The sequence below is a fragment of the Catenibacterium sp. CAG:290 genome, assembly GCF_000437715.1.
GTDB classification, from domain to species: domain Bacteria; phylum Bacillota_I; class Bacilli_A; order Erysipelotrichales; family Coprobacillaceae; genus Catenibacterium; species Catenibacterium mitsuoka_A.
On the sequence record NZ_FR898770.1, the window covers coordinates 1 to 57,671 of the forward strand.

General features: G+C 33.7%; 62 protein-coding genes and 1 other annotated feature (1 of these 63 running past the window's edge). All 62 genes read left to right on the top strand.

The features are described from left to right. Positions 1–149 precede the first annotated feature (149 nt). Entirely contained in the window at positions 150–1,268 is a 1,119-nt protein-coding gene (locus tag QVO42_RS00885; RefSeq protein WP_022424309.1) for a 6-phosphofructokinase, read from the top strand. 89 nt (positions 1,269–1,357) lie between these two features. Next, a complete protein-coding gene (locus tag QVO42_RS00890) occupies positions 1,358–2,281 on the top strand; it encodes a hypothetical protein (protein WP_022424310.1) in 924 nt (307 codons plus the stop codon). A gap of 64 nt (positions 2,282–2,345) precedes the next feature. Beyond that, positions 2,346–3,626 carry a trigger factor gene (gene tig / locus QVO42_RS00895; RefSeq protein WP_022424311.1) on the top strand — a complete coding sequence of 427 codons (1,281 nt, stop codon included), beginning with the start codon at positions 2,346–2,348 and terminating at the stop codon, positions 3,624–3,626. Positions 3,627–3,670: 44 nt separating this feature from the next. Then, the gene (gene lon / locus QVO42_RS00900) at positions 3,671–5,995 is read left to right on the top strand and encodes an endopeptidase La (RefSeq protein ID WP_022424312.1); all 2,325 of its coding nucleotides are present in this window, start codon (positions 3,671–3,673) and stop codon (positions 5,993–5,995) included. 1 nt (position 5,996) lies between these two features. Beyond that, a complete protein-coding gene (yihA, locus tag QVO42_RS00905; RefSeq protein ID WP_022424313.1) occupies positions 5,997–6,593 on the top strand; it encodes a ribosome biogenesis GTP-binding protein YihA/YsxC in 597 nt (198 codons plus the stop codon). 73 nt (positions 6,594–6,666) lie between these two features. Continuing rightward, positions 6,667–6,969: a PTS sugar transporter subunit IIB gene (locus QVO42_RS00910; protein ID WP_022424314.1), complete on the top strand. Its 303-nt coding sequence runs from the start codon at positions 6,667–6,669 to the stop codon at positions 6,967–6,969. A gap of 36 nt (positions 6,970–7,005) precedes the next feature. After that, positions 7,006–7,207 (top strand) — a binding site (T-box leader). Positions 7,208–7,236: 29 nt separating this feature from the next. After that, the gene (locus QVO42_RS00915) at positions 7,237–7,872 is read left to right on the top strand and encodes a DMP19 family protein (protein WP_022424315.1); all 636 of its coding nucleotides are present in this window, start codon (positions 7,237–7,239) and stop codon (positions 7,870–7,872) included. After that, entirely contained in the window at positions 7,850–10,474 is a 2,625-nt protein-coding gene (locus QVO42_RS00920; RefSeq protein ID WP_022424316.1) for a valine--tRNA ligase, read from the top strand. The genes QVO42_RS00915 and QVO42_RS00920 overlap by 23 nt, the downstream gene beginning before the upstream one ends. Before the next feature lie 281 nt (positions 10,475–10,755). Continuing rightward, a complete protein-coding gene (locus QVO42_RS00925; RefSeq protein ID WP_022424318.1) occupies positions 10,756–10,917 on the top strand; it encodes a hypothetical protein in 162 nt (53 codons plus the stop codon). Positions 10,918–10,966: 49 nt separating this feature from the next. Continuing rightward, the gene (locus tag QVO42_RS00930) at positions 10,967–11,371 is read left to right on the top strand and encodes a hypothetical protein (RefSeq protein ID WP_022424319.1); all 405 of its coding nucleotides are present in this window, start codon (positions 10,967–10,969) and stop codon (positions 11,369–11,371) included. Positions 11,372–11,394: 23 nt separating this feature from the next. After that, positions 11,395–12,072 (top strand): RadC family protein, encoded by a 678-nt coding sequence (radC, locus tag QVO42_RS00935; RefSeq protein WP_022424320.1) that lies wholly within the window; start codon positions 11,395–11,397, stop codon positions 12,070–12,072. A gap of 63 nt (positions 12,073–12,135) precedes the next feature. Beyond that, positions 12,136–12,987, top strand: coding sequence for a rod shape-determining protein MreC (mreC, locus tag QVO42_RS00940; RefSeq protein WP_288163506.1), 852 nt, complete (start codon positions 12,136–12,138; stop codon positions 12,985–12,987). Position 12,988: 1 nt separating this feature from the next. After that, entirely contained in the window at positions 12,989–13,528 is a 540-nt protein-coding gene (locus tag QVO42_RS00945) for a rod shape-determining protein MreD (protein WP_022424322.1), read from the top strand. A 164-nt stretch (positions 13,529–13,692) separates the two neighbouring features. Beyond that, entirely contained in the window at positions 13,693–14,532 is an 840-nt protein-coding gene (gene rpsB / locus QVO42_RS00950; protein WP_022424323.1) for a 30S ribosomal protein S2, read from the top strand. Between the two features lie 59 nt (positions 14,533–14,591). Further along, positions 14,592–15,488, top strand: a complete 897-nt coding sequence (tsf, locus tag QVO42_RS00955) for a translation elongation factor Ts (protein ID WP_022424324.1) — start codon at positions 14,592–14,594, stop codon at positions 15,486–15,488. Positions 15,489–15,622: 134 nt separating this feature from the next. After that, positions 15,623–16,954, top strand: a complete 1,332-nt coding sequence (locus QVO42_RS00960; protein WP_022424325.1) for a uracil-xanthine permease family protein — start codon at positions 15,623–15,625, stop codon at positions 16,952–16,954. A gap of 131 nt (positions 16,955–17,085) precedes the next feature. Then, the gene (pyrH, locus tag QVO42_RS00965) at positions 17,086–17,802 is read left to right on the top strand and encodes a UMP kinase (protein ID WP_022424326.1); all 717 of its coding nucleotides are present in this window, start codon (positions 17,086–17,088) and stop codon (positions 17,800–17,802) included. A gap of 2 nt (positions 17,803–17,804) precedes the next feature. Next, on the top strand, positions 17,805–18,350 hold the full coding sequence (frr, locus tag QVO42_RS00970) for a ribosome recycling factor (RefSeq protein WP_022424327.1): 546 nt from the start codon (positions 17,805–17,807) through the stop codon (positions 18,348–18,350). A gap of 92 nt (positions 18,351–18,442) precedes the next feature. After that, entirely contained in the window at positions 18,443–19,186 is a 744-nt protein-coding gene (gene uppS / locus QVO42_RS00975) for an undecaprenyl pyrophosphate synthase (protein WP_022424328.1), read from the top strand. Next, positions 19,183–19,956: a phosphatidate cytidylyltransferase gene (locus QVO42_RS00980; RefSeq protein WP_022424329.1), complete on the top strand. Its 774-nt coding sequence runs from the start codon at positions 19,183–19,185 to the stop codon at positions 19,954–19,956. Before uppS ends, QVO42_RS00980 begins: the two co-directional genes overlap by 4 nt. A 15-nt stretch (positions 19,957–19,971) precedes the next feature. Then, positions 19,972–21,120, top strand: a complete 1,149-nt coding sequence (locus QVO42_RS00985) for a 1-deoxy-D-xylulose-5-phosphate reductoisomerase (RefSeq protein ID WP_022424330.1) — start codon at positions 19,972–19,974, stop codon at positions 21,118–21,120. Between the two features lies 1 nt (position 21,121). After that, positions 21,122–22,213: a M50 family metallopeptidase gene (locus QVO42_RS00990; protein ID WP_022424331.1), complete on the top strand. Its 1,092-nt coding sequence runs from the start codon at positions 21,122–21,124 to the stop codon at positions 22,211–22,213. Positions 22,214–22,246: 33 nt separating this feature from the next. Then, positions 22,247–26,578, top strand: coding sequence for a PolC-type DNA polymerase III (locus QVO42_RS00995; RefSeq protein ID WP_022424332.1), 4,332 nt, complete (start codon positions 22,247–22,249; stop codon positions 26,576–26,578). A 113-nt stretch (positions 26,579–26,691) separates the two neighbouring features. Further along, a complete protein-coding gene (gene rimP, locus QVO42_RS01000; RefSeq protein ID WP_022424333.1) occupies positions 26,692–27,153 on the top strand; it encodes a ribosome maturation factor RimP in 462 nt (153 codons plus the stop codon). Positions 27,154–27,165: 12 nt separating this feature from the next. Next, on the top strand, positions 27,166–28,476 hold the full coding sequence (nusA, locus tag QVO42_RS01005) for a transcription termination factor NusA (RefSeq protein ID WP_022424334.1): 1,311 nt from the start codon (positions 27,166–27,168) through the stop codon (positions 28,474–28,476). 12 nt (positions 28,477–28,488) lie between these two features. Beyond that, positions 28,489–28,740 (top strand): RNase P modulator RnpM, encoded by a 252-nt coding sequence (rnpM, locus tag QVO42_RS01010; protein ID WP_022424335.1) that lies wholly within the window; start codon positions 28,489–28,491, stop codon positions 28,738–28,740. Beyond that, the gene (locus QVO42_RS01015; protein WP_022424336.1) at positions 28,733–29,035 is read left to right on the top strand and encodes a L7Ae/L30e/S12e/Gadd45 family ribosomal protein; all 303 of its coding nucleotides are present in this window, start codon (positions 28,733–28,735) and stop codon (positions 29,033–29,035) included. Before rnpM ends, QVO42_RS01015 begins: the two co-directional genes overlap by 8 nt. A 3-nt stretch (positions 29,036–29,038) precedes the next feature. After that, positions 29,039–30,883, top strand: coding sequence for a translation initiation factor IF-2 (gene infB / locus QVO42_RS01020; protein WP_022424337.1), 1,845 nt, complete (start codon positions 29,039–29,041; stop codon positions 30,881–30,883). Between the two features lie 3 nt (positions 30,884–30,886). After that, a complete protein-coding gene (gene rbfA / locus QVO42_RS01025) occupies positions 30,887–31,216 on the top strand; it encodes a 30S ribosome-binding factor RbfA (protein WP_022424338.1) in 330 nt (109 codons plus the stop codon). 117 nt (positions 31,217–31,333) lie between these two features. Next, positions 31,334–32,473, top strand: coding sequence for an N-acetylglucosamine-6-phosphate deacetylase (gene nagA, locus QVO42_RS01030; protein ID WP_022424339.1), 1,140 nt, complete (start codon positions 31,334–31,336; stop codon positions 32,471–32,473). 2 nt (positions 32,474–32,475) lie between these two features. Then, complete coding sequence (locus QVO42_RS01035) at positions 32,476–33,354, top strand: aldose 1-epimerase family protein (protein WP_022424340.1); 879 nt, start codon at positions 32,476–32,478, stop codon at positions 33,352–33,354. 88 nt (positions 33,355–33,442) lie between these two features. Next, on the top strand, positions 33,443–33,934 hold the full coding sequence (locus QVO42_RS01040) for a hypothetical protein (protein ID WP_022424341.1): 492 nt from the start codon (positions 33,443–33,445) through the stop codon (positions 33,932–33,934). Beyond that, positions 33,924–34,619, top strand: coding sequence for a pseudouridine synthase (locus QVO42_RS01045; RefSeq protein WP_022424342.1), 696 nt, complete (start codon positions 33,924–33,926; stop codon positions 34,617–34,619). The genes QVO42_RS01040 and QVO42_RS01045 overlap by 11 nt, the downstream gene beginning before the upstream one ends. A 36-nt stretch (positions 34,620–34,655) precedes the next feature. Then, positions 34,656–35,309 carry a tRNA (guanosine(46)-N7)-methyltransferase TrmB gene (gene trmB / locus QVO42_RS01050; RefSeq protein ID WP_022424343.1) on the top strand — a complete coding sequence of 218 codons (654 nt, stop codon included), beginning with the start codon at positions 34,656–34,658 and terminating at the stop codon, positions 35,307–35,309. Continuing rightward, positions 35,302–35,619, top strand: a complete 318-nt coding sequence (locus tag QVO42_RS01055; RefSeq protein WP_022424344.1) for a thioredoxin family protein — start codon at positions 35,302–35,304, stop codon at positions 35,617–35,619. The genes trmB and QVO42_RS01055 overlap by 8 nt, the downstream gene beginning before the upstream one ends. 21 nt (positions 35,620–35,640) lie before the next feature. Next, complete coding sequence (locus QVO42_RS01060) at positions 35,641–36,288, top strand: hypothetical protein (protein ID WP_022424345.1); 648 nt, start codon at positions 35,641–35,643, stop codon at positions 36,286–36,288. Continuing rightward, a complete protein-coding gene (acpS, locus tag QVO42_RS01065; RefSeq protein WP_022424346.1) occupies positions 36,288–36,611 on the top strand; it encodes a holo-ACP synthase in 324 nt (107 codons plus the stop codon). Before QVO42_RS01060 ends, acpS begins: the two co-directional genes overlap by 1 nt. A 62-nt stretch (positions 36,612–36,673) precedes the next feature. Next, positions 36,674–37,021 carry a single-stranded DNA-binding protein gene (locus QVO42_RS01070; RefSeq protein WP_022424347.1) on the top strand — a complete coding sequence of 116 codons (348 nt, stop codon included), beginning with the start codon at positions 36,674–36,676 and terminating at the stop codon, positions 37,019–37,021. Between the two features lie 18 nt (positions 37,022–37,039). Beyond that, the gene (lepA, locus tag QVO42_RS01075) at positions 37,040–38,845 is read left to right on the top strand and encodes a translation elongation factor 4 (protein WP_022424348.1); all 1,806 of its coding nucleotides are present in this window, start codon (positions 37,040–37,042) and stop codon (positions 38,843–38,845) included. A 110-nt stretch (positions 38,846–38,955) separates the two neighbouring features. Then, complete coding sequence (locus QVO42_RS01080; protein ID WP_022424349.1) at positions 38,956–41,028, top strand: peptidoglycan D,D-transpeptidase FtsI family protein; 2,073 nt, start codon at positions 38,956–38,958, stop codon at positions 41,026–41,028. Positions 41,029–41,099: 71 nt separating this feature from the next. After that, positions 41,100–41,249, top strand: a complete 150-nt coding sequence (gene rpmG, locus QVO42_RS01085; RefSeq protein WP_006506678.1) for a 50S ribosomal protein L33 — start codon at positions 41,100–41,102, stop codon at positions 41,247–41,249. A gap of 39 nt (positions 41,250–41,288) precedes the next feature. Beyond that, positions 41,289–41,894, top strand: a complete 606-nt coding sequence (locus QVO42_RS01090) for an MBL fold metallo-hydrolase (protein WP_022424350.1) — start codon at positions 41,289–41,291, stop codon at positions 41,892–41,894. A gap of 217 nt (positions 41,895–42,111) precedes the next feature. Continuing rightward, positions 42,112–42,978 (top strand): peptidylprolyl isomerase, encoded by an 867-nt coding sequence (locus QVO42_RS10525; protein WP_022424351.1) that lies wholly within the window; start codon positions 42,112–42,114, stop codon positions 42,976–42,978. A gap of 74 nt (positions 42,979–43,052) precedes the next feature. Beyond that, positions 43,053–44,042 carry an ATPase, T2SS/T4P/T4SS family gene (locus QVO42_RS01100; protein ID WP_022424352.1) on the top strand — a complete coding sequence of 330 codons (990 nt, stop codon included), beginning with the start codon at positions 43,053–43,055 and terminating at the stop codon, positions 44,040–44,042. Continuing rightward, on the top strand, positions 44,032–45,030 hold the full coding sequence (locus tag QVO42_RS01105) for a type II secretion system F family protein (RefSeq protein WP_022424353.1): 999 nt from the start codon (positions 44,032–44,034) through the stop codon (positions 45,028–45,030). Before QVO42_RS01100 ends, QVO42_RS01105 begins: the two co-directional genes overlap by 11 nt. 8 nt (positions 45,031–45,038) lie before the next feature. After that, positions 45,039–45,344 carry a competence type IV pilus major pilin ComGC gene (comGC, locus tag QVO42_RS01110; RefSeq protein WP_022424354.1) on the top strand — a complete coding sequence of 102 codons (306 nt, stop codon included), beginning with the start codon at positions 45,039–45,041 and terminating at the stop codon, positions 45,342–45,344. Further along, the gene (gene comGD, locus QVO42_RS01115; RefSeq protein WP_022424355.1) at positions 45,337–45,729 is read left to right on the top strand and encodes a competence type IV pilus minor pilin ComGD; all 393 of its coding nucleotides are present in this window, start codon (positions 45,337–45,339) and stop codon (positions 45,727–45,729) included. Before comGC ends, comGD begins: the two co-directional genes overlap by 8 nt. Beyond that, positions 45,719–45,937: a hypothetical protein gene (locus tag QVO42_RS01120; RefSeq protein ID WP_022424356.1), complete on the top strand. Its 219-nt coding sequence runs from the start codon at positions 45,719–45,721 to the stop codon at positions 45,935–45,937. The genes comGD and QVO42_RS01120 overlap by 11 nt, the downstream gene beginning before the upstream one ends. Before the next feature lie 80 nt (positions 45,938–46,017). Further along, entirely contained in the window at positions 46,018–46,326 is a 309-nt protein-coding gene (locus tag QVO42_RS01125; protein WP_238634479.1) for a ComGF family competence protein, read from the top strand. Further along, complete coding sequence (locus QVO42_RS01130; protein WP_022424358.1) at positions 46,313–46,681, top strand: hypothetical protein; 369 nt, start codon at positions 46,313–46,315, stop codon at positions 46,679–46,681. Before QVO42_RS01125 ends, QVO42_RS01130 begins: the two co-directional genes overlap by 14 nt. A 68-nt stretch (positions 46,682–46,749) precedes the next feature. Continuing rightward, the gene (efp, locus tag QVO42_RS01135) at positions 46,750–47,307 is read left to right on the top strand and encodes an elongation factor P (RefSeq protein WP_022424359.1); all 558 of its coding nucleotides are present in this window, start codon (positions 46,750–46,752) and stop codon (positions 47,305–47,307) included. A gap of 93 nt (positions 47,308–47,400) precedes the next feature. Further along, positions 47,401–47,745: an Asp23/Gls24 family envelope stress response protein gene (locus QVO42_RS01140; RefSeq protein ID WP_022424360.1), complete on the top strand. Its 345-nt coding sequence runs from the start codon at positions 47,401–47,403 to the stop codon at positions 47,743–47,745. Between the two features lie 110 nt (positions 47,746–47,855). Next, positions 47,856–48,260, top strand: coding sequence for a transcription antitermination factor NusB (gene nusB, locus QVO42_RS01145; protein WP_022424361.1), 405 nt, complete (start codon positions 47,856–47,858; stop codon positions 48,258–48,260). Then, positions 48,260–49,582, top strand: a complete 1,323-nt coding sequence (gene xseA / locus QVO42_RS01150) for an exodeoxyribonuclease VII large subunit (protein WP_022424362.1) — start codon at positions 48,260–48,262, stop codon at positions 49,580–49,582. Before nusB ends, xseA begins: the two co-directional genes overlap by 1 nt. Before the next feature lie 8 nt (positions 49,583–49,590). Then, positions 49,591–49,812 (top strand): exodeoxyribonuclease VII small subunit, encoded by a 222-nt coding sequence (xseB, locus tag QVO42_RS01155; protein WP_022424363.1) that lies wholly within the window; start codon positions 49,591–49,593, stop codon positions 49,810–49,812. Next, the gene (locus QVO42_RS01160) at positions 49,805–50,653 is read left to right on the top strand and encodes a polyprenyl synthetase family protein (RefSeq protein WP_288163507.1); all 849 of its coding nucleotides are present in this window, start codon (positions 49,805–49,807) and stop codon (positions 50,651–50,653) included. The genes xseB and QVO42_RS01160 overlap by 8 nt, the downstream gene beginning before the upstream one ends. Next, positions 50,654–52,525, top strand: a complete 1,872-nt coding sequence (dxs, locus tag QVO42_RS01165; RefSeq protein ID WP_022424365.1) for a 1-deoxy-D-xylulose-5-phosphate synthase — start codon at positions 50,654–50,656, stop codon at positions 52,523–52,525. It begins immediately after the preceding gene. Further along, positions 52,506–53,315 carry a TlyA family RNA methyltransferase gene (locus QVO42_RS01170; RefSeq protein WP_022424366.1) on the top strand — a complete coding sequence of 270 codons (810 nt, stop codon included), beginning with the start codon at positions 52,506–52,508 and terminating at the stop codon, positions 53,313–53,315. Before dxs ends, QVO42_RS01170 begins: the two co-directional genes overlap by 20 nt. 6 nt (positions 53,316–53,321) lie before the next feature. Then, positions 53,322–54,965: a DNA repair protein RecN gene (gene recN / locus QVO42_RS01175; RefSeq protein WP_022424367.1), complete on the top strand. Its 1,644-nt coding sequence runs from the start codon at positions 53,322–53,324 to the stop codon at positions 54,963–54,965. Between the two features lie 38 nt (positions 54,966–55,003). Beyond that, a complete protein-coding gene (locus QVO42_RS01180) occupies positions 55,004–56,179 on the top strand; it encodes a DNA polymerase IV (RefSeq protein WP_022424368.1) in 1,176 nt (391 codons plus the stop codon). A gap of 35 nt (positions 56,180–56,214) precedes the next feature. After that, positions 56,215–57,108, top strand: coding sequence for a tyrosine recombinase (locus QVO42_RS01185; RefSeq protein ID WP_022424369.1), 894 nt, complete (start codon positions 56,215–56,217; stop codon positions 57,106–57,108). Further along, on the top strand, positions 57,101–57,671 hold the 5' portion of the coding sequence (locus tag QVO42_RS01190; RefSeq protein WP_022424370.1) for a phosphopentomutase. Its footprint extends 629 nt past the window's final position; 571 of the gene's 1,200 nt are visible here — the first part of the coding sequence; its start codon is at positions 57,101–57,103; the stop codon falls past the right edge of the window. The genes QVO42_RS01185 and QVO42_RS01190 overlap by 8 nt, the downstream gene beginning before the upstream one ends.

A 57,671-nucleotide genomic window follows, 5' to 3' on the forward strand; every position in this document is an offset into this window, starting at 1 on the left:
AGTGGACGTACATGAAGTAGCCACAGGGGGAAAGAATAAAACCTTCATTCAAAACAAAACTATTATCTTAAAATTAGAATGTACAATCAATAATGAATCGATAGAGTTCATTAACTGATTACGTACATATTATACGAGGAGGAAATATCATGAATTCAAAAGTTAAAAAAATTGCGCTATTATCTGGCGGAGGAGATTGTCCAGGCTTAAATGCGGTAATCAGAACAATCACTAAGATTGCGATTGAAAAATATAATTGGGAAGTTATTGGCTTTGTATATGGTTATCGTGGATTATATAATAATAATTATGTAGAATTAACTGTAGACAAGGTAGAGGATATATATAAGGAAGGCGGAACTATTCTTTATAGTTCTAATAAAGATAACCTATTCGATTATCTTGTAGATGATGGAAATGGTGGAAAAGTAAGAAAAGACGTCAGTGATGTAGGTGTAGAAAATCTTAAGAAAGATGGTGTTGATGTATTAGTTGTATTAGGTGGCGATGGTACATTAACAAGTGCTAGAGATTTCAGTAGAAAAGGTGTCAATGTCATTGGTGTACCAAAGACTATGGATAATGATTTAACTTCTACAGATTTAACATATGGTTTCATCAGTGCGATGAGTGTTGGTACTGAATTCATAGATCGTCTTCAGACTACTGCAAAATCACATCATCGTGTCATCTGTTGTGAATTAATGGGTAGAGAAGCTGGATGGATTTCATTATATGCAGGCCTTGCAGGTAATGCTGGTGTTGTATTGATTCCTGAAATTCCATTTACTATTGAAAATATTGCGGAAGCAGTTAAGAAACGTGATGAAGCAGGTCTTCCATATACTGTTATTGCAGTAGCTGAAGGTGCTAAGTATGCAGATGGTACAAAGTCAATCGGTAAGATTGTAGAAGATTCACCAGACCCAATTCGTTATTCTGGACTTGCTGCAAAGGTAGCTGATGATCTAGAAAAAGTCATTCCTAATCATGAAGTACGTTCTGTCAATCCGGGCCATATTATCCGTGGTGGTGATATTGATGCATATGACAGAATCTTATCTATCAGATTTGGTAATAAGGCATGTGCTATGATTGATGAGGGCTTATTTGGAAATGTTGTATCATTAAAGGGTGGCAACATGGAATATACTTCACTTGAAGAAGTAATTGGTGATGCGAAGTTTGGTAAGCAGAAGCTTGTTGATCCAAATGGAGATCTTGTTCAGGCTGCTAAGGCTATGGGCGTATCATTTGGTGATGAATAATAAGACAAGGACCTTACATTTAGTAAGGTTTTTTAATTATATTGACAGATAGTCTAATTTTGATAAAATTGAAACTCAAGGAGGCAAACATGATAGAAGAACTTATTGAAGAAGGCCAGTATCAAGTCGCATTAAGTCGTTTGACAGATATGGATGACGAGATGACTAGATATTATCGTCTTGTATGCTTGAATGCATTAGAAGATTATCAAAGATGTATGCAGGAAGGGGCCGTTGCTAAAATGCAGGCCAATAACACTTATTATGAAGTGACTGCTTTATATTTAAATGCTTTAAAAGAACTTGAAGAATATGAACAGGCAATTAATATTCTTATTGAAGAATTATCCATGCCTTATATCCCTCAGCAGTATGAAAACTTATTCAATGCAGTTTATGATGAAATTATTCTTATGAAGCAGGAAAAAAATTACCAGCTAGAAAACAAGAGTACCATAATGTCTGCACAGGAAATTGGTCGTCTGCTTGATAGAGATGAAGTGAATGATGATTTAATTTATATGGCACTTGATCAATTACAGCAGTTAAATATCCGTATGATCATGCCTGAAGTAGGAAGATTTTTAGAAAATCCTCATAAGTCATCTTTTGCGAAGACACTTATTATGGAAATTCTGATTGATCAGCAGGTGGATGAAGAATTCACTGTTGTAAAAGGTGATGAAACATATTATTTTAATGGCTCTTATAGTCCTTTGGTATTAGAAAGAGAATGTTATACATTGATTGGTAAATCTCTTTCAAGAGTATTAGAAGATGATAATCCTACGCTTCTCTCACAATGTCTCGATTATCTGGAATATTATCTTTATACTATTTATCCTAAGGATATTATGCCAGAAGACTGTGATCTAGTAGCAGCAACACTACATTATTACGTTGCAACATTACAGAATATGCCAGTTGATCCATCTGATATAGAAATTGACTACAATTGCGATTTATCAGACGTAGAAAAAGAAATATTAGCACTCAAACAATTAGAGTGTTAAATTGTTGCATTGCATGAATCTTTCATGTATAATAGCAATTGCAAATAGTAAAGGAGATTAAGAAATGAATACAGAAGTTAAAAAACTTGAGAAATCAATGGTTGAAATCAAAGCCGTTTTCGATACAGAAGAATGGGCAGCAGCTCAGGAAAAGGCTTTAAATAAGTTAGCTGGTTCAGTTAAGTTAGATGGTTTCAGAAAGGGACATGCTCCAAAGAATTTAATCAAAGCTAAGATTGGTGCTAAGGCATTAAGAGAACAGGCTGTTGAAGAAATCTTAAGCGAAAACTATGCTGAGATTTTCGTTGACAACAATGTAACTCCAGTTGCTCAGCCAACTGCAAACATTGTTAAATCTACTGAAACTGAATTAGAAGTAACTTTCACTTGTCCAGTTAAACCTGAATTCGAATTAGGTGAATACAAAGGATTAGAAGTTAAGAAGGCTCAGGTAAGAGTAACTAAGAAAGATGTTGAAGAAAGATTAAATGACTACCAGAAGCAGTTCGCTGAATTAGTAGTTAAAGAAGAAGGAACAGTTGAAGAAGGCGATACAGCTGTTATCGATTATGAAGGTTTCAAAGATGGTGTTGCTTTTGAAGGCGGAAAAGCAGAAAACTATTCACTTGAAATCGGTTCTCACTCATTCATCCCTGGATTTGAAGAAGGTCTAGTTGGTATGGCTGCTGGTGAAGAAAAAGAAATCAACTTAACTTTCCCTAAAGAATATCATGCAGCTGATTTAGCAGGTGCTGAAGTAGTATTCAAGGTTAAGGTTCATGAAATCAAAGCAAAGGTTTTACCTGAAATTGATGATGAATTAGCTAAGGATGTTAATATCGAAGGTGTTGAAACATTAGAACAGTTACAGGAAAAGATCAAAGATCAGATCAGAACTATGAAGAAGGCTGAAGCTGAAAACAAGTTCAATGAAGAAGTAATTAAGGCTGTTGTTGCAAACAATACAATCGATGTACCAGATGCAATGGTTGATAGCGAAGTTATGAATATTATTAACGAAATCAACCAGAACTTATCTCAGCAGGGATTAAACATTGAATTATACACTCAGATGACTGGTAAGACAATGGATGATATCAAAGCTGACGTAAGAGATCAGGCTGAAGAAAGAGTTAAGTTAAACTTAATCCTTGATGAAATCGTTAAGGCTGAAAACATTGAAGTGACTGATGCAGAAATGGAAGATGAAATGAAAGAAATCGCTACATACTACAACATGCCACTTGAAGAAGTTAAGAAGGTTCTTGGTGGTCAGGAATATGTAGTAAAGGGTGATTTAACTCACAGAAAGGCTCTTCAGTTAATTAAAGATAATGTGAAATAAGACGCCTACGCGTCTTATTTTTTCTAAGAAAGGAGAAATAGGTTATGGAAAATTTAAATGTAACAGTTGATCTTCCTGTTATTTGTACGCGTGGTATGCTTGTATTTCCAGGACATGAATTATCTTTGGATGTAGGACGTACATTTTCCTTAAATGCAATGGATTTAGCTGTAAGTCAGCACGACTCTAACATTGTATTAGTGTCACAGATCCATCCTTTAGAAGAAGAAATCAATTTTGACATGGTATATCACCATGCCACACTTTGTAAGATTACAAAACGTATTAAGAAAGATAATCATGGAACAATTAAACTTACTGTAGTAGGTGAAAAGCGTGTTGAATTAGAATCACTTTATACTGAAGGTGAATGCTATTATGCAAAGGTGCGCTATTTAGAAGACATTCATGGTGATCCTAATGAAGAAACTGCGCTAGTACGTAAGTTGACTGAACAGATGCAGTCAATGAATGGGGCAAGTCAGCTATTACCTAGAGAATTAATTTCAAATATTACTCATGGTTTATCAGCAAGTGAACTTGCTGATACTATTGGTCATTATATTAATTCTGATTTAGTGGAAAGAGAAAAGATTTTAGCTGAACCAGATATTAATAAACGTCTTTTGTTAGTTCTTGCATCTATGCAGAAGGAAAAGGCTATTAATGAAATTGAAAATTCTATCAATAATCGTGTTAAGAAGAGTATTGATGAAAACCAGAAAGAATTCTATTTAAGAGAAAAGCTTAAGGCAATTAAAGAAGAATTAGGTGATACACCTAATGGTGAGGATGAAGTTGAAAGATTCCGTTCTATGATTAAGGATAATCCTTATCCACAGAATGTAAAAGACAAGCTAACTGAAGAGTTAGCACGTTATGAAATGATGCCTTCTACTTCACCAGAAGCCAATGTCGTACGTACTTATCTTGACTGGATGACTAAGCTTCCTTGGTTTGAAATGACTGAAGATAATCAGGATATTACTAAGGTAGAAAAAATTCTTGATGAAGACCATTTTAGTTTAAAGAAACCTAAAGAAAGAATTGTAGAACAGCTTGCTGTTAAACAGATGACCCAGTCTTTAAAGGCACCTATTATTTGTTTAGTGGGTCCACCAGGTGTTGGTAAGACTTCTATTTCTAAGTCTATTGCACGTGCTTTAGATCGTAAGTTTGTGAAAATTTCTCTAGGTGGTGTGACTGATGAATCAGAAATCAGAGGTCATCGTAGAACATATTTAGGTTCTATGCCAGGTCGTATTATTCAGGGTATGAAAAAAGCAGGTGTTATGAATCCTGTCTTCTTATTAGATGAAATTGATAAGATGGCAAGTGATTATAAGGGTGATCCTACAAGTGCTATGCTTGAAGTATTAGACCCTGAACAGAATTCTATGTTCTCAGATAACTATATTGAAGAACCATATGATTTATCACAGGTTTTATTTATCGCAACAGCAAATGATCTAGGTGGTATTCCTGAACCATTACGTGATAGATTAGAAATCATTGAACTATCTTCATATACAGAACAAGAAAAATTAATGATTGCGAAAGATCATTTAATTAAGAAAGAGCTTAAGAATCATGGTTTGACTGATGAACAGTTAACTATTACTGATGATGCTTTAATGTATATTATTAGACACTATACACGTGAAGCAGGTGTACGTCAGTTAGAAAGATTGATTGCTGCTATCTGTAGAAAATCAGTATTAAAGATTCTTAAGAAAACAACTGATCATGTGGCTGTGGAAGTAAACGACTTAGAAGAATTATTAGGTAAAGCACCATTTGATCATACAAAGAAACAGCCTAAACCTCAGGTAGGTGTAGTCACTGGTCTAGCATGGACACAGTTTGGTGGAGATATTCTTCCAATTGAAGTCAATCACTTCAAAGGCAGTGGTAAATTCATCGTCACTGGTCAGCTTGGTGATGTCATGAAAGAATCTGCTTCAATTGCGTTAGACTATCTTAAGGCACATGCTGATAAGTATAGCTTAAAGGATATTGATTTTGATAAACAGGATATTCATATTCATGTACCTGAAGGTGCAGTAAAGAAGGATGGCCCTAGTGCTGGTGTTACTTTAACAACTGCTATCTATTCAGCTTTCACACAAAAGCCTGTACGTGATGATGTCGCAATGACAGGTGAAGTGACATTAACAGGTAATGTATTACCAATTGGTGGCTTAAAAGAAAAGTCAATTTCTGCACATCGTTCTGGTATTCATACAATCATTATTCCTAAGGATAATGCAAAAGATATTGATGATATTCCAGAATCAGTAAGAAACGATTTAACTATCATCACAGCAGATAATATTGATACTGTTTTAGAAAATGCGTTGGTAAAGTAATATGTATACAATAAAAAAAGCCGAATTCATGTTATGTGCAGCCTGGCCTAGTCAGTGGCCAGATGAATCATTACCTGAAGTAGTGATGGCTGGACGCTCAAATGTAGGTAAATCAAGTTTTATCAATACAGTAACTAATGTGCAGGGACTTGCAAAGGTTAGTTCAACTCCTGGTAAAACACGTACTCTTAATTTCTTTAATATTAATGATGAAGTAAGACTTGTTGATGTACCAGGATATGGCTATGCAAAGGTACCAAAGAAGATGTTGGAACAGTTCTCAGAAATGATTGACAATTACTTACGTAATAGAAAGAATCTAAAAGCGATGATTCTTATTGTGGATTATCGTCATAAACCTAAAGATGATGATGTAACAATGTATGATTATGCCAAGCATTTTGGTATTCCTGTTATTGTTGTCGCAACTAAAGAAGATAAACTAAAACGTAATGAACTTGTTAAAAATGAGAAGCTGATTAAAGAAACATTGGATTTTGATCCTAGTGACCACTTTGTCCGTTTTTCCAGCTTAAAGAAAAAAGGTGTCAGAGAAGTCTGGGATTGTATCTTAGAATTATGCGAAGAGAGATCATAACATCTCTCTTTTTTTCTTTCTTCACAAACGTCTTATTTTAGTATATAATGTGTCGCAAGAAGGGAGTTTTTTGATGATTAAGATTTTACTATGCTGTGCATCAGGGATGAGTACAAGCTTACTTGTAGAAAAGATGAAAAGAGCAGCGACTAAACAGAATGTCGAAGCTGAAATTTGGGCAGTGAACGCTGAAAACACAGATTTAAAGGATGTAGAAGCTGATATTATTTTCCTTGGACCACAGGTTCGTTATGCAAAGGAAGAAATTCAGAAAACTGTTGGTTCTATTCCAGTATATATGATTGGTATGAAGGACTATGGTATGATGAATGGTGATTCAGTTCTTGCCCAGGCTTTAGAATATCTAGGTAAATAAGTTCATTGACTTATAGTAAAGCCTTTGGTAGAATAATAACAAGCGTTGAAGAGGAGGAGTACAGTTATTCTTCTTAAAGAGACCTCTTGGCTGGTGTGAAAGAGGAGAGTGAAGACTGGAAGGTAGCCTTGGAGCATATTTGGTGAATGAAGTAGTCAGATACGTAATACTGCGTTAAAGTAAAGAGACATACAGAGTATGTGAAATAAGGTGGTACCACGATGCAGTCGTCCTTATGCACATGCTTTTTTTATTTAAGGAGGAATTATGGAATACAGAACACCGATATTGGTTGCTTTTACTCTATTTATAATCACATTATGTTATTTCTATTATAAGAAAACAAAAGCAATCAAAGACAAACAGATGGAAGAAGCGTTACGATTTGCGGATTTCAAAGATGAAAACAAGCATTTCACATCAGAAAAATTTGATGCATGCAGTGATAAGGATTTAGTCAATTTAATTGTTGCACGTATTGGTGATTTAGAAGATGAAGATGAAAACTTCCTAGATAAATTAAATATGGAAGAAAGAACTGTCTATGGTATCAGTCAGTTAAATGAATGTGTAAGTACTACTAAAACAATTAGATCTTTCTTTGAAACACCTGCTTATTCAGTATATGCGGATGAATTAGAAACTTATTTCAATAATGTGCGTGAACCGCAGATTGCAGAATTAGTAAAGAGTGCAAGAAGATTGAATGAAATCATGGAAAATGGTGAAGAAGATGAAGATATGGGTGATTATTCTTCTTATAATTTCTCAGACTTCACACATGAATATATTACTATGATTGCAGGTACTGATTTTATGCCAAAGTTAACTAAGTATATTAGAGAACATAAAGAATCATTTATTGAGGGGGACGAAACAAATGAAAAAAGAGTTACCGACTAAATATGACCATTTAGCTGTAGAAAAAGGTAAATATCAGCAGTGGTTAGATAAGGAATACTTTAAAGCAGGTGATTTAACAAAGAAGCCTTATAGTATTGTTATTCCACCACCAAATGTAACTGGTAAATTACATTTAGGACATGCATGGGATACTACTATGCAGGATATGATTATCCGTTATAAGAGAATGCAGGGTTATGATGCATTATGGTTACCAGGTATGGACCATGCTGGACTTGCAACTCAGGCTAAGGTAGAAGCTAGACTTAGAGAACAGGGTATTTCTCGTTATGATTTAGGTAGAGAAAAGCTTGTTGATAAAATCTGGGAATGGAAAGAAGAATATGCAGATATCATTCGTGCACAGTGGGCTAAATTAGGTTTATCACTTGATTATTCAAAGGAAAGATTTACTTTTGATGAAGGTTTATCAGATGCTGTTAGGGAAGTCTTTGTTAGATTATATGAAAAGGGATTAATCTACCAGGGTGAAAAGATCATTAACTGGGATCCAGTACAAAGAACTGCATTATCAAATATCGAAGTATATCATGAAGATATTGAAGGTCATATGTACTACTTCAATTATCATATTGTTGGTTCTGATGATATTTTAGTCATTGCCACTACACGTCCAGAAACAATGTTTGCTGACCAGGCAATTTTCGTACATCCTGATGATGAAAGATATAAGAAATATGTTGGTATGAAGGCAATCAACCCTGCTAATGGTGATGAATTACCAATTATGGCTGATAGCTATATTGATCTTGATTTTGGTACTGCTGTTATGAAATGTACACCAGCACATGACCCAAATGACTTCCAGCTAGCAAAGAAGTACAATCTACCAATGCCTAAGTGTATGAATGAAGATGGTACTATGAATGATTTGGCTGGTAAATATAAAGGAATGGATCGTTTTGAATGCCGTGAAGCTTTATTAAAGGATTTTGAAGAAGCAGGTGTTGTAGATCATATTGAAACTATTGTCCATTCAGTAGGTCACTCAGAACGTTCTCATGCAATTGTGGAACCTTATTTATCTAAGCAGTGGTTTGTAAAGATGAAGCCATTAGCTGAAAATGCATTAAAGAATCAGAAAACTGATGATAGAGTAGATTTCGTTCCAGAAAGATTTGAAAAGACATTCTCTAACTGGATGAACAACATTGAAGACTGGTGTATTTCACGTCAGGTATGGTGGGGACATCGTATTCCTGCATGGTATAACAATGAAACAGGTGAATTATATGTAGGCAGAGAAGCACCAAAAGACGTAGAAAACTGGACTCAGGATGAAGATGTTCTTGATACATGGTTCTCAAGTGCTTTATGGCCATTCTCAACTATGGGCTGGCCTAATACAGAAGATCCAATGTTTAAGAGATATTTCCCAACTGATACATTAGTTACTGGTTATGATATTATCTTCTTCTGGGTAAGCCGTATGATGTTCCAGTCAATCGAATTTACTGGTAGAAGACCATTCAAGAATGTTTTAATTCATGGTTTAATCAGAGATGAACAGGGTCGTAAGATGTCGAAATCATTAGGTAATGGTGTTGACCCAATGGATGTTATTGATGAATATGGAGCTGACTCATTAAGATGGTTCTTATTAAATAACTCTTCACCAGGAGCTGATATGCGTTATGTACCAGCTAAATTGAAATCTACTTGGAACTTCATTAACAAGATCTGGAACAGTGCACGTTATGTATTAATGAACATTGATGAAGATCAAAAGTTAGAAGAATTAGATTATGCAACACTTAACTTAGCTGATAAGTGGATCTTGAATAGATTAAATGAAGTAATCAGAAGTGTTGATGAAAATATGGATAAGTTTGAATTTATCAATGTAGGAACTGAATTATATCGTTTCATCTGGGATGATTTCTGTTCTTGGTATATCGAATTATCTAAACTTCATTTAACAGGTGATGATGAAGTTGCTAAGAAATCTGCATTAAACACACTTGTTTATGTATTAAATACTATTGTTAGATTATTACATCCAATCATGCCATTCGTTACTGAAGAAATCTATCAGGCTATTCCACATAAAGAAGAATCTATCGTTATTTCTAAATGGCCAGAAGTAAATCCAGAATATGATAATGATACAATCAATGATCAGTTTGCTTATTTAATTGATATTATCAAGGGTGTAAGAGAAATCAGACATACTTATGTTATCAAGAATAGTATTGAAGTTGATTATACAATCACTACTAAACAGGATGATCTTGAAGCATTATTAAAGGAAATTGCACCTTATGTCAGCAAACTAGTTAACGCAACTTGTGTAGGATATAATGTTCCAACAAGTAAGAATAATGCGACTGAAGTAATCAAGGGTGGTAATACACTTAATATTGATTTAGGTCAGTATATTGATATGGAAGCTGAAAAGGCAAAGGTTGAAAAAGAAATCAAGAAGCTTGAAGGTGAAATCAAGCGTGGTGAAGGTATGTTATCTAACCCTAATTTCACATCTAAAGCACCAGCTGCTAAAGTAGAAGCAGAAAAAGCTAAATTAGAAGATTATCGTTCTAAATATGCTGCAGCAAAAGAAAAACTTGCTAAGATGAACTAATCAAAAATCCCCATTTTGGGGATTTTTTTTAAGTAATTTCATTTCTTTAGACGTATAGATATAGTAGAGGGGGCAGAAAGGAGTAAAGATGTACGAGCTATCTACGAAAAGACAACAGCAGATTAATGGTGGAAGTGTTATGTATCGTATTATATGTGCACTTCTAGGTATTGCTGGCATGAAATTGTTGAGAGCATCTTTGAGTCATCTAAGAGGTGGAAGAGTAATAAGGATGAAATAGTTCATTTGTCTCATTTACAAAATTTTAGAAAGGAGTAAATATGTACGAATTATCCGTTAGTAGCCAGGAACAAATCTGTGGTGGTAGTGCATTGACATATATTATTTATGCATTACTAGGAGTTGCTGGATTAAAACTACTTAGATCTGCTAAGGGTCGTCTCAGATTAGGTCGTCTTATCACATTAGAATGGGGAAAATAAGAAGAGAAGGGTGCGATTCGCACCCTTATTTATAAGGAAGTGAAGGAAAATGGAAACAGTTGATAGAGAAGTAAGAATTGAGATAGATATAGTTGAATGTGTATTTACGATCAATGGATTAAGCATACAAAGAGTGGATGTATTAGAAAACATTGAGAAATTAGAGAAACAATTACTGAGACAAAAGAGACGATTATCAAGAAAGGAACAAAATTCAAATAATAGTAAAGCAGTTTTAGAGAAGATAAAGAAAATAGAGAATAAATTGGATAATGTCTATAATGATTATATGAATAAATGCATTAGTGTAGTGATAAAAAGTAATCCGACTTGTGTCGTGATTGTTGAGAATAATCAAAAGTTTTTACAAAAATATTATGAGTTTGTAATAAGAATGAAAGTAAGATGTAAAATGCATGGAATTGAATTCAAGGTGTTAAATACATATGCTTAAAAGGCAAATATGAGGTGGTATTTATGATTAAGGGACTTGAACAATCTTCTCAACCAAGAGAAAAAGCACTCTTAAATGGTATAGAATCATTGACGGATGAAGAACTACTTGCATTATTATTAAGAACTGGTAACAAGGAGCAGTCAGTTTTAGATTTATCTTCTACAATATTAAGAGAAATACAGGGAATGAGTGGATTTCATTCTATAACTTTTGTAAAGTTATTATCTTTTAAGGGAATCAATAAAGCCAAAGCGATAGGGATTATGGCTGCTTTAGAATTTTCTAAAAGAATTAATATGCATACAGATATGAATGAGATATATGATAACCCAGCTAAAGTTTTCTATCATTTAGAAAACAAGATGTCCCATTTATCGCAGGAACATTTCTTGATTATGATTTTAGATAATCATAATCGTTTGATTGCGGAAAAGACATTATTTGTGGGAAGTGTCAATATGTCCATTGTTTCTGCAAGAGAAATATTTAGAGAAGCACTTGCTTTTAATGGGGTTAGTATCATTTGTGTACATAATCACCCTTCAGGTGATGCACATCCTTCTGGTGAAGATATTAATATGACACAAAAGCTTATAGAACTTGGAAAAATGATGAATGTAGATATAGTGGACCATATCATTATTGGAAGAAATCAATATTATAGTTTTAAAGCAGAGAGGGTCTATTCTTCAATCTGATAACTGTTTTTCCTTATGATTGCATTTTTCAAAAAGAGATATTATAATGTATTCACCGAGGTGATGTCATTGTATAAAAAGAAGAAAAACAAGCATACAAGAAGAATGATCGTAATCACTGTTGTATTGATTGTGACATCTGTCTATGCTCTTGTATCAGGTATTACTGAACTGCCATTTTCAAGCGTATTTCAGGATACAATCGCAAATGCTGAATATTATGTTATCAAGGCACCAGTGAATTATGTGAAAAATGTATTTACTGAATATCATGATCTTAAGCTTGTTTATCGTGAGAATAAGAAATTGAAGCGTTCACTTGATAACTATGCGAGTGAGCTTGCAATGAATGAAGTATTATCAAATGAATTGTCGGAAATGAAGAAAATTACAAACATTGAATCTTTACCTACTGACTATAAAGTTAAATATACAACTATTATTGAAAGAGATGCTGAATCTTGGAGTAATCAGGTGAAGATTAATATGGGAAGTAATTCTCAGATTCAAAAAGGTATGGCTGTTATTACTTCTAAAGGAATGATTGGAACTGTTACTAAAGTAGGTACTATTTCTTCTACTGTGACATTACTTTGTTCAGAAAATAATAGTGTTCAGCTTCCTGTTATGATTGTAGATGGAGAAAATACATATTACGGTTTGGTCAACAGCTACAATGTAAAGGCGGGCACTTATAAGGTTTCTCTCTTATCTACAGTGGACAAGATTCAAAAAGGTTTAAATGTAACTACAAGTGGTTTAGGAGGAAAAGGAAAGTCTCCTAAAGGAATACTAGTAGGTAAGGTTGTAGGATTTAATGAAGGTACGGATGCATCAGGTAAATATGTTACTGTTAAACCTTCAGTTAATTTTGATTCATTGAACTATGTAGCAGTTGTACAGAGGGTAAACTAATATGAAGAATAATCAGATTTTGAAGAATTTCCTGATTATGTTTGTCTGTTTTTTGATTGATAGTGTCATCAATTTCTTTATTCCTACTAATATCAATCGTTCAGGTCTTACATTTGTTCCATGTATTGGATTACTTATGTTTTCTTTATTAACTATCACAGTTCATGACAAATCCGAAAGATTTTTCTTTAGTGCAGCATGTGGTCTATATTATACTGTTTGTTATTCTAATTCCTTAATGGTCTATATTCTGATCTATTGTGCTATTACATTTGTGAGAACATACATTTATAGAAACGATAACATGACTTGCTTAGAATTCATTGTTTATGCGATTCTTATTGTTACATTTAAGGAATTTGTTGTTTACTGGCTGATGCTTATTTCACGTTTTACTTATATTGGAGTTATTCAATTTATTACAATGAGATATCTTCCAACGTTAGTGATGAATGTAGTATTTGCGCCAATCGTGTATCTAGTCTATAAACAATTTGATATTTATATTGAACCAAATGATTTTGATATGAAAGATATTTAAGAGAAGGAGAGATTTTCTTCTCTTTTTTATTGTATTTTATTAAATTTTATGTTACTATGTCATGGTGTTTGAAATACACACACTATGGATTCATAGTTCGAGTGCCTTATTGGTGGGCTATGTTAGAAATAGTGGAGGAAAAAACAAAAAGGAGGAAATTACACATGTCAGTAATTTCAATGAAAAAATTATTAGAAGTTGGTGTTCACTTCGGACATCAGACAAAGAGATGGAATCCAAAAATGGCTCCATACATCTTTACATCAAGAAATGGAATCTATATCATTGACTTAAAGAAGTCTTCAGACAAATTAGATGAAGCTTACCAGGCAATGAAAGAAATCGCTGAAAAGGGCGGTAAGGTTTTATTTGTTGGTACTAAGAAACAGGCTCAGGAAGCTGTTCAGACAGAAGCTGAAAGATCTGGTTCTTATTTCGTAAACTCTAGATGGTTAGGTGGAACTTTAACAAACTTCAAGACTATCCAGAAGAGAATCAAGAGACTTATCGAACTTGAAAAGATGGAAGAAGACGGAAGCTTAGAACAGTACACTAAGAAGGAAGCAGTTCTTCTTATGAAGGAAAAGGCTAAGTTAGAAAGAAACCTTGGCGGTATCAAAGAAATGAAGAAGTTACCAAATGCTTTATTCGTAGTTGATCCAAAGGTTGAACACAATGCTGTTGCTGAAGCTAAGATCTTAGGTATCCCAGTATTCGGTATCGTTGATACTAACTGTGATCCTGATGAAGTAGATTACGTAATCCCTGCAAACGATGATGCAATCAGAGCTGTTAAGTTAATCGTTGCTGCTATGGCTGATGCTATCTGCGAAGCTAAGGGTGAACCTACTACTGTAGCATTCGTTAAAGACGAAGAAGAAAAAGAAGTTACAATGAACGATGCTGTTGCAAGCGTTGAAGAAAATAAAAACAACAGAGGACCAAGATATAAGAACGGTCCTAGAAGAAATAAAGCTCCAAGAACTGACAAGACTGAAGCATAATCAAAAGGAGAAAGCATTATGCTTTCTCCTTTTTAATAAAATTTACGGAGGAAAAACAAATGGCAATTAGTGCAAAATTAGTAAAAGAATTACGTGAAAAAACTGGTGCAGGTATGATGGACTGTAAAAAGGCTTTAGATGCAACTAACGGTAACATCGAAGAAGCTTTTGACTGGTTAAGAGAAAAAGGTATCGCAAAGGCAGCTAAGAAGGCTGATAGAATTGCAGCTGAAGGTTTATCTACATTTGTAATTGATGGTGATAAAGCAGCTTTAGTAGAAGTTAACTCTGAAACTGACTTCGTTGCTAAGAACGCTGAATTCCAGGAATTAGTAGCAAATGTTGCAAAGACTATTGTTGCTAACAACCCAGCTGATGTTGAAGCAGCTTTAAAGATTGAAGTAGAAGGTAAAGATCTTGCTACTGTAATCGCTGAAAAATCAGGTAAGATTGGTGAAAAATTATCTTTAAGAAGATTTGCTGTTATGACTAAGGCTGAAAATGAAGTATTTGGTGCTTACTCTCATATGGGTGGTAAGATCACTGCTTTAGTTAAAATCGCTGATTGTGATGAAGAAAAGGCTAGAGATGTTGCTATGCACGTAGCTGCAAGTACTCCTCAGTTCATCGATAGATCTGCAATCCCTGCTGAACATATCGCTAAGGAAACTGAAGTATTAAAGAAACAGGCTTTAGAAGAAAATGCTAAGTCAGCTAAACCAAAACCAGAAAACATCGTAGAAAAGATGATTGCTGGACGTTTAAACAAAGAATTAAAGGCTATCTGCTTAGTTGACCAGGAATTCGTTAAGAACCCTGATTTAACAGTTGCTCAGTTCTTAGGTAACGGTAAAGTTGTAGAAATGGCTAGATTCATGGTTGGTGAAGGTATGGAACATAAAGAAGAAGACTTCGCTGCTGAAGTAGCTGCTCAGATGGCTGCTGCTAAAAAATAATTATGATTATTAGAAGAAGTACGAACAGTACTTCTTTTTTTTACTATTTTCTTATAATAATAAATCCATTGCACAATAATCAATTACGTGTTATTATCTGAATTGTATTTTTTGTATACAAATGAGGAGGAAATATGAGTAAAGATCAAACTAGTATGTCAGAAGAACTTTTCAAATTAGACGGAAAGCCTTCTACATCACAAGCTTTACCTTTAGCACTTCAGCACGTTGTGGCCATGGTTGTCGGATGTGTTGCACCTGCTATTATTATTTCAGGAGTTGCAGGACTTTCAGCGAGTGATTCAGTTATTCTGATTCAGGCTGCACTTACAATGTCTGCTATCTCTACATTATTTCAGGTTTTTCCGTTATTAAGAGGGAAAAAACTTGCAATTGGGGCAGGATTACCTGTTATCATGGGTATTAGTTTTGCCTATTTACCTACTATGCAGGCAATTGCTGGTGAATTTGATATTGCAACCATTTTAGGCGCACAGATTGCTGGTGGTATTGTTGCTGTTATTGTAGGACTATTTGTAAAGAAGATTAGAAAATTCTTTCCACCACTTATTACTGGTACAGTAGTATTCTCAATTGGTTTATCATTGTATCCTACAGCTATTAATTATATGGCTGGTGGTGCAGCTTCTAAGAGTTATGGTTCTTGGCAGAATTGGCTTATTGCTTTTATTACATTAGCTGTTGTTACTTTCTTGAATCATTATGGTAAAGGAATTTTTAAATTAGCTTCTATTTTAATTGGTATTATTGTTGGTTATATTATTGCTCTCTGCTTTGGTATGATCAATTTCTCAGCTGTCGCAAATGCATCATGGTTTGCTTTACCACAATTCATGCATTTTGGTGTGAAGTTTAATCCAGCAGCATGTGTGGCAATTGCGGTATTATTCGCAATAAACTCTATTCAGGCAATTGGTGATTTCTCTGCCACTACAACAGGTGGTATGGATCGTATGCCTACTGATGAAGAATTAAATGGTGGTATTGTTGCTTATGGTTTAACTAATATCTTCTGTGCATTCTTTGGAGGTTTACCAACTGCAACTTATAGTCAGAATGTTGGTATTGTTGGTTCAACAAAAGTTGTATCTAAAAAGGTATTTGGAATTGCAGCTAGCATTATTTTAGTTGCAGGTCTTATTCCTAAGTTTTCATCACTTTTAACTACAATTCCTTACTGTGTTCTTGGAGGTGCCACTGTTTCTGTATTTGCTTCTATTGCGATGACAGGTATTAAATTAATCGCATCTCATCCAATGGATTTCAGAAATACTACAGTTGTTGGTTTAGCTGTTGCACTTGGTATGGGTGTTACTCAGGCGAATGCAGCACTTGCATCATTCCCATCTTGGGTGACAACTATCTTTGGTAAGTCTCCAGTAGTCCTTGCTACTATTACAGCTATTGTTTTAAACTTAATCTTACCAAAAAGTACGAATTCATAGTATAATGCTTCCTGATTATTTAATCAGGAAGTTTTGGTTTGAGGAGTAAGTTTTGTGGCATCAGTTCGTTGTTGACTAAAAACTTAATTCTATTTATAATTAATTTGTAGATTTTACAGAAGGAGATCCATATGAATTATAAAAGAGTTTTATTAAAAATAAGTGGTGAAGCTTTGGCTGGTGATCAGGGCTTTGGCATTAATCCTATTGTAGTTAAAGACATTGCACAGCAGATCAAAGATGCAAAAGATCTAGGTGTTGAAATTGCGATTGTTTGTGGTGGTGGTAATATCTGGAGAGGTAAGACTGGTGCCGATATGGGTATGGAAAGAGCAAGTGCAGATTACATGGGTATGCTTGCAACTGTTATGAACGGTCTTGCTTTACAGAATGCTTTAGAATCAATTGGTCTTGAAACACGTGTTATGACTGCTATTGATATGAAAGAAGTAGCTGAACCATATATCAGAAGAAGAGCTGTACGTCATCTTGAAAAAGGTCGTATTGTTATTTTCTCAGCTGGAACAGGTAGTCCATACTTTACTACAGACACAACTGCTGCATTAAGAGCTGCTGAAATTCATGCAGATGTTATCTTGATGGCTAAGAATGGTGTTGATGGTGTTTATTCAGCTGATCCTAAGTTAGATCCAAATGCTGTTAAGTTTGATAAGTTAACTTACTTAGATGTTCTTAATAAAGATTTAAAGATCATGGATCAGACAGCTATTACTTTATGTAAAGACAACAACATTGATTTAAGTGTATTTAATATGCAGAAAGAAGGAAATATTGCGTTAGCATGTAAACAGGAAGTGGCTGGCACAATTATTTCAAAGGGAGAATAATAATGGTAGAATTAGTACTTGAAGAAGCAAAAGAAAAGATGGAGAAATCAATTGACGCTTTCTCTAATGAATTAGTTAATATTAGAACTGGACGTGCTAATCCAAGCATGCTTGATAGAGTTATGGTTGAATATTATGGTTCACCAACTCCACTTAATCAGGTTGCTGGTATTTCAGTTGTAGAAGGTCGTCAGTTAGTGATTAAGCCTTATGATAAGAATTCTATGAAGGATATTGAACATGGTATTTACCAGGCCGATTTAGGTTTAACTCCACAGAATGATGGAACAGTAATCCGTATTGTGATTCCACCTCTAACTGAAGAAAGAAGAAAAGAAATGGTTAAGCAGGTAAATAAGCTTGCTGAAGAAGCTAAGGTTGCTTTAAGAAATATCAGAAGAAATGCAAATGCTGATGTTGAAAAGACTGGCGAAACTGAAGATGAAGTAAAAGCAGGTAAGGAAGATGTTCAGGATTTAACAAATGAATTTGTTAAGAAAATCGACCAGATTGCTAAAGAAAAAGAAAAAGATTTAATGACAGTTTAATGTCATTTTGGGAGGATTATGAAATCCTCCTTTTTTTGTCTGTTTGAAAATGGAGTGCACTATGTTATAATACGGTTTATGAGGTGATTATTATGCTTTTTAAAAGAAAAGAAAAATATACATTAGATATGAATCGAATTCCAGCTCATATCGCATTTATCATGGATGGAAATGGAAGATGGGCTAAGAAAAGAAAAATGCCTAGAACATATGGTCATCATGAAGGAACTAAAACAATAAGAAATCTTGCTTTAGAAGCCAACAACTTAGGTGTAAAAGCAATGACAGTTTATGCATTCTCTACTGAAAACTTTAAAAGAGAACAGAGTGAAGTAGAATATATCTTTAAGTTACCTAAAGAGTTCTTCTCTTTATATTTTCAGGAACTAATGGATAATAATGTACGTATTATGACAATTGGTCATCTAGAACTCGCACCACAGGAAACTCAAGACATTATTAATGATGCTATTAATAAAACTAAAGATAATACTGGATTAAAGCTTGTCTTTGCATTCATCTATGGTGGACGTGATGAAATCGTTGAAGCCACTAAAGCGATTTGTGAAGAATATAAAGAAGGTAAGATTGACTTAGATAATATTACAGAAGATTATTTTGAATCTCATTTAATGACTAAGGAATTACCGCCTGTTGATTTAATGATTCGCTCAAGTGGTGAATGTCGTTTATCTAACTTCTTATTATGGCAGTTAAGTTATGCTGAATTTATTTTTGATGAAGCATATTGGCCAGATTTTAATGCGGAAAAATTACATGAATGCATATGGAAATATCAGAATAGAGATCGTCGTTATGGAGGAGTGAAGAAATGAAGCAAAGGGTCATAACAGCGATTGTATTAGTAGTTTTATTTTTACCGTGTGTTATTGTAAGTGGTATTCCTTTTAAAATCCTTATAGCTTTTATTGGGGCTATGGCTACATATGAATTACTGTCTATTACAAAAGAACCTAAGCCACATTTTTATTTATATGGAGTACTAGGTGTTTATATTCTAGGTTCATTATTCTTTTCAAAAGGATTACTTGTATCTAATATGTTTATTGTAATTTACATGGTTATATTATTAACTTGTGGAATCTTTGATGCAGGTATGCCTTTCTTGAGAATTTCATATTACTTTACAAGTGCGACTTTAGTAGCTCTTGGTCTTCATGCTATTTATTATTTTAGAACAGCCTTAGATATCAGATATGTTATCTTCTTAGCACTTGCGACTTTAGGCGCTGACACATTTGCTTATTTTGTGGGACGTGCAATTGGTAAACATAAACTTAATCCTCGTCTTTCACCTAAGAAGACAATTGAAGGCTCTATTGGTGGTATAGTATGTGGTGGCTTATTAGGTTTAGCTTATGCTTATTGTGTTCAGATTCCTTATTCACTTCCTCATCTTGCCTTAATGAGCTTTGCACTTGCAACAACAGGTCAGATTGGTGATTTGACATTTAGTTCTATTAAGAGAACTTTTGAAGTAAAGGACTATTCTCAGATTTTCCCTGGTCATGGTGGTGTGTTGGATCGTTTTGATTCTATCATCTTTAATTCTATGATTTTAGGATTCTTACTTACATTACTCTAATGAAGGAGGCAATCTATGAAAAAAATTACAGTACTTGGTGTGACTGGTTCTATTGGAACGCAGACAATTGATGTTGTGACTGGACATCCTGATGAATTTGAAATTGTTGCAATGTCAGCAGGACACAATATCAAGAAATTAGAAGAAATTATGAATCAGCTTCCTGTTCCACATATTTGTGTACTAGAACAGAAAGATTATGATTATTTAAGTGAAAAATATCCAGATCGTCATTTTTATCTTGGACAGGAAGGACTTATTCAAATTAGTACTCTTGAAGAGACAGAAATAGTTCTTAATGCGATTGTAGGATTTGCAGGATTATTACCAACTATTGAAGCAATTAAAGCAGGTAAGGATATTGCGCTTGCAAACAAAGAAACTCTAGTGGTTGCAGGACATATTATTATTCCTCTCGCAAAAAAATATGGCATTCAGCTTTTACCTGTAGATAGTGAACATAGTGCTATTTTCCAATCAATGCATGGAGAGTATCCAAGAGAAATTTCAAAAATACTTTTAACATGTAGTGGTGGAAGTTTCCGTGATAAATCATTAGATGAATTAAAGGATGCTACTGTTGAACAGGCATTAAATCATCCTAACTGGAGCATGGGGGCAAAGATCACTATTGATAGTGCAACTTTAGTTAATAAAGGTTTAGAGGTGATGGAAGCCAAATGGCTTTTTGATGTAGATTATGATGATGTTGAAGTATTGATTCATCCTGAAAGTGTTGTACATTCTATGATTGAATGTACAGATACTGCAGTAATTGGACAATTAGGTACTCCAGATATGCGTTTGCCTATTCAATATGCTTTAACATATCCTCATAGAATACCACTTATTAATAGTAAGAGACTTTCTTTATCAGATATTGGAACACTTCATTTCTATAAGCCTGATACTGAAAGATTTAAGGCACTACCTCTTGCTTATCGTGCAGGAAGAATAGGGGGCAGTATGCCTTGTGTCTTCAATGGCGCAAATGAAGAAGCCAATCAGTTATTCCGTGATGGAAAGATTAAATTCCTAGAAATCGTTGATTTAATTGAAGAAGCCATGAATGCACATACTGTTGTTGACAATCCGTCTCTTGACGAATTGATCAAGATAGATGCGGAAGCAAGAGCTTTTGTAAGAAAGAGAGTAGGTTTATAAGATGCAGACTTTATTGAATATACTCGTTTTCCTGCTTATTCTTACAGGAATTATTGTCATACATGAATTAGGACACTTTGTAACTGCTAAGTTTTTCAAGGTTTATTGTGGCGCATTTAGTATTGGTATGGGTCCTAAGATTTATGGAAAAAAAGGAAAAGAAACAGAATTCCAGATTCGTGCTTTACCAATAGGTGGTTTTGTCTCTATGGCAGGTGAAGCGGATCAGGAAGACAATGAAGAACTTAAGGATGTTCCAGTAGAACGTACATTAAAGGGTAAGAAGACATATCAAAAGATTATTATTATGCTTGCAGGTGTCTTTATGAATTTCATGCTTGCACTTGTCATTATGTTATCTGCAAACTTAATGGGTGGTCAGGTAAATGTCAATCGTTGTGAAGTAGGAACACTTGTAGAAAATGGTTCTGCGACAAAATATGGATTTAAAAAAGGTGACATTATAACTAATATTGAATGTAAGCAGACTGGTGTGTCTTATGCAGTCGCAAGTTATGAAGATCTTCATAGTGATATGACTAAGAAAGCATTAAAGATTAATTCTAGAAATGCGACATTAGATATTACTGTCAGACGTGGTAAAAATAGTATTGTGATCAAGGCAGTGAGTCCATATAATGAAGAACAGGGGCGTTATGTTCTTGGCTTTATGCAGGTGACTCGAAGAATGAGTGTCACTGAAGCATTCAGCTATACATTTAAAGAATTATGTGAGATGTCTACTGCAATCTTTAATGCATTGGGACAGCTTATTGTGAATTTTGCGTCTACTATTAAGCAGATGTCAGGACCAGTGGGAATTTATAAAGTCACTTCACAGGTAAGAGAATCTGGTTCTATGACAACACTTCTATATTTAGTTGCGATGTTGTCAGTAAATATTGGAATCTTAAACTTATTACCTATTCCGGGGTTAGATGGCTATCAGGCTATTCTTTCTTTAATTGAAGGTATTATCCATAGAGAAGTACCTGTGAAGTTGAAATATGCATTGCAGGTTCTTGGACTTGCACTTGTATTTGGTCTCATGGTTGCAGTTACTTATCAGGATCTGCTGCGATTTTTTAAATAAAGGAACTTCGGTTCCTTTTTAAAAGGTGATTTTATGAATAAACTAAGTATTTTATTACAACAATTACATATAGATACAAATCAGGCGTTTTCGCAGGCTGATATTACAAAAGTAGTTGTCCATCATGATAGCCGTTATACTTTTTATATCAGTTCACCAGAATTAATGCCTCTTAGTAATGTGAAGGCTTTAAAAGAAGCCCAGCATTTATTCCCTTATCCATGTGAATTCCTCTTTGAAACAACGTCTAATCATTTTAGAGAGGAAGATGTCATTGAATATAGTGATTATATTATGCATCATGTATTAGGCAATGTACCTGAAATGCAGAGTATGACAAGAGATGATATGGATTTAAAGGACAATATTTTGACATTACATACTGTTAATCATATTCAATGTGATTCTATTAAGACTCAACTTAATGAAATGCGTACATTATTATCTGGCTTTGGTATTAATATTGATTTAAGAGCTGAGGTAGATGCAGATAATCATGAATATCAACAGACTATTGCAAAGATGGAAGAAAATAAAGGCGTTCATATAGATTCAAGTGCACTTGAAAAATATAATGAAGCGATGAATGATGCACCTCCTGCTTATTCTAAGCCAGCAGGTAATTATAAACGTTATAAGAAAGAATATGTCATGACGCAGATCAGTCAATTAGATAATACAATGCGTGAAGTAGCTGTACAGGGGTATTGTTTCCAGGAAGAAACAACACAGACTAAAAGTGGTAAACATATTCAGACACTTCTTGTCACTGATTATTCTGATAGTATTATGGTAAAGAGATTTGAGAATAAGAATCGTAATACATTAGAAGAAATGGAACAATTAAAAAAAGGTGGTAAATGGATTCGTGTCAAAGGTACCTTTGAATATGATAGCTTTGCCCGTGAACAGGTGATTATTGCGACTGAAATAGAAATTATTCCAGCACCAAAGCCACGTATTGACAAGGCGGAAAAGAAGCGTGTGGAACTACATTGCCACTCTAATATGTCTACTATGGATGGTATTGCGACTGTTGGTTCTTATATTAAAAGAGCGACAGAATGGGGTATGAGTGCTATTGCAGTAACTGATCATGGCAACGTGCAGTCATTCCCTGATGCACAGGCAGCAGCAGGAGACAAGTTGAAGATGATCTATGGTGTTGAAATGAACATGATTGATACAAATTTTGATTGTGTTTTCAATGCGAATGGATTAAAGCTTAATGATTTAACTTATGTTTCTTTTGACTTAGAAACAACAGGTTTATCTCAGATAGACGATCATATTACTGAAATTGGTGCAGTAAAGATAAAAAATGGTTTGGAGGTTGGAAGATTACAGACATTTATTAAATCTCCTAAACCTATTTCTAAGAAGATTACTGAATTAACATCTATTACGAATGAAGATATTAGAAATGCGCCTACAATTGAAGAATTCATGCCTAAATTAATGGAATTCTTTGGAGATAATCTTCTCATTGCGCATAATGGTCGTTTCGATATTGGTATGTTAGATAAGGCATTAGAGAGAATGGGAAAAGAACATATTAAAAATCCTTGGATTGACACATTGCCTTTATCTAGACGTCTCATACCATTAATGCGTTCTTATCGATTAGGTGCTGTTTGTCGTTTTTATCATATTCCTTATGATACAGAAGCGGCTCACCGTGCTGACTATGATGCTGAAGTATTAAGTCATTCATTTAATGTCATGCTTCAGGATTTAATTAAGAGAGGTTTTAAGACGATTGATGAAATCAATGATATCGAAATAGAAGATGCTTATAAGCATGCTTTCCCTTATCATATGTGTGTTCTTGCGAAAACACCTGAAGGTTTAAAGAACATGTTTAGACTTGTATCTATTGCGAATACTAAGTATTTCCATCAATGTGATCGTATTCCTAGAAGTGAATTAGAATTCTATCGTGAAGGATTAATCTTTGGTAGTGGCTGTTTAAATTCTAAAGTCTTTGAAATAGCTTCTACAAGAGATGAAGAAGAATTAAGAGAAGAAATACGATTCTATGATTATGTAGAAATACAGCCTTTAGAAGATGCGATGTATTTGGTAGATCGTGGTAAGTATGATTCTATTGATGATATAGAAAGAATATACAAGCGTATTATTAAGATTGCGAAAGAAGAAAATAAACTTATCTGTGCGACAGGTGATGTTCATTTTCTAGATAAGAGAGATAAGGTATATCGTGAAGTATTTATTACTAACTCTAAGATTCAGATTAATGGTAAACCTCATCCACTTCTTGTAAGAAATAATCCTCGTGCTTTAACACCTGATGTTTATTTAAGAACAACAGATGAAATGTTGGAATGCTTCCCTTATTTAAGTGATGAAGATACATATGAATATGTTGTTACTAATACAAATAAGATTGCAGATATGATTGGTGATGATATTATTGTCACAAAAGAAGGATTATATCCACCTTCAATTGAAAACGTAGATAAGAAACTTAGAGAATTATGTCATAAGAATGCGCATGAGACATATGGTGAAGTATTACCAGAGATTGTATCAGCAAGACTTGAAAAAGAGTTATCCAACATCATCAAGCATGGATTCTCAGTTATTTATTTTATCGCTTCAGAACTTGTAAGAGTTTCTAATGAAGCAGGTTACCTAGTAGGATCTCGAGGATCAGTTGGCTCATCTTTCGTAGCCACTATGGCTGGTATTTCAGAAGTAAATCCTCTTGCACCACATTATATATGTCCTCATTGTAAACATAATGAATTCTTAGAAGAAGGAGTTATTTCTGATGGTTACGATTTGCCTGATAAGAACTGTCCAGTATGTGGACATAAGATGAAAGGCGAAGGACATAACATTCCATTTGAAACCTTCTTAGGATTCAATGCCGATAAGGTTCCAGATATCGACTTAAACTTCTCAGGTGAATATCAGCCTAAAGCACATGCTTACACTAAAACAATCTTTGGTGAAGACCATGTCTTTAGAGCCGGTACTATTTCTACTGTTGCAGAAAAGACAGCTTATGGTTATGCAAGAGCATATGCTGAAAACCTAGGTTTAGAAGATCATATCCGTAGTGCTGAATTACAAAGACTTGCTAATGGATGTACGGGTGTTAAACGTACTACCGGTCAGCATCCGGGTGGTATTATCGTTATTCCTAATGACATGGAAGTATTTGACTTTACACCTTATCAGTATCCTGCAGATGATGTGAATGCTGAATGGCGTACAACTCACTTCGATTTCCATAAGATTCATGATAACGTATTAAAATTTGATATCTTAGGACATGTCGATCCTACTGTTATTCGTATGCTTCAGGATATGACAGGTGTTGATCCAAAGTCTATTCCTACAAATGACCAGAAGGTTATGAGCTTATTTAATAGTTCTAAAGCATTAGGCTGCGATCTATCATTCTTAAACTGTAAGACAGGTGCCTTAGGGTTACCAGAATTTGGTACAAAGTTTGTCCGTGGCATGCTTGAACAGACACATCCAAAAAGCTTTAATGAATTAGTTATTATCTCTGGATTGTCTCATGGGACTGACGTATATCTAGGCAATGCGGAGACATTGATCAAGTCAGGTACTTGTACATTACAGCAGGTTATCGGATGTCGTGATGATATCATGGTTTACTTAATTGAAAAGGGACTTCCTAATAAGGATGCTTTTGATATCATGGAATGTGTACGTAAAGGTAAGTCACCTAAAGTATTCCCTCAAAAGGGTTATGTTGAACTCATGAAGAAACATAATGTGCCACAATGGTATATTGATTCATGCTTAAAGATTAAATACATGTTCCCTAAAGCCCATGCCGTCGCTTATGTATTAAGTGCCATACGTGTAGCTTGGTGGAAATTATATTATCCAAGAGAATATTACGCTGTATACTTTACAACTAGATGTGATTTCTATGATATTGAAACGCTCATTGCTGGAAAAGAAGCAGTATATGATAAATATCAGGAATGTTTAAAGTTAAAGGCTGAACATAAAGCATCTAATAAAGAAGAAGGTTTGATTACTGTGTTTGAGGTTGCTTTAGAAATGTTTGAAAGAGGTCTAAAGTTTAGTAAGATTTCTCTTGATCAATCTGATTCTAGAAAGTTTATTTGTCATCCGGATGATCCAACAGCTATTATTCCTCCTTTTACTTCTATTGATGGATTAGGTGATGCCGTTGGTGACTCAGTAGTAGAAGCAAGAAAGGAGAGACCTTTTACTTCTATTGAAGACATTAAAAAGAGAACACGTCTTTCAGGAACACATATTGAGACACTGCAGAAGATGGGTGTTTTAAATGGTTTTTCTGAAAGTGATCAGCTTACAATTTTTGATTTATAGTTTTTTTACGTGTTTTTCAACATTATTTGACTTATACATTTAACTGTGCTATACTCGATTTAGCAAAAGACGAGAGGGGAGACCCTCTCGTTATTTATTGAATAGGAGGTTCTATGCTAGAGAAAATTAAAGAAGGCTTATTGCCTATTATTGCTTCATTTGAATGCCATCTTGATTCAATGGAATATGTAAAGGAAAAAGGAGAATGGTATTTACGTGTCTTCATTGAAAAGAATGATGGAAATCTTGACATGGATACTTGCGTTGCAGTCAGTGAAGCTGTGAGTGAAAAGTTAGATGAACTTGATTTAATCAAGGACGAGTATTATCTTGAAGTATCTTCTCCAGGAATTGAAAAGCCATTAAAGACTTTTGAGCAGGTAGAAGCTCACGTTGGCTCATATGTTCATATTGATTTGAAGAATCCAAAGAATGGAATTGATTCTCTAGAAGGAACATTAGCCTCTATTGATGGCCAGGAATTATTGATCCAGTATATGGTGAAAGCTGTAAGAAAGAAAATGACTATAAACTATGATGATATTAAATTCATCAGACTCGCTGTAAAGTTCTAGGAGGTAAAAAACGTGGCGAAAAAGGATAAAGGTTATAAATCAGCTCTTGAAAATCTTATTGAAGATAAAGGGCTAGATAGTGCTATTGTAATTGAAGCATTGACTGAAGCACTTGCTAAGTCATATAAGAAAAACTATAGTGGGGCAGAATCAATCGTTGATTGTAAGATTGATGATGATGGAAAAATCAGAATTTTTACAACTCATTATGTTGTAGATGATGTAAATGATGAAGATTTTGAATATTCTATTGAAGAAGCACAGGAAATTGATCCAAAATATCAGGTTGGAGATGAAGTTGTTGAAGAAGCTGATATTTCTGAATTTGGTCGTTTAGCTGCAATTCAAACTAAACAGTTATTAAGACAGAAAATCAGAGAAGCTGAAAAAGAAGCTTTATATAATGAATATATCAATAAACTTGATGAAATCATCAATGGTACTGTTGATCGTGTAGAAGAAAGATTCGCAATCATCAACATTGGTAAGACAGGTGCACTTCTTTCATCTAAAGACCAGATTCCTGGTGAAACTCTAGTTGAAGGTGAACATGTTAAGGTTTATGTGAGTGAAGTAGAACGTACTACTAAAGGTACTCATATCAGCGTATCTCGTACTCATGAAGGATTAGTAAAGCGTTTATTTGAAATGGAAGTTCCTGAAATCTTCGAGGGAACTGTTGAAATCAAATCAGTATCTAGAGAAGCAGGTGAACGTTCTAAGATTGCTGTCTATACAGCAAATCCTGATATTGATCCTATTGGTGCATGTGTTGGTCCAAAGGGAAATCGTGTTAGAAATGTTGTTGAAGAATTAAATGGTGAAATGATTGATATTATTGAATGGTCTGAAGATCCTGTAACATTCATTTCTCATGCTCTTTCTCCAGCTAAGGTTGAAAGAGTGAAATTAAATCATTCTAAGAACAGTGCTTTAGTTGTTGTACCTGATGATCAGTTATCTCTTGCTATTGGTAAGCGTGGTCAAAATGCAAGACTTGCAGTTAAATTAACAAACTGGAAGATTGATATTAAATCAGTATCTGAAATCTTAGAAGAAGGTATTGATTTAGATGCACCTGAAGTAGATATGGAACTTCTTGAAAAGATGAAGAAATCTATGGAAGAACATGAAGCAGATGATGAAAAAGAATCTATCATTTTAACTCTAGATGAAGATGAAAATGAAGAAGATAAGGTAGAAGAAGACTTCGGTGATGATGAATCATTTGATGATGAAGATGATTCAGAAGAACCAGATCATGATCCTAAATATGATGAAGATATTGATTATGATCAGTATGATGAATATTATGAAGACTAGAGGTGATCTTTTATGAAGAAAGTGCCTTTAAGAAAGTGTGTGGCAACTGGTGAACAGCTGCCAAAGAAAGAACTTATTCGTATTGTGAAAAATAAAGAAGGAGAAGTTTCTGTCGATCCAACAGGTAAAAAGAACGGTCGTGGAGCTTATTTAAAACGTTCCTTGGATGCAATTGAACTTGCAAAAAAGAAAAAGATTTTAAATAGAGTTCTTGATACTGAAATTCCTGAAGAAATCTATGAGGAGCTTAAGACTTATGCTTAATAAGCAGGTGGCTTCTTTATTAGGTCTTGCGATGCGTGCAAGAAAGCTTGCGACTGGAGAGAGTGCTTTAAAGGCTGTCCAGTCACAGCAGGCTCATCTTGTCTTTATTGCAAGTGATGCAAGTGACAATACGAAGAAGAAATATATTGATAAGTGTACATATTATCATGTAGATTATTATGTTGCTGGCACAAGTGAAGAGCTCTCTAATTCTGTTGGTAAAATCAATAGAATGGCAATTGCGGTACTTGATGCTGGTTTTGCGAAAAGTATAAAATCTAAGTTAGGAGGGTAATTTATGGCAAAAAAGAAGAAAAACATAAAAAACAAAGGGAATGACAAGAAGAAAATGATCTCAAACTTTCCTAGCAAGAAAGAAGAAAAAGCTGTTGTAGATGGTGTTGTTGAATATGAAGAAGGCATCACTGTTGATGAACTTTCTCAAAAGATTGGTCAGACACCAGCAAATGTTATCAAGGTTTTATTCATGTTAGGTACAATGGTGACAATCAACTCATCATTAAATGATGAACAGGTTGAACTTATTTGTATGGAATATGGTCTTGAATGTAAAAAGGTTGTTCCTGTAAGTGAAGTAAACTTTGAAGATTTAGAAGTTGTTGATGATCCTAAAGATTTAGAGCCAAGACCTCCAGTTATTACTATCATGGGTCACGTTGACCATGGTAAGACAACATTGCTTGACCATATTAGAAAGTCAAGAGTTGCTGAAGGTGAATTTGGTGGTATTACACAGCATATCGGTGCCTATCAGGTATCAGTAAAAGGTAAGAAGATTACTTTCCTTGATACACCAGGTCATGAAGCATTTACTGCAATGCGTGCACGTGGTGCAATGATTACTGATATTGTTATTATTGTAGTTGCTGCTGATGATGGTGTTATGCCTCAGACTAGAGAAGCAGTAGACCATGCTTTAGCTGCAAATGTACCTATTATTGTAGCTATTAATAAGATTGATAAACCAGGTGCTGATCCTCAGCGTATTATGACTGAAGTATCTGAACTTGGACTTATGCCTGAAGAATGGGGTGGAGATGTTCCTTATGTAAACATTTCAGCTAAACAGGGTATTGGTATCGATGAATTATTAGAAACAGTTACAGTTGTAGCTGAACTTGCTGAATTAAAAGCAAATCCAAAGCGTATGGCTTATGGTAGTGTTATCGAAGGCCGTCTTGATAAGGGTAGAGGACCAGTTGCGACTTTATTAATTCAGAATGGTACTTTAAGAAGTGGTAACCCAATTGTTGTTGGTGCGACTTATGGTCGTGTTAGACAGTTAGTTGATGATCGTGGACGTGAAATTAAATCTGCTGGTCCTGCAACTCCAGTAGAAATCACTGGTTTAAATGATGTACCTGAAGCAGGTGATAAGTTCATGGTATTTGAAACTGAAAAAGAAGCGAGACATGTTGGTGAAGAACGTGCTCAGAAGAAGATTGAAGAAGAAAGAAACTCTACTTCAGCAATGAGTCTTGATGACTTATTCTCTCAGATGAAGTCTGGTGAAGTCGTTGACTTAAATATCATTGTTAAAGCTGATGTAAATGGTACTGCAGAAGCAGTTAAGAGTTCATTAGAAAAGATTGATGTAGAAGGTGCAAGAGTGAACGTTATCCGTTCTACTGTTGGTGCTATTTCTGAATCTGATATCCTTCTTGCAAGTGCTTCTAAGGCAATCATTTATGGTTTCAATGTAAGACCAGATGCTAATGTACGTCGTAAAGCAGATGAAGAAGGTGTAGAAATCCGTTTACACCAGGTAATCTATAAGATGGTTGAAGAAATTGAAGCAGCCATGAAGGGTATGCTTGCTCCTGAAATGGAAGAAGTTGTTACTGGTCAGGCTGAAATAAGACATATTTATAAAGTTTCTAAGATTGGTAACATTGCGGGATGTTATGTAACAGATGGTTCTATTAAGAGAGATTGTGGTGTCAGATTAATTCGTGAAGGTATCATTGTTTATGAAGGTAAGCTTGCTTCATTAAAGCGTTTCAAGGATGATGCGAAGGAAGTTAATCAGGGCTATGAATGTGGTTTAACTATCGAAAACTATAACGATATCAAAGAAGGCGACATCGTTGAAGGATATGTTATGCAGGAAGTTGAAGGTTAATTTATGGCTTCATTAAAAGTTGATAAAATGAATCATTATATCATGAAGGAATTATCATTAATTCTTCGTGATGAAGTAAAAGATCCAGCTTTACGTATGTGTACTGTTACTTCAGTAAGCTGTACAAACGATATGTCTGTCGCAAAAGTTTATGTGACATTCATGAAGAATCAGGGTAAAGGTCTTCAGGCATTAGAAAGATGTAAAGGTTTTATCCGTTCACAGCTTGCTAGAAGATTAAAAATCAGAAAATGTCCTGAATTAATCTTCAAGGTAGACGAATCATTAGAATATGGTAATCGTATTGAAGAATTAATTAAGAACTTACACTAAGAGTCTCTATCAAGAGGCTCTTTTTTTACATTAAAGACAAAATATATACGTATAAAAATTCGTATAATTTCATTATACGATAAATATGTGCTATAATAGAGAAAGGAGGATTTCAATATGAAAAACGTTATTATAAATGGTAAAGTGATTTTAGAAGATTCAATTAAAGAATTAAATGTATTTTTTGAAAATGGAAAGATTAGAGAAGTCAGTAACCGTGTACCTACTGATGAAACAGTAATAGATGCAAAGGGCTTATATGTTGCGCCTGGTATGATTGATGTGCATACTCATGGACGTAATGGTAGCGATACAATGTATGCAACTTTTAAAGATTTAAATAATATTTCTGTATCAGAATTAAAGACAGGTGTAACGAGCTTTTTACCTACAACTATGACTATGCCAGCTGAAGATATTAAAAAGGCTATTGCAGCAGGCTATGATAATAAGGATAAGGTAGAAGGTGCTAAAATCTTAGGTATGCACCTAGAAGGACCTTTCTTTAGTGTGAAATATAAAGGTGCTCAGCCAGAAGAATGTATGATTGCACCTACTGTAGAAAACTACTTATCTTTTGCAGGTGATCATCCTGATTTTGTAAAGAAGCTTTCTTTAGCACCTGAAATTGAAGGTGCAGTAGATCTAATTAACTATTTAAGAGAACAGAACGTTGTTGTTTCTATGGGACATACTGATGCGACTTATGAAGAAGCAGTGAAAGCTATTGAAGCAGGTGCGACTTCAGGTACTCATACTTATAATGCGATGACTCCTTTAAAACATAGAGAGCCAGGTGTTGTAGGTGCTGTAATGCTTCATGATGAAGTATATGCAGAACTTATTCTTGATGGTATTCATGTATCATTCCCAGCAGCTAAGATTTTATCTAAGATGAAAGGTGCAGATAAATTAATTTTAATTACGGATTCATTAGAGGCTGCTATGCTTCCAGATGGCACTTATGAATTAGGTAATCAGAAGGTTTATGTAAAGGATGGTCAGGCACGCTTGAAGTCAGGCAATCTTGCTGGTTCTACTGCAAACCTTAATCAGTGTGTAAGAAATGCTTATAAACATCTTGATTTGCCATTATATGAAGCTATTGGTTATGCGACTAAGAATCCTGCAGATCATCTAGGTTTAAAGGATTATGGACGTATTAAAGAAGGATGCGTAGCTGATATGATTCTTATTGATGATGAAATTGATATTAAGAGAGTCATTTTAAATGGTGAAACTAAAATTGGAGGGTAGACATGATTACAATTAAAAATGATTATTTAGAAGCACAATTTGATCCTAAAGGTGCTGAAATCTCAAAGCTTATTGGGATGCAGGATGGCCTCAACTATATGTGGAAGCAGGATCCTTGTTTATGGGGACATAGTGCGCCTGTACTTTTTCCAATTGTAGGTGCATTAAAGAATGGAACATGTCGTATTGATGGCAAGGAATATCATATGAATCAGCATGGTTTCTCTAGAAATACTGAATACGAAGTATATGAACATGATGATACACATGTAGTGTTCCATTTATCTTCTAGTGATGAAATCAAGAAAATGTATCCTTATGAATTTGATTTATATGTGACTTATACATTAGTAGACAATAAATTAAAAGCTGAATTTAGAGTAGAAAATCATAATGAAGATGTAATCTATTTCCAGATTGGTGGTCATCCAGCATTTGCCTGCCCATTTATTGAAGGTGAAGATGCGAATGATTATTATATTGAATTTGAACAGAATGAAACGGTAGATCAGAAAATTATTGATGTAGAAAGAAAAGGTATGTCTCATGAAACAAAACGTTTATTTGATAATGAACGTCATTTCTTTGTACGTCAGGCTATGTTTGATAATGATGCAGTTGTAGTGCCTCATTTTAAATCTCGCTATGTTTCATTAAAGTCACTTACTAATAATAAGAGTTTGAACTTCTACATGAAGGGCTTTGATCATTTAGGACTTTGGACAAGCAAGCATGTGGGTGGTTTACTTGCCATTGAACCTTGGGTTGGACATACTGATTATGTTGACTTTGAAGGAGATTTCAAAGATAAGGAAAGTGCTGTGGCACTTAATAAGGGTGAAACATTTAATTGCGAATTTGCTGTTGAAATTTTCCAGTAAGAAGACAAGAAATTGTCTTCTTTTTTTAACATTGTATTTACGTTTTATAGATGAGAATGTTATAATTTTTAAATAGGAGGCAGTTCGTATGAATAAGTTGTTGGTGGTTTTGCTTTGTTTATTTATGACGGCATGTGGAACAAAGACAAAAGATTCAGATATTTCAGATAGTGTATTAAAAAAATACAAAGAAGATTTGTTATATATCAAAAAAACTAAGGAATTTGATAATATTTCTGATAAAATGAATATAAAATTGTATTATACGAAAATAAATGAAGGATATCGATATGAATTAGTCATTGATGAACCAAAAGAGAACATGTACAATATTAAGGCTATTTCATATAGTTCATCATGTTTAGATGATTATCAGCCGACAATTGGATATTTTGATAAGGAAACTTATTCTATGGTTCCTGGAGTCGTTGATAAAAAGAAGAATATTTATAAGGGTATTTCTTTGTCAGGAAGAGTAAAGAAGAAAGATACGCTTAAGGTTTATGTTCATTATGATCAAAATGAATCAGATTCTGATGAAAGTTATAGTTATTGTTTTGAGGTGAAGAATGAGAATTGATAAATTATTAGCACATTGTGGATATGGCTCAAGAAAAGATGTGAAGCAGCTTTTAAAGGATGGAGTTGTTGTTTTTAATGGTAAGAAGATTAAATCATCAGGAGCTCATGTTGATCCTGAAAAAGATGAGATTTATGTAGATGGTGAAAAGATTGTTTATTCAAAGTATGTTTATTATATGTTGAATAAGCCAGATGGTTATGTGAGTGCAACAGAAGATAATCTTTATCCTACGGTTATTGATTTGATTAAAGAATACCATCCTGGACTATTCCCAGTAGGAAGACTTGATGTAGATACAGAAGGTCTCTTGCTTATCACTAATGATGGGCAGCTAGCACATCGTCTTCTTTCTCCTAGAACACATGTTCCTAAAACTTATTATGTTAAAGTGAAGGGAAGACTTGGAATAGGTGATATCAATGCAATTACTAAAGGTATTCCTTTAGAAGATTTCACGTGTATGCCAGCTTTTTTGAATATTATTAAGAGCGATGAAATTAGTGAGTGTGAAGTGACTATTTATGAAGGCAAGTTTCATCAGGTTAAAAGAATGTTTCAAGCGTGTGGTAAAGAGGTTGTTTATTTGAAGCGTATCAGCATGGGAGAACTTAAACTTGATGAGAGTCTTAAATTAGGTCATTACAGACCACTTACAGATGAGGAAATTAATAGCATACTATAACGTTTTATGATATAATAACAATGATATGGAGGTTTTATGAGATTAAGAAATAATCCTGATGCGATGCCTTTTTTACAAGAGCATGCAGATTTAGTTTTTATTGATCCACGTGACCACTTAGGTAAGTGGCATGAGGTATTCGGAAATAACAATCCTATTGCGATTGAAATCGGAATGGGAAAAGGTGATTTCATTATCGAAAATGCGAGAAGGAATCCAAATATCAACTTTATTGGTATTGAAAAATATTCAACAGTTCTAACTATTGCGGTAAAGAAATTTTTAGAAATGGAAACTTTACCAAATCTTCGCTTTATGAAGGAAGATGCTGCAGTTTTAGGTGAAGTATTTGCGGAAGGTGAGATTGATACAGTTTATTTAAACTTCAGTGATCCTTGGCCTAAAAAGAGACATTCAAAGAGAAGATTGACTTATTCTTCATTCTTGGATGTTTATAAGAGTATTTTAAAGAATGAAGGTCATTTGATTTTTAAGACAGATAACCGCCCGTTCTTTGAATTCTCACTTGTTTCTATGAATAATTATGGAGCACGTTTCCATGATATATGTTTAGATCTTCATCATAGTGAAGGATATGAAGATAATGTGATGACTGAATATGAAAAGAAGTTCTCACCATTTGGCACTATTTATAGAATCGATATTGATTTTGGTGATATGAATGGATAAGCTCATTCAATTGCATTCTTTAGAAGAGTTTAAAGAAGCTATCCAGAATAAATGTATTATCGTATTTTCTACAGATTGGTGTCCAGATTGTCTTTATATGAAAACCTATATAGAACATGTTGTTGAAAACAATCCAGCATATCAATTCTATTATGTGAATCGTGACGATATGCTTGATTTATGTATTGAATTAAATATCTTAGGTATTCCTTCTTTTATCGCATATGATAAGGGACAGGAACTAGGACGATTGGTATCGAAATTAAGAAAGACAGAGGAGGAAGTTCAGTCTTTCATTGATTCAATTTAAAAAAGAAAGTGTGGGTTGAATATGAAAATTACAGATTGGATTATGGGTAAAGATATGGATTTTGAAGATACTGTAAAGAAAGAGGAGCCACCACATGTGGATCCTGTGATTGAACAGCGTCGTAAAGAAAAGTTCAGTGAACCTATGATTTATAACGAAGAAAAAAAAGTTGAAGAACAAAAAGTCGAAGTAAAGGTTCCTGTAGTAAAGAAAAAAGAAGAACCTAAAAAGCCTAAAAAGCAAGAATATGTCATGAGTCAGATCATCTCTCCAATGAACGGAGTGCAGGAATCTAATAACCCTGTGCCACAAAAAAAGCCAGCAGTTAAGAAAAAAATAAAAAGACGTGAGGATGATGTGGTACCGGTATTAAGTCCTTTTTATGGCGCTCAAGGAATTGAGGAAGAAAAGCCTGTTGTGAAAAAGGCAAAGAAGGTAGAGAAAGTACTCAAGAAGGAAAGCAGTGAAGTGATTGATTCTGTAGAAAACCGCTTGAAGAATTTATCTACTTTAACACTTGAATCACAAGAAGACCTCAAAATTGTTGAAGAGAGAACTGGTAAGTTCAAACATGACATGGAGAATGAAGATCCTTTGATTGAAGAAATCAATGATGATATGAGCTATGATGAACTCATGAATCTTTATGAAAAGAAGTTTGAAGATTAATGGGGATTGGTGTTGATATCGTTGAGCTTTCTCGCTTAGATATTGAGAATGAAAGATTTGTCCGTCATATTTTGTCAGATGCAGAATATGAGATATTTCAATCATTCCCTACCAAAAAGCGTAAGAGAGAGTATCTAGGTGGTCGTTTTGCAGCCAAGGAAGCTTATCTGAAAGCAAATCACCTAGGTATTGGTGGTATTTCATTTCATGATATTGTCATTTTGAATCATGAAGACGGAAGTCCTTATCTCAATGATGAGGATGCAGACATTTCTATTGCACATGATGGTGGCATTGCGATCGCTTTTGTAAATAAGAAATAATTTTATTTAACCCGTATTCACCTTCTTCTTAAAACTAGTCTTTTGGAGGAGGTGATTTTTATATGTATAATCAAGTATTTCTTGTGGGTAGACTTGCTCAGATGCCTGATTATGAAATTATTAATAATTATCGAAAGGATGCTTTGATCCATATTATGGTTTATCGTCCTTTTGATGAAGTGAAAGGATGTAGGGATTATGATTTGGTTCCTATTATCTTGTGGAGAGGTTTAGCGGAAATGATTAATGATACATGTCATGTTGGCAGTGTCATTGCAGTAAAAGGAAGATTGAATGATCTTGAAGACAAGCCCGATTATCAAGGATATCGTGTCATGTCTGTACGTGCAGAGTCTTTCGAGGTTCTTGATGAGAAGCTCAAAGAACTTCAGAAACCGCTGACTATGTAGAAATAAGGAGGTTTATTTATGGTTGATCAGTCACTTATTAGAAACTTTTCAATTATCGCACATATTGACCATGGTAAGAGTACCCTTGCCGATAGAATTTTACAATTAACTGGCACAGTAGCTGATCGTGATATGAAGGATCAGTTACTTGATGATATGGAACTTGAAAGAGAACGTGGTATTACAATCAAATTAAATGCAGTATCTCTTTCATATACTGCAAAAGATGGTAAGACTTATCTTTTGCATCTTATTGATACACCGGGCCATGTTGATTTCTCTTATGAAGTATCACGTTCCCTTGCAGCCTGCGAAGGAGCTATTCTTGTAGTAGATGCGGCTCAGGGTGTAGAAGCACAGACTCTTGCGAATGTTTATCTTGCATTAGATAATAATTTAGAGATTCTTCCTGTTATTAATAAAATTGATCTTCCTAGTGCAGATCCTGATAGGGTTGCAGAAGAAGTAGAAGATTTAATTGGTCTTCCTGCAGATGATGCACCTCGTATTTCAGCTAAGACAGGCTTAAATGTTGACCAGGTACTAGAAGAGGTTGTAACTAAGATTCCTGCACCTAGTGGTGATATTAATAACCCTACACAGGCTTTAATCTTTGACTCTTTCTATGATGCGTATAGAGGTGTTATTATTCTTGTATGCGTTAAGGAAGGTAAGATTAGAGTAGGGGATCACATTCATTTTATGGCAAGCGATGCTGATTACGAAGTTGTAGAATGCGGTGTGCATACGCCTCGTGAAGTGAAAAAGGATGAACTAGTAACAGGCGAAGTAGGATGGATTGCAGCAAGTATCAAGTCTATATCTGATGTTCATGTAGGTGATACAGTTACTACTTTAGAAAACAAAGCATCAGAGCCGTTACCTGGTTATAGACGTATGAACCCAATGGTTTATTGTGGTCTTTATCCTATTGATAATGTTAAATATAAAGATTTACGTGAAGCACTTGAAAAGATTGCATTAAGTGACTCTTCACTTGTTTATGAACCTGAAACATCTCAGGCTTTAGGATTTGGTTTCCGTTGTGGATTCCTTGGATTACTACATATGGATGTTATTGAAGAAAGACTAGAAAGAGAATTTGGTCTTGATTTAATTGCGACAGCACCATCTGTAATCTATAACGTTTATTTAAGTGATGGTTCTATGATTGAAATAGATAACCCAGCTTTATTGCCAGATCCAACAACAATTACACGTATTGAAGAACCTTATGTACGCGCAGCAATTATGACACCTGATGAATTTATTGGTCCTATTATGGAATTATGTCAGAACAAGCGTGGAGAATATGTAGATATTGAATATCTTGATGATACAAGAAGAAATGTTATTTATTATATTCCACTATCAGAAATTGTTTATGATTTCTTTGATAAATTAAAATCATGTACTCGTGGCTATGCTTCATTTGATTATGAATTACATGGCTATCGTGCAAGTAATTTAACAAAGATGGATATTCTTTTAAATGGGGAAGTAGTCGATGCATTATCTTCTATTGTTCATAAAGATTTTGCGTATGATCGAGGAAGAATCATCTGTGAGAAATTAAAGACTATTATTCCAAGACAGCAATTCGAGATTCCGGTTCAGGCAGCTATTCAGGGACGTGTTATTGCTCGTACTAATATTAAGGCAATTAGAAAGAATGTCCTTGCAAAGTGTTATGGTGGGGATATTTCACGTAAGAAGAAACTTCTTGAAAAACAGAAAGAAGGTAAAAAGCGTATGAAGGCTGTAGGAAGTGTAGAAATTCCACAAGAGGCATTCATGGCTATTTTATCTGTGGATGATGAATAGGCAGAGTTATTTCTGCCTTTCTTTATTTTTTCACACATTTGATTTTCTCTAATTAATTGAAATAAAAAGAATATACATATATAATATGAGAGAAAAAAGGTGGGATTTGATTGTTTAGTAATAGACCGATAAAGTTTATTGGGCGAAAAGAAGCCCAGGAACAGGAACGTAATCAATTAGATAATGTAGTTGCACGTCGTTTCTATATTATTATTGGCGTCGTTATTGTGATAGCAAGCATTTTTGCATTAAGACTTTTTTATATGCAGGTCAATAAGTCTGACTTTTATTCAGCAAAGCTAGAACAATATAGTACAAATACATTTGAAGTCGATGCATTACGTGGTGAAATAGTAGATAGAAACTATAATAAGCTTGTATATAATGAGAATGTAGTATGTGCAACTTATTATGCAGTCAAAGGAATTAAGGATGATGAAATCAAATCAATGGTTAATTTCTTGACTAAGAATTGTAATATTGATATTTCTAGCGTTACTGAGAGAGAAAAGAAAGACTATCTGATCATGAAGGATAAGAAGTTTGCAAAATCTCTTGTGTCAGAGGCAGAGGAGAAAGCTCTTGCAGCAAATGATGATGGAGATACTGAATATTATAATTTACAACTTAAACGAATCACAGATAGTGTATTAAAGAAGCATTTAAGTGATGATGATGTACGTTATTATAAGCTTTATTATACGATTAAGAATTGTAAGAGTGGCTCAGCAGTGCTTCTTGAAAATATTAGTTATCAAGAAGCAAGTGTTATTGGTGAAAACAATGACTTATTAAGAGGTATTCAGGTTACAAGTGACTGGAAACGTGCTTATACTGATGAGTCTACTTTAAAGAGTACACTAGGAAAGGTCACAACTAAGAAACAGGGGTTACCTGCTACATTAAAGGACGAGCTTCTTGCATTAGATTATAGTAATGATTCACGTGTAGGGACTTCAGGACTTGAAAGACAGTATGAAGATATCTTAAGTGGTAATAAGTCAGTGATGACTTTAAAGTATGCGAGTGATGGAACACCAATCGTCAAAACAAAGAAACAGGGTAGCAGTGGTGAGAATATTCAGTTAACGATTGACTGGGATATTCAGTCACAATTGACTCAGATGGTAGAACAGTGTCTTTATAGTCATACAGCAGAAAGATATCAGCAGCATATCTATTGTATAGTGATGGAACCTAAAACAGGTGATATTATTGCGTTAGTTGGTAAGGAATACAATAAGGAGAAGACACCTTATGAGATGAAGGATGCGACTTATCTTACTTATACAGGTGCTTATCGTATTGGTTCTACTATGAAGGGGGCTGTTATTTATGCCTGCTTCAAGAATAACATTATTAAAGCTAACCATTATGAAGCAGATACATCTGAAGGTTTAAAGATTGCTGGTACTAAAGCTAAGCATTCTTGGAATAAGAGTGGTTTTGGTAATATCAATGAAGTACAGGCATTGGCTTATTCTTCTAATATTTATATGATGAAGATTATCATCAAGCTTGCTGGTGGTCATTATCAGTATGATAAACCAATTCATATCGATAAGAGTGCCTTTGCTAAATTAAGAAATGCAGCAGGAGAATTAGGTTTAGGTGTTAAGACTGGTATTGATTTACCTTACGAAGCAGCAACTGGTCCTCGTGTAGAAGAAGATACTGCTGGTAAGCTTCTTGACTTCTCTATTGGTCAGTATGATACATATACACCATTACAGCTTGCTGTATATGCGTCTACTCTAGCAAATAAAGGTGTCAAAGTGCAGCCACATCTTTATAAGAGTTCTTATAAGACAGATACTTCTGGCAATATTGTGACTCTTAATACGCATAAGAAGCATATTATGGATGATGTCTCAGAAGGTAATGAAGATGCATTTAATCAGATTCAGGCTGGTATGAAAGCCGTAGCTACTTATGGTACAGCTGCAGGTTCTTTTGCTGGGTTCCAGTATGATATTTCTGGTAAATCAGGTACTGCAGAAGACTATACGCATACAGGTAATGTCGATCATCCTAACCATTTGTTTATATCATATGGTCCTAGTAAGGATCCACAGGTTGTAGTAGCTGTTCTTGAAGAAAGATTAAAGGGTGCAAATGATGCGCCAAGTATTGCGAAAAAAGCATTTAGTCTTTATTTTGAAAAATATGGCTATAATAATTAAAAAAAGAACTAGTAATTTATGAATTTATATGATATTATATTGAAGCAAACTTATTTGGAGGTGTAATATTCATGAGAGATAATATTATCTTAAAGTGTACAGAATGTGGTGAAGAAAACTATATCAACACAAAGAATAAAAAGAGTCATCCTGAAAGGGTTGAATTTAAAAAATATTGTCCAAGATGTAACAAGAAAACTGTTCATAAGGAAAAGAAATAAGCCTCAAGGCTTATTTTTTTTATACAGGGAGGTAATTGTATGATAAAAAGAATAGTAGTAGGTCCTATTCAAGAGAATTGTTATATTGTGAGTTATGGTTCGAATTGTGTTATTATTGATCCTGGAGATGAATCAAAGCGTATTATTGAAGAAACAGCACAGTTAGATGTTAAAGGAATTCTTATTACACATGGCCATTATGATCATATTGGCGCAGTAAATGAATTAAGAGATTATTATCATACAAATGTCTATGCAACAGAAGATGCAAAAGATATGATGCTTGACTGGGATGAGAATCTATCAGTGATGCTTGGCGGAGAAAAGTATATTGTAGATGATGTAATAGCCATCGAAGACAGCATTACATTGGGTGAAATGTACTTTGGAATTTATAAAACACCTGGGCATGCAAAAGGAAGCTGTCTTTATTATTATGCAAAAGAGGATGCGTTATTTACAGGTGATACATTATTTAAAGGTGGCTGTGGAAGAGTAGATTTTCCAACAGGAGATAAGTTCTCTTTACTAAAATCTTTATCTCGTATAAAGAATCTTGACTTAGATGCATACGTTTATCCTGGTCATGGACCAGAGTCAACTCTCTCTTTTGAAAAGAAAAATAACCCATTTTTGTCTTTTTAAGGTACAAACGGTGTTGTTTAAAGCAAAATATAAAGAATATAAATATTTAGGTATATAATCTTTTTGAAGTGGATTATAACTATATGATTTTCCCTCATGTATATGAGTTCTACATTCTCGTTGTCCATTTCAATTGTCCTCTATGCCCTGAAATAGAGGACTTTTTTGTTGGCAATTAATGCGCTTTCAATTATAATAAATGATGGAGGTTTAAAAGATGAAGAAGTTAATACGTATAATTCTTGCTTTGGCTATAGGTTCTACTCTTATTGGATGTTCTTCTAAGCCAGGAGGTACTATTGATTTAACGAGTCATATTAAAGTATCAATTAAAGGGTTTAATGGAAAAGGAGAAGTTTATATCGATAATAATACAAAGTACGATAAAACGAATTCAGACATTAGAGACTTTGTAGCTGATATAGAATATACTTTAGAGAATGGAACAAATGGTGCTCTTTCTAATGGTGATGAAATTACTATTAAAGCGAAATATTCTAAATCTAAGGCAAAAGATTTAGGATTGACTATTAAGAATCCGACTAAGAAGGTTAAAGTATCTGGACTAAAGGATTTATTAACAGGCTATTATGATTGTGAAATCAAAGTAAAGAACTATGGTTCAATTAAATTGAAGTTAGATGCGAATACTGCACCTATTACAGTGAGCAACTTTGTAGGTCTTGCAAATAAAGGTTTCTATAATGGGTTAACATTCCATCGTATTATTAAAGGATTCATGATTCAGGGTGGTGACCCTAATGGTGATGGTACTGGAGGATCTAAACAGACAATTAAAGGTGAATTCTCAGCTAATGGTGTTGATAATCCTTTAAAGCATACAAGAGGTGTTATTTCAATGGCGAGAAGTCAGTCATATGATAGTGCGAGCAGTCAGTTTTTTATTATGCATGAAGATGCACCTTCATTAGATGGTCAATATGCAGCCTTTGGATGTGCTTATTCAGGTATGGATATTGTTGATAAGATCTGTGATGATGTCAAAACAGAAGACAGCAATGGAACTGTTTCTAAAAAGAACCAGCCAGTCATTGAAAGTATTACATGTACAAAGATTCAGTAATTTCTACTGAATCTTTTTTTATTTTATGAGAAAAATGGGTTTCAAATATGTATGTAATAGTAGGAGGTTATTTTATGGATGAACTATTTGAAACCATTTTTTTCAAAGCTCTGAAGGCAGACTCTACAGATATCCATTTTAAGCTGACAGATCATTTGAATATTCAATTCAGAGTATTTGGAGAGTTACAGCCTTATCAGGAGTATGAAAAGACAATAGGGGCTAAAATCATGAATTATTTGAAATATAAGTCTTTTATTAACGTGAATTATAAGATGGTTCCTCAAACAGGTGCTTTTCATTATTATCTGAATGAGCATATCTATTTCTTACGTGTCTCTTATTTGCCAGGTATGGATTTTGAAAGTATTGTTATTAGAATACTGAATAATCACGAAAACATTACAATTAATGAAATCTCAGAAATAGATGATTTTACTTTCTACCTCAATGAGGTATGTTATCAAAAGTCAGGGTTATTTTTAGTGGCAGGTGCAACTGGATCAGGTAAATCTACAACTTTATATGCGATTTTAGATAAGATTATAGAAATGGGTGGAAGAAATGTAGTCACGCTAGAGGATCCTATTGAAATAGTAAAGGAACATTGTTTACAGATAGAGATGAATGAAAGTATGGGAATAGACTATTATAATTCATTGAAACAGATTTTAAGACATGATCCAGATGTAATAATGATTGGTGAAATAAGAGACGAGAAGACAGCAAAACTGGCTATTACATGTGCTTTGACAGGACATCTGGTATTATCTACTATTCATGCGAGTAATTCTCTACTAGTTATTAAGAGAATGTTGAATTTAGGTATTAATGAAACGGATTTAGAAGATGTACTTATAGGTGTAGTAACTCAGCGTATTAAATATGATAGAAGAAATAGAAAGGTCATTATACTTCCCGAAACAATGAATAAGAACCAAATTAAAACATATTTTCTTGATCATACTGTCAGCTATCCATCATTTAAGGATAATGCACTTATGCTCATTAAAGAGAAGCATTGTGATCAATATTTGTTTAAGGATGAACTAAATGGACAATGATCTATTGTTTCTAGAAAACCTTTCTAATTTACTTGAACAGGGTTATGGCATAGAAGAAACATTACTTATTTGTAAAGATATCAACAATCATCCCAGCATTGATACAATACTACAGAAAATATATGGTGGGGAAGACTTAACAGACGCTTTATTAGACCCACATCTACCCAAGTTATTTATTGAATTCTTTACCTTCTTTTCTATGCGTTCTACTATTTCTGATGCAATTAAGAATAGCTTAAAGATCTATAATGAAATAATTTCGATAAGAAAGAAATTAACAGCACAGATGACTTATCCTTTAATTTTAATTGTGTTTTTACTTTTTTTCTCATTATTTGCGACATTTATTCTCTTTCCAAAAGTGACATCATTATTTAGTTCATTTGGAATGAATCCATCTTTGAGCTTTAGTATTCTATTTTTTCTTATTCGTTTGATTCCTATTCTTATAATCGGTATATTAGTTGCACTAATTGTTTCTTTTGTTTATTTCCTTATCGCACTTAAGAAAAAGAAGTACTGGATTATTGAGCGTTTTCTTAAAGTCCCTTTTTTGAAAAAGTATATTCAAAAGTATTTCACATTTAAGTTCTGTCTTTATTTTAATGAATTATTAGAGGATCACATTGATTCAAATACAATTATAACTATGTTGAATGAGAATATGACTCAGAGTGATATTAAGATAGTATTATATGAGATTTATACTAGATTAAAGGAAGGAGAGCAGTTAGAAAATATTATTGATGCTTTTCCTTATTTTGATCATCTCTTTGTATCTATGTATAAGATGTATTTAAAGAATCCTGAAGAAATAGGCTCAATGAGGGGTTATTTAGATATTTCTCAGGAACAGATTACATATGCAGTGAACAAGTTTACTAAATTCTTTGTACCTATTGTTTATGGGTTTGTCGCATTTTTCGTCATCACTATTTATGTAGCAGTTATTATTCCGATGATGAATGTTATTGGAGATATTTAGGAGGTTCTATGAAAAATAATAAAGCGGGTTTTACTTTAATCGAAATGATATTCTGTATTTCTGTTATTCTTGTGATTTTATTACTAGTTATTCCTAATGTTACAAGTAAGAATAATGTAGTAAAAGGCAAAGGATGTGAAGCGCAGGTGGAAGTTGTTAATTCACAGATTATACTTTATCAGATAGAGCATGATGAATTACCTACAAGTATTTCTCAATTAACATCTGGTTCTAATCCTTATCTCACTCAAAAACAAGCTACATGTCCAAATGGAAAATCTATTTATATATCAAATGGACAAGCTTATGTATAAGAAGGGATTTACAGTTATCGAGATGTTATTTGTTTTGTCTATTACAATCTTTTTATCATCACTTTGTATGACTATGCATACACGTACAATTAATGAACAGGAAGAAATAGCGCTTATTAAAGCAATGTTTGATGAAGCAAGAGCAATGGCTATAGTAGAAAAAGATACAGTAAAGGTATCAGTCTCTAATCATCGTATTGATTTGATTGGGAAAGAAAATAAGACATTAAATCTAGAGGAAGGCTATCAGTTTCTTACAAATCATACATTTACATATAATGATCATGGGCGTATTAAAATAGCCAAGACTCTTGTTTTAAAAACACCTCATCATACAAGAAAGTTTGTGTTTCAGTTAGGAAGTGGTGCTTATTATGTTACTTAATCATAAAGGAAATACACTTATTGAGTCACTTTTCGCATTGTCTATTTATTTGATGATTGTGGTTTATTTTGTTGGATCTTTGACTGTATTGAATAAGGCACAGCTTAGATTTAGATATGCTCAAGAAAATAGTAATAAACAGGAATTACGTATTGCAGAGGAAGGAGATGATCTCCAATCAAAACTCAAAGAAGCTTTACGCTCATAGAAATGTTGTTGTCTTTAAGTATTTGTTTAATGATTGTCTTGAATGTACCCTCTATCATACGTGTCTTAAAGGTCCCTGTAGTGAGTTATAATCAGGATATTGCGGTAGGCGCTAAACAGCTTGCTGATTATCTTCTTGTTTCTAAGATTAAGACATATAGTGAAGATATTGGATATTATGATGAGAAAGGTGAAGAGAATACCATTATTTTTGATAAGAGAAGACTTGTTAAAACACCAGGGTATGAAATATTAATAACTGATATCGACGATGTCATTTTCTTTGAAAAAGATGCATATATGTATATGACCATTACGAGAGGACAACAGAAATATACATATATGATATGTGACTTATATAGAAAGCAGGAAGATTATGTCGAGGAATAGAGGAAGCGTATTACAAGTAGTCTTAGTGATCTTCCTAATATTATTTACAAGTATATTTAGCTATTGTACGCTTGTAACAAGACAATATGAATTAACACGCTATCAGAGAATGATGAATGAACAAAGACGAATAGAAATACTTTTAAGAAGACATTGGCGTTCTACAATTGATCAGGACATTCTACTTAGTGATACCTATGAAATAGAAGAGAGTATTATTAGTTATACTGTAGATGATGATGGAAGGGATTATCTTATTGATTGTGATATTACTACAAAGTCTTATCACTATACAATGCAGGTTAAAATTGATATGGAAACTTTAGATATGCATGAGTGCATATATGGGCATTAATGGATACTTTACTTTATACTATTATATATGATATAATGGTGTCCGATTAGAAAGGATGATATAAAGTTATGATTAATGCAACTGATTTAAGACCAGGAGTAACATTTGAATATGATGGCAATCTTTATGTATGTTTAGATTATAGCCACAACAAGACAGCACGTGCTGCTGCAAACATTCGTGTTAAGATGAAGAACATGAGAACAGGAACTACTACTGAAATGACTTTTGGTAGTAACGCAAAGGTAAAGAAGGCTCAGGTAGAAAAGAGCAAAATGCAGTATTTATATGACAATGGTGGTATGTTAGTATTCATGGATAATGAAACATACGACCAGGTTGAAATTCCTGCAGATCGCTTAGAATGGGAAATCAACTTCATGAAACCTTCTGATAATGTAGAAGTAACAAGCTATGAAGGTGAAATTTTAGGTGTCGCATTACCAGTCAATGTACCATTTAAGATTATTGAAACTGAAGCAGCAGTTAAAGGTGATACTGCAACAGGTGCAACTAAGTATGCAACTATTGAAACAGGTTACCAGATCAAAGTACCTTTATTTATTGAAGAAGGCGAAGTTGTTGTTGTAAATACAGTTGAAGGTAAATATTCAGGAAGAGCTTAATCTCTTCCTTTTTTCATAGGGATATTGTATCAATACTTGTAATTATCCCTGTTTTCTTATAAAATATAAGGTAAAGAAAGAAGAGGTAATAGTATGGCACGTAATGAATATTATACATATAAGGATAGCCCAATTAATGGCGATATCATGATGAGTGTTCAAGTTTTTGATATTATCACTAAGCAGGTAGCTGCTGAAGATAAGGATATTAAGCTTGATACATCAAAAGGTTTTTCTGTAACAGGTACTAAGAATCTTGTGAACTGTACAATTAAAGATAATGAAGTTTATATTACAGTTCATGTTCGTATTAAATATGGTACAAACATTACAGCCAAGACAAAAGAATTACAGAAGAAAATTGCTTCTGGAATTAAAGAAATGGCTGCTGTAACAGTAAAGAGTGTTGATGTTGTAGTAGAAGCTATTGATTTCTAAAAGCAAGTCTAACTTGCTTTTATTTTTTTTGAAGAAGCAAAAAGATGTAAAATCTTTTATAAAAAGTGTTGATGTGTTAAAATGAATGAGTATTATGGAGGTCCTTTAAAATGGAAAAAACAATTAGACAAATCGCTAGAGAAAAAGCAGTTATTGCAGTATATCAATGGTTAACAGTTGATGCATCTAAAGAAGAACTTAAGGAATATGTTCATGCTGATGAAGCATTGCTTGAAGGTAGATCAGCAGAACAATTCTGTTATTGGTTGATTGATACAGTTATGGAAAATAAGAGTTCTTATGAAACTTTATTGAATACTAAATTAAAGAAAGGCTGGTCTTTTGACCGTTTAAATAAGATGGAACAGGCCATTCTTCTTGTTGCAACATGTGAATTATTAGAATCAGAATTAGATAAAAGTATTGTAATTAATGAAGCAGTTATTAATGCAAAAGAGTATTGTGATGAAGATTCCTATAAATTCATAAATGGTGTTTTAACTGCAATTGAATAATGGAAAGACAATATGTAAGCGTACATGCTTTAAATCGTTATATTAAAGCTGTACTGGATAATGATATGCAGCTTCAGACTGTATATATTCGTGGCGAGATATCTAATTATCGTCCACATCCATCAGGTCATATGTATTTTACTTTAAAGGATGATCAGACAGAATCATCCATTAGTGCAATTATGTTTGCATCACAGGCACGTTATTTAAAGTTTAGACTAAGAGATGGTATGAAGGTATTTATCACAGCACAGGTTTCTGTGTTTGAAAGAGCAGGAAGATATCAGCTTTATGTAAGAAGTATGCAGGAAGATGGTTTAGGTAGTCTTTACCTTCGCTTCAATGAATTAAAGCAGACCTTAAAAAGAGAAGGTCTCTTTAATACTATGCATAAAAAGGCTATACCTGTTATGCCTGAACGTTTAGCTATTCTTTCAGCTAAACAAGGGGCTGCCCTGCAGGATGTGTTACGTACACTCCATCAACGTTATCCATTAGTTAGAAGAGATATCTATCCTGTACCAGTACAGGGAAGAGATGCTTATAAGTATATTATAGAGACATTAAGACAGGTTGATCAATTGCGCTATTCTACTATTCTTCTTGTAAGAGGTGGAGGTTCTATTGAAGATCTATGGAATTTTAATGAAGAGGCACTCGCACGTTGTATTTATGATTTAAAAACACCTATTATTACAGGTGTAGGACATGAGACAGATTTTACATTAGTGGATTATGTCAGTGATTTACGTGCACCTACGCCTACTGCAGCAGCTGTAGCTGCAGTACCTTCTCAAAAGGAACTTTTAAGTCATCTCGAAAATAAGATTATGCAATTATCGAATGTCATGAGAAAGACTATTTATCTAGAAAAACAAAAACTAGAAAAGTATACACATTCCTATGTTTTTACCGACCCTTCTAGAATATTCGAAACAAAATTCATGAAATTGGATAATGTTCATCTTAAGCTGAATAATTATAAAATTAGAATTAAACAAAAATCACATTATGAAATGCATAAAAAAGTAATTCAACTCAATACATTGATTAAACAGAAACAATTGATTGAGACAAAGAATATTAGTAATAAGCAGGAATTACTTAAAAATTGTTTTGAGAATTATTTGAAAAATAAAAAGACTTCTTTCTCTTATTGTATTGAAAAACTTGATTTATTAAGTCCTTTAAAAACATTACAGAGAGGTTATATCATTTCTAAAAAGAATGATGCAATCATTAAGAGTGTGAAAGATCTTCATACAGATGATACAATTACACTTGTTTATACAGACGGTGAAAAAGAAGTCATAGTGAAGTAGGTGATGATATGGCAGAAAAGACATATGAAGAAGCAATGGCACGTTTAGATGAAATCATTGATTTATTAGAAAACAATGAAGCGTCTTTAGATGAGAGTTTAGATCTTTATAAGGAAGGCGTGTCACTTGCTGCATTTTGTGATACAAAATTAAAAGATGTAGACCAGGAAGTAACTAAAATATTTGAGGAAAATCAGTTAAAAGATTATCTAGGTGATGATGATGAATAATATGATTGAAGAAGTGAATGAACGATTAAAAGAAATCTTATCTCAATATCGTCCGGGCTTAGTAAAAGAAGCAATGACTTATTCTGTAATGGCTGGCGGTAAGAGATTAAGACCACTTCTATTTATTCAGACATTAAGAGCATATAATGTGGATTATCATAAATACATAGATATTGCATGTGCTATTGAAATGATACATACATATTCTTTGATTCATGATGATCTTCCAGGGATGGATAATGATGATTTGAGGCGTGGCAAACCAACATGTCATAAACAATTTGATGAAGCCACTGCAATTTTAGCAGGTGATGCTTTATTGAATGAATCTATAAATGTGATTTTAAGAATGGATTTAGAAGATGCACTTAAACTTAAGGTATTAGGTTATCTATATCAAGCATCTGGGATGGGTGGAATGATCTATGGTCAGCAGCAGGATATGTACTTTGAAACACATAAGGCATCTCTAGATGAATTACAGGCTATTCATCATGATAAGACAGGTGCACTTATTTCTGTACCAATGAAGATTGCTGGACTTATTGCGAAAGAAGAAGACGCAAAAGCTTTAGAAGATATTGGATTCAAGCTTGGGCTTGCATTCCAAATTCAGGATGATATTCTAGATGTCACAAGTACGACTGAAACGTTAGGTAAAAGAGTAGGTAGTGATATTACAAATCATAAGTCTACATATGTTTCATTACTTGGTTTAGAAGAATCACAAAAGCGTGTAGAAGATTTATTTGAAGAATGTTTAGCTGATGTTTATGGTTTACAGCTTAACCATGGATTGATGATTGAATTATTCCAAATTATTATGAAAAGAGTGAATTAAATGGAAATTAAGAAGATTGAGAATCCTCGATTCTTAAAACAATTGAATATTACCGAATTAAATCAATTATCACAGGATATAAGGGATTTTTTAATCGAAAATATTTCCCAGACAGGTGGCCACTTTTCTAGTAATCTAGGTATCGTGGAACTGACTGTAGCTCTTCATTATGTATTTGATTCACCTGATGATAAAATTCTTTTTGATGTAGGACATCAGTCTTATGTTCATAAGATTTTGACTGGTAGAGCACTTCAGTTTTCTAAGTTAAAGAAATATGGGGGACTATGTGGTTTTCAGAATCGTCAGGAAAGTATTTATGATCCTTGGGAAGCAGGTCATTCTTCTACGGCTATATCAGGGGCAACAGGTTTGGCTCTTGCCCGAGATCTTAAAAAAGAAAAATTTGAAGTGGTAAGTGTGATTGGTGATGCTGCTTTAATGAGTGGAGAATCTTTAGAAGCACTCAATTTTCTTGGTGGTATAGATACAAAAGTTATTGTGATATTAAATGATAATAATATGTCTATTTCACGTAATGTAGGTGGGTTATCTAATTTCTTATCTGATGTAAGAATGTCATATAAATATAATCAGGCAAAAAATAATTATACTGAAATCTTGTCACAATCTCCTATGGGCCAGAAAATATTTGATGTGACTAAGAAGGTTAAGGATAAAGTAAAAAAGAAGATATTACTTGATACACCATTTTCACAATTTGACTTGGATTATATTGGTCCAGTTGATGGACATAATATGGCTGAATTGATTCGTGCTCTAGAGACAGTAAAGAGTTTAGATCATAGTGTTGTACTCCATGTCCTTACTAAAAAAGGAAAGGGATATGAACCAGCAGAAAATGATCATTCAGGTGTTTATCATAGTGTTGCACCTTTTGATATATCTAAAGGTGTGCAAAAAGTTGCTGATGATGAAAAACATTCTTGGAGTCAATCAGTAAGTGAACATATTGAGTATTTGATGAGTAAGAATGATGATATATGTGTGATAACTCCTGCAATGATTACAGGAAGCCGTTTACAGAATATCTTTAAAAAGTATCCTGAACGTTCATTTGATGTGGGTATTGCAGAAGAACATGCGATGACTCTTGCAGCAGGTCTTTCTCAAGGAGGAGAATTTCCGTTCCTAAGTGTTTATTCTTCTTTCTTCCAGCGTGCTTATGATCAATTGAATCATGATATTGCGAGAATGAAACTTCCATGTCTTATTGGAATTGATCGTGCAGGACTTGTGGGTGGTGATGGTGCAACACATCATGGTGTCTTTGATATTGGTTTGATTGCGCCTATTCCAGGAGTAGTTATCATGGCTCCAAAAGATGAGGTAGAAGCGCAGAAACTTATCAATACAGCATATTACAATAAAGATAATCCGTATGTGATGCGTTATTCTAAAAATAAAGTCGTTAATACTCATCAACATACTGATGAGACTATCAAACTAGGTCAGTGGGAATTAATTAAAGAAGCAAATGATGCAATGATTAATGTCGTGACTTATGGCGATAATGTGAATGCTGTAGTAGAAATGGCAGAAGAAGATCATCTACCTATTAATATTATTAATGCACGATTCATTAAGCCGTTAGATAGAGAAATGTTGGAAAGAATAAGTGATAAACCAATTATTGTTTATGAAACAGATCTTATCAATGGATCTTTAGGCAGTATCATGAGTTTATATTATGAAAAGAATCATATAGATGTTGATATGAGTTTTATAGGTATTGAAGATCACTATGTCACTTTTGGAGATAATGAATCCTTATATAAACAGGAACATATTTCGTTGAATGATTTGAAAAATAAAATTAAGGAAATAAAACATGAAAAAAGAAAGAATTGATATTTTATGTGTCCAGCAGGGGTTATTTGAGTCTAGAAATCAGGCTCAAAGAGCCATTATGGCGGGCATTGTAAGAGATGAAAATGATTATATTGATAAGCCAGGAACAAAGATTCCAGTTGATACAAAACTTTTTATCAAGGGTGAAAAATTAAAATATGTATCACGAGGTGGTTTAAAACTTGAAAAAGCGATTGAACTATACAATTTAGATCTTACAGATGTCATTATGATTGATATTGGTTCATCTACTGGAGGCTTTACTGATTGTGCGCTTCAGCATGGGGCAAAGAAGGTTTATGCTGTAGATGTAGGAACCAATCAGCTTGTCTGGAAGCTTCGTAATGATGAACGTGTAGAAGTCATGGAACAATATAATTTCCGTTATGCTAAGCTTGATGATTTTAAGTATGGCGTGCCTACATTTGCTTCTATTGATGTTTCTTTTATTTCTTTAAGACATATGTTCAATGCATTAAAGAATGTGATTGCGCCTGATGGTGTAATCGTATCTTTAATCAAGCCTCAGTTTGAAGCAGGTAAAGATGATGTTGGAAAACATGGTATTGTAAAGGATTCAAAGGTTCATAAAAGAGTTATTGAAGAAGTCATTGGCTATGCAAATGATAATGGTTTCTCTTTAAAAGGTTTAACATTCTCACCTATTACTGGTGGGGAAGGTAATATTGAATTTTTAGGTTATTTTGTAAATGATCATCAAGAGAATTCAGCTTATTGTATTGATGATGTTGTAAGTGAAGCACATAAACATTTTAATGAAAGTAGGTGATTTTAAATGTTGAAAAGTCTATTTATCTCTTCTTTTGTCATTATAGATCAAACAACCGTTGACTTTGATGAAGGCATGACGGCTTTAACAGGTGAAACAGGTGCAGGTAAATCTATTATTATTAATGCGCTCGAACAATTATGTGGTGCAAGAGCATCTTCTTCACTTGTAAGAAAAGGCTCTAAGAAAGCAGTCATTGAAGGTGTTTTTGATATGAATGATTCAATTCAGAAGATTCTAGACGAATTGAATATAGATGGTGATGATGATCTTATTATCACTAAAGAGATATTAGACAATGGACGTTCAACAATTAAAATTAATTATCGTACTGTCACTAATAGTGCTTTAAAACAAGTGGCTCCCTACTTATTAGATATTCATTCACAATATCAGACACAGGAAATTTTTAATGTGAAAAATCATTTAAAGATATTGCAGTCATTTATGAATCACCAGGATGACTCATTGCTATCTGAATATCATAAACACTACTTTGAATATAAGAAAATATCACAGAAGATCAAGAAGCTTGAACAAGAGGATCTGAGTGATGAAAGAATAGAATATTATCAGAAACAGTATGATGAATTAAAGGATTTTGAATATACAGATGAAATAATTGATCAGCTTGAAGAAGAACTTAGAATGATGAAAAACTATGAATCCATGCATAAATATATGACTGATTTTAATGAGGCTATGTCTGACAAGCAAGGTGCATTAAATCAAATAAATGATGCATTAAGCGCACTTGGTCATATGAATGATACAGAATCATTTAGTGCATTATATGATGAATTCTATAATCAATATTATAGTATGCAGGATATTGTAGATCGCATAGGAACAGCCTTTGACTCTATTGATTTTGATGAATATCGTTTCAATGAACTACAGGAAGAACTTTTTACTATTCATCGTCTGCAAAGAAAGTATGGATACTCAGTAGATGATATCTATCAGGCACAGACAGAATTAAAAGAAAAGCTAGATGCCGCGTTGAATCGTGAAGATGTGCTTGCTGATTTAAATAAACAAAAAGATCAAGCTTATCATGAAGCATATCAGATTGCGTCAAAACTAACATCGTTAAGAGAAGAACAGGGGCTCATTTTTGTTGATACACTAGAAAAAGAATTAAAAGATCTTTATTTACCTGATGCAAAGCTAAAGGTAGATATAAAGGAATGCAGTCTTAGTGATACTGGAAAAGACGACATTACGTTTATGGTTTCTATGAACAAGGGACAGGCTTTTACTCCTTTAAATGAAACAGCAAGTGGTGGTGAAATATCACGTTTGATGTTAGCCATTAAAACAATTACTATGAATCAAAACCAAATGAATACACTTGTTTTTGATGAAATTGATACAGGTGTGAGTGGTAAAGTTGCCGATGCAATTGGATTAAAGATGCATTCTATTTCATTAAACAATCAAGTATTATGTATTACACATTTGCCTCAAGTGGCCATCCATGCTGATCATCATTATGCGATTAAGAAATCATCTCATGATGAAGAAACCTATTCAACGCTTGCAGTATTAAGCGAGGATGAAAGAATAGAAGAAATTGCGAAGATGCTCTCTGGTGATGTGGTTACAGCGGAAGCAATCGATAATGCGAAAAGATTATTACACGGATGAGCATATAATACATATGCTCATTTTTTAGGAGGTTAGCCATGCGTATTATATTTCATATTGATATGAATGCATTTTATGCGAATTGTGAGATTTCTCAGCATCCAGAATTAAAAGGGAAACCCATTGTCATTAGTCATAATTCTAAAAGAAGTGTTGTCTCTACTGCTTCTTATGAAGCGAGAGAATTTGGTGTTCATTCCGCAATGCCTCTATTTATGGCAAAAGAGAAATGTCCTGATCTAATAGTAGTAGAACCACATTTTAATCTTTATCATGAATTGTCACAAAGATTTTTTGAGATTGTTTATAAGTATAGTAAAAAGGTAGAAATAGCCAGCATTGATGAATGTTATGTGGATATGAGCGATTATTTTACATTAACTCATGCGCAGCCTTATGCAGTCGCAAAAGAAATTCAAGACAATATTCTATCCACTTTATCTCTTCCTTGTTCTATTGGAATATCTCCAAATAAGTTTCTTTCTAAAATGGCTTCTGATATGAAAAAACCTTTAGGTATTACTATTATTACTCAAAGAAACTTAAAAGAAGTATTATGGCCTATAAAAGTAGGGGATATGTATGGCATAGGAAAAAAGACAGCACCTAAACTAGAAGAAGTGGGCATTAAGACAATTGCGGATATTGCGAATTATGATAACTATCAGACAATTAGACAATTTCTAGGAAAGAATACACTTATATATTATAATCGTGCCAATGGTAGAGATTTATCGCCTGTTGTTTATGAAGATACGGATATGAAATCTATTGGTCATTCTACAACTTTTGAAAGTGATATTAGTGATGAAGATAGCTTAAAAGAGGAATTCAAGAAGGTATGTTTAACTGTAGCTGAACGTGCATCAAAACATGATATGTATTCTAACTGTGTTGTGATTACATTAAAATATACAAGATTTAAAAGTGTTACAAGACAAATGCTGGTACAGGAATATATGAATGATTATGAGAAAATATATAGTTATGTGATGATGCTTTTTAATAAGCATTATACTCATGAACCATTAAGACTTATTGGTGTTACTCTTAATAATGTAAAAAGAAAAGAAGCAATCATCGAACAGATGAATATATTTGATGCAAAGAATGAAGCAGTAGATCCTATTGATAGTTTGATTGAAAATATTAATAAAATGACGAGTGCACATCTGATTAAAGCAAAAGACTATCGTATAAATGGAAAAAGTTAAAAAAAGTTGTTATAATTAACCAAGAGGTGTGACACGTGCAAGATTATGATTTAAAAGATTTTAAGAGCTATTTAATGTTTGAACGAGGATTAAGCGAGAATACAGTACAAGGCTATATGAGAGATCTAAGAGCTTTTTATGATTATATTGATTATGATAACAAAAAGTTTGATTTGGCTCATCTAGACACTTATTTTAGCGAATTAAAGGATGATGGGTATAAAGTAACTTCTATTCGAAGAAAAATTGTCTCTTTAAGACAGTATAATGAGTTTCTTTCTCGTACAAAAGGGATGAAGGATGTGATGTCCCAATATGAATTACCTAAAACAGAAAAGAAACTTCCACAAGTATTAAGCTTAGAAGAAATAGTTAAGGTGATTAATCATATTGATGATACGACCCCTGTGGGGAAAAGAAATAAGTCAATGATGCTTCTTCTTATTAGTACTGGAATGAGAATAAGTGAACTCGTTCATTTAGAAATCAATGATATCAATCATTCAGTGTCTAATGTTCGTGTAATAGGTAAAGGTAATAAAGAAAGACTTATTCCTTTAGATCAAGAGACATTTCATTATGTTTATAACTATATGCAAAATGAACGCTCTTTCTTTGATAAGAAAAATAGCCTTTGGCTTTTTATGATGAACGATGGTCGTCGTATGACAAGAGAAAACTTCTACAACATTTTACAAAAACTAGTATTAGAAGCAGGGGTAAGAGATCATTTTACACCCCATATGTTAAGACATACATTTGCGACTACGTTATTGGAAAATCATTGTGATTTAAGATCTATCCAGGTTATGCTTGGACATCAGGATATTTCAACCACAACAATATATACACATGTAACACATAAGCAGATTATGGATGACTATAATAAGTTTCATCCAGGTAATGCAAGGAGGAAAGACGATGAGTAAAGAATTATATAAAAGAGTATTTGTGATTGTATGTGATTCTATGGGTATTGGACATGCAGAAGATGCAGCTTTATTTGGTGATGAAGGTGCCAATACGATTGGTCATATTTGTGAAGCAAAAGATGGTTTAAATGTAATTAATATGGAAGGCTTAGGTTTAGGTAATCTAGGAGACTTTAAAGGTATTCATCCAATTGCACATCCACTAGGTACTACTGCCTCTTTAAAAGAAGTATCTAATGGGAAGGATACAATGACAGGTCATTGGGAAATGATGGGACTTAAAGTCACTAAACCTTTTAAGACATTTACTGATACAGGTTTTCCTGAAGAATTTATAAAACTATTTGAAGAAAAGACAGGTAGAAAATGTCTTGGAAACTATGCAGAAAGTGGTACTAAGATTTTAGATGATTTAGGAGAAAAGCAATTAGAAACAGGAGACTGGATTGTTTATACATCAGCTGATTCTGTATTCCAGATTGCTGCGAATGAAGAAATAATTCCATTAGAAGAATTATATGAAGCATGTCATATTGCAAGAGAATTACTCATGGATGAAA

What these genes read in the sequence shown, in the direction of transcription:
- QVO42_RS00885 (WP_022424309.1), top strand. Translation starts at nt 150, where the DNA reads ATGAATTCAAAAGTTAAAAAAATTGCGCTATTATCTGGCGGAGGAGAT.
- QVO42_RS00890 (WP_022424310.1), top strand. Translation starts at nt 1,358, where the DNA reads ATGATAGAAGAACTTATTGAAGAAGGCCAGTATCAAGTCGCATTAAGT.
- tig (WP_022424311.1), top strand. Translation starts at nt 2,346, where the DNA reads ATGAATACAGAAGTTAAAAAACTTGAGAAATCAATGGTTGAAATCAAA.
- lon (WP_022424312.1), top strand. Translation starts at nt 3,671, where the DNA reads ATGGAAAATTTAAATGTAACAGTTGATCTTCCTGTTATTTGTACGCGT.
- yihA (WP_022424313.1), top strand. Translation starts at nt 5,997, where the DNA reads ATGTATACAATAAAAAAAGCCGAATTCATGTTATGTGCAGCCTGGCCT.
- QVO42_RS00910 (WP_022424314.1), top strand. Translation starts at nt 6,667, where the DNA reads ATGATTAAGATTTTACTATGCTGTGCATCAGGGATGAGTACAAGCTTA.
- QVO42_RS00915 (WP_022424315.1), top strand. Translation starts at nt 7,237, where the DNA reads ATGGAATACAGAACACCGATATTGGTTGCTTTTACTCTATTTATAATC.
- QVO42_RS00920 (WP_022424316.1), top strand. Translation starts at nt 7,850, where the DNA reads ATGAAAAAAGAGTTACCGACTAAATATGACCATTTAGCTGTAGAAAAA.
- QVO42_RS00925 (WP_022424318.1), top strand. Translation starts at nt 10,756, where the DNA reads ATGTACGAATTATCCGTTAGTAGCCAGGAACAAATCTGTGGTGGTAGT.
- QVO42_RS00930 (WP_022424319.1), top strand. Translation starts at nt 10,967, where the DNA reads ATGGAAACAGTTGATAGAGAAGTAAGAATTGAGATAGATATAGTTGAA.
- radC (WP_022424320.1), top strand. Translation starts at nt 11,395, where the DNA reads ATGATTAAGGGACTTGAACAATCTTCTCAACCAAGAGAAAAAGCACTC.
- mreC (WP_288163506.1), top strand. Translation starts at nt 12,136, where the DNA reads ATGTCATTGTATAAAAAGAAGAAAAACAAGCATACAAGAAGAATGATC.
- QVO42_RS00945 (WP_022424322.1), top strand. Translation starts at nt 12,989, where the DNA reads ATGAAGAATAATCAGATTTTGAAGAATTTCCTGATTATGTTTGTCTGT.
- rpsB (WP_022424323.1), top strand. Translation starts at nt 13,693, where the DNA reads ATGTCAGTAATTTCAATGAAAAAATTATTAGAAGTTGGTGTTCACTTC.
- tsf (WP_022424324.1), top strand. Translation starts at nt 14,592, where the DNA reads ATGGCAATTAGTGCAAAATTAGTAAAAGAATTACGTGAAAAAACTGGT.
- QVO42_RS00960 (WP_022424325.1), top strand. Translation starts at nt 15,623, where the DNA reads ATGAGTAAAGATCAAACTAGTATGTCAGAAGAACTTTTCAAATTAGAC.
- pyrH (WP_022424326.1), top strand. Translation starts at nt 17,086, where the DNA reads ATGAATTATAAAAGAGTTTTATTAAAAATAAGTGGTGAAGCTTTGGCT.
- frr (WP_022424327.1), top strand. Translation starts at nt 17,805, where the DNA reads ATGGTAGAATTAGTACTTGAAGAAGCAAAAGAAAAGATGGAGAAATCA.
- uppS (WP_022424328.1), top strand. Translation starts at nt 18,443, where the DNA reads ATGCTTTTTAAAAGAAAAGAAAAATATACATTAGATATGAATCGAATT.
- QVO42_RS00980 (WP_022424329.1), top strand. Translation starts at nt 19,183, where the DNA reads ATGAAGCAAAGGGTCATAACAGCGATTGTATTAGTAGTTTTATTTTTA.
- QVO42_RS00985 (WP_022424330.1), top strand. Translation starts at nt 19,972, where the DNA reads ATGAAAAAAATTACAGTACTTGGTGTGACTGGTTCTATTGGAACGCAG.
- QVO42_RS00990 (WP_022424331.1), top strand. Translation starts at nt 21,122, where the DNA reads ATGCAGACTTTATTGAATATACTCGTTTTCCTGCTTATTCTTACAGGA.
- QVO42_RS00995 (WP_022424332.1), top strand. Translation starts at nt 22,247, where the DNA reads ATGAATAAACTAAGTATTTTATTACAACAATTACATATAGATACAAAT.
- rimP (WP_022424333.1), top strand. Translation starts at nt 26,692, where the DNA reads ATGCTAGAGAAAATTAAAGAAGGCTTATTGCCTATTATTGCTTCATTT.
- rnpM (WP_022424335.1), top strand. Translation starts at nt 28,489, where the DNA reads ATGAAGAAAGTGCCTTTAAGAAAGTGTGTGGCAACTGGTGAACAGCTG.
- QVO42_RS01015 (WP_022424336.1), top strand. Translation starts at nt 28,733, where the DNA reads ATGCTTAATAAGCAGGTGGCTTCTTTATTAGGTCTTGCGATGCGTGCA.
- infB (WP_022424337.1), top strand. Translation starts at nt 29,039, where the DNA reads ATGGCAAAAAAGAAGAAAAACATAAAAAACAAAGGGAATGACAAGAAG.
- rbfA (WP_022424338.1), top strand. Translation starts at nt 30,887, where the DNA reads ATGGCTTCATTAAAAGTTGATAAAATGAATCATTATATCATGAAGGAA.
- nagA (WP_022424339.1), top strand. Translation starts at nt 31,334, where the DNA reads ATGAAAAACGTTATTATAAATGGTAAAGTGATTTTAGAAGATTCAATT.
- QVO42_RS01035 (WP_022424340.1), top strand. Translation starts at nt 32,476, where the DNA reads ATGATTACAATTAAAAATGATTATTTAGAAGCACAATTTGATCCTAAA.
- QVO42_RS01040 (WP_022424341.1), top strand. Translation starts at nt 33,443, where the DNA reads ATGAATAAGTTGTTGGTGGTTTTGCTTTGTTTATTTATGACGGCATGT.
- QVO42_RS01045 (WP_022424342.1), top strand. Translation starts at nt 33,924, where the DNA reads ATGAGAATTGATAAATTATTAGCACATTGTGGATATGGCTCAAGAAAA.
- trmB (WP_022424343.1), top strand. Translation starts at nt 34,656, where the DNA reads ATGAGATTAAGAAATAATCCTGATGCGATGCCTTTTTTACAAGAGCAT.
- QVO42_RS01055 (WP_022424344.1), top strand. Translation starts at nt 35,302, where the DNA reads ATGGATAAGCTCATTCAATTGCATTCTTTAGAAGAGTTTAAAGAAGCT.
- QVO42_RS01060 (WP_022424345.1), top strand. Translation starts at nt 35,641, where the DNA reads ATGAAAATTACAGATTGGATTATGGGTAAAGATATGGATTTTGAAGAT.
- acpS (WP_022424346.1), top strand. Translation starts at nt 36,288, where the DNA reads ATGGGGATTGGTGTTGATATCGTTGAGCTTTCTCGCTTAGATATTGAG.
- QVO42_RS01070 (WP_022424347.1), top strand. Translation starts at nt 36,674, where the DNA reads ATGTATAATCAAGTATTTCTTGTGGGTAGACTTGCTCAGATGCCTGAT.
- lepA (WP_022424348.1), top strand. Translation starts at nt 37,040, where the DNA reads ATGGTTGATCAGTCACTTATTAGAAACTTTTCAATTATCGCACATATT.
- rpmG (WP_006506678.1), top strand. Translation starts at nt 41,100, where the DNA reads ATGAGAGATAATATTATCTTAAAGTGTACAGAATGTGGTGAAGAAAAC.
- QVO42_RS01090 (WP_022424350.1), top strand. Translation starts at nt 41,289, where the DNA reads ATGATAAAAAGAATAGTAGTAGGTCCTATTCAAGAGAATTGTTATATT.
- QVO42_RS10525 (WP_022424351.1), top strand. Translation starts at nt 42,112, where the DNA reads ATGAAGAAGTTAATACGTATAATTCTTGCTTTGGCTATAGGTTCTACT.
- QVO42_RS01100 (WP_022424352.1), top strand. Translation starts at nt 43,053, where the DNA reads ATGGATGAACTATTTGAAACCATTTTTTTCAAAGCTCTGAAGGCAGAC.
- QVO42_RS01105 (WP_022424353.1), top strand. Translation starts at nt 44,032, where the DNA reads ATGGACAATGATCTATTGTTTCTAGAAAACCTTTCTAATTTACTTGAA.
- comGC (WP_022424354.1), top strand. Translation starts at nt 45,039, where the DNA reads ATGAAAAATAATAAAGCGGGTTTTACTTTAATCGAAATGATATTCTGT.
- comGD (WP_022424355.1), top strand. Translation starts at nt 45,337, where the DNA reads ATGTATAAGAAGGGATTTACAGTTATCGAGATGTTATTTGTTTTGTCT.
- QVO42_RS01120 (WP_022424356.1), top strand. Translation starts at nt 45,719, where the DNA reads ATGTTACTTAATCATAAAGGAAATACACTTATTGAGTCACTTTTCGCA.
- QVO42_RS01130 (WP_022424358.1), top strand. Translation starts at nt 46,313, where the DNA reads ATGTCGAGGAATAGAGGAAGCGTATTACAAGTAGTCTTAGTGATCTTC.
- efp (WP_022424359.1), top strand. Translation starts at nt 46,750, where the DNA reads ATGATTAATGCAACTGATTTAAGACCAGGAGTAACATTTGAATATGAT.
- QVO42_RS01140 (WP_022424360.1), top strand. Translation starts at nt 47,401, where the DNA reads ATGGCACGTAATGAATATTATACATATAAGGATAGCCCAATTAATGGC.
- nusB (WP_022424361.1), top strand. Translation starts at nt 47,856, where the DNA reads ATGGAAAAAACAATTAGACAAATCGCTAGAGAAAAAGCAGTTATTGCA.
- xseA (WP_022424362.1), top strand. Translation starts at nt 48,260, where the DNA reads ATGGAAAGACAATATGTAAGCGTACATGCTTTAAATCGTTATATTAAA.
- xseB (WP_022424363.1), top strand. Translation starts at nt 49,591, where the DNA reads ATGGCAGAAAAGACATATGAAGAAGCAATGGCACGTTTAGATGAAATC.
- QVO42_RS01160 (WP_288163507.1), top strand. Translation starts at nt 49,805, where the DNA reads ATGAATAATATGATTGAAGAAGTGAATGAACGATTAAAAGAAATCTTA.
- dxs (WP_022424365.1), top strand. Translation starts at nt 50,654, where the DNA reads ATGGAAATTAAGAAGATTGAGAATCCTCGATTCTTAAAACAATTGAAT.
- QVO42_RS01170 (WP_022424366.1), top strand. Translation starts at nt 52,506, where the DNA reads ATGAAAAAAGAAAGAATTGATATTTTATGTGTCCAGCAGGGGTTATTT.
- recN (WP_022424367.1), top strand. Translation starts at nt 53,322, where the DNA reads ATGTTGAAAAGTCTATTTATCTCTTCTTTTGTCATTATAGATCAAACA.
- QVO42_RS01180 (WP_022424368.1), top strand. Translation starts at nt 55,004, where the DNA reads ATGCGTATTATATTTCATATTGATATGAATGCATTTTATGCGAATTGT.